This window comes from Paraburkholderia sp. NPDC080076 (assembly GCF_050281145.1).
In the GTDB taxonomy this organism is placed as follows: Bacteria; Pseudomonadota; Gammaproteobacteria; order Burkholderiales; family Burkholderiaceae; genus Paraburkholderia.
Genome location: NZ_JBNNWQ010000003.1, coordinates 342,034 through 398,466 on the forward strand (window position 1 = coordinate 342,034; position 56,433 = coordinate 398,466).

At 64.2% G+C, this 56,433-nt stretch carries 51 protein-coding genes (2 of these 51 cut by a window edge); 27 read left to right on the forward strand and 24 right to left on the reverse strand.

Annotated features, from left to right (window positions below):
- On the reverse strand, positions 1-74 hold the 5' end (the start) of the coding sequence (locus tag ACQKRQ_RS13800) for an epoxide hydrolase family protein (protein ID WP_427477559.1). 1,267 nt of this gene lie to the left of the window's left edge; the window shows 74 of its 1,341 coding nt (coding positions 1-74); it begins with the start codon at positions 72-74; the stop codon falls past the left edge of the window.
- A 160-nt stretch (positions 75-234) separates the two neighbouring features.
- On the opposite strand from ACQKRQ_RS13800, the gene ACQKRQ_RS13805 reads away from it, so the two are divergent.
- Positions 235-1,185: a GlxA family transcriptional regulator gene (locus ACQKRQ_RS13805; RefSeq protein ID WP_427477560.1), complete on the forward strand. Its 951-nt coding sequence runs from the start codon at positions 235-237 to the stop codon at positions 1,183-1,185.
- A 36-nt stretch (positions 1,186-1,221) separates the two neighbouring features.
- Here the strand turns inward: ACQKRQ_RS13805 and ACQKRQ_RS13810 are convergent, their stop codons facing one another.
- The 3 genes from ACQKRQ_RS13810 to ACQKRQ_RS13820 all read right to left on the reverse strand — a co-directional run bounded on the left by ACQKRQ_RS13810 (position 1,222) and on the right by ACQKRQ_RS13820 (position 2,640).
- Positions 1,222-1,602 carry a DUF1090 domain-containing protein gene (locus tag ACQKRQ_RS13810; protein WP_427477562.1) on the reverse strand — a complete coding sequence of 127 codons (381 nt, stop codon included), beginning with the start codon at positions 1,600-1,602 and terminating at the stop codon, positions 1,222-1,224.
- 320 nt (positions 1,603-1,922) lie between these two features.
- A complete protein-coding gene (locus ACQKRQ_RS13815; RefSeq protein ID WP_132374457.1) occupies positions 1,923-2,372 on the reverse strand; it encodes an ester cyclase in 450 nt (149 codons plus the stop codon).
- A gap of 10 nt (positions 2,373-2,382) precedes the next feature.
- On the reverse strand, positions 2,383-2,640 hold the full coding sequence (locus tag ACQKRQ_RS13820; RefSeq protein WP_427477564.1) for a hypothetical protein: 258 nt from the start codon (positions 2,638-2,640) through the stop codon (positions 2,383-2,385).
- Positions 2,641-2,935: 295 nt separating this feature from the next.
- Between ACQKRQ_RS13820 and ACQKRQ_RS13825 the strand changes: the two genes are divergently transcribed.
- From ACQKRQ_RS13825 to tagF, 16 genes are all read left to right on the forward strand, one after another.
- Positions 2,936-3,568, forward strand: coding sequence for a superoxide dismutase (locus ACQKRQ_RS13825; RefSeq protein ID WP_243658258.1), 633 nt, complete (start codon positions 2,936-2,938; stop codon positions 3,566-3,568).
- A 51-nt stretch (positions 3,569-3,619) separates the two neighbouring features.
- Positions 3,620-4,123 (forward strand): DUF3455 domain-containing protein, encoded by a 504-nt coding sequence (locus ACQKRQ_RS13830; protein ID WP_132374460.1) that lies wholly within the window; start codon positions 3,620-3,622, stop codon positions 4,121-4,123.
- A gap of 159 nt (positions 4,124-4,282) precedes the next feature.
- The gene (gene tssA, locus ACQKRQ_RS13835; protein ID WP_427477566.1) at positions 4,283-5,326 is read left to right on the forward strand and encodes a type VI secretion system protein TssA; all 1,044 of its coding nucleotides are present in this window, start codon (positions 4,283-4,285) and stop codon (positions 5,324-5,326) included.
- 47 nt (positions 5,327-5,373) lie between these two features.
- Complete coding sequence (gene tssB, locus ACQKRQ_RS13840; protein WP_132374462.1) at positions 5,374-5,895, forward strand: type VI secretion system contractile sheath small subunit; 522 nt, start codon at positions 5,374-5,376, stop codon at positions 5,893-5,895.
- A 10-nt stretch (positions 5,896-5,905) separates the two neighbouring features.
- Positions 5,906-7,423 carry a type VI secretion system contractile sheath large subunit gene (gene tssC, locus ACQKRQ_RS13845; protein WP_427477569.1) on the forward strand — a complete coding sequence of 506 codons (1,518 nt, stop codon included), beginning with the start codon at positions 5,906-5,908 and terminating at the stop codon, positions 7,421-7,423.
- Between the two features lie 53 nt (positions 7,424-7,476).
- Positions 7,477-7,968, forward strand: coding sequence for an Hcp family type VI secretion system effector (locus tag ACQKRQ_RS13850; RefSeq protein WP_132374464.1), 492 nt, complete (start codon positions 7,477-7,479; stop codon positions 7,966-7,968).
- A 6-nt stretch (positions 7,969-7,974) separates the two neighbouring features.
- Positions 7,975-8,481, forward strand: coding sequence for a type VI secretion system baseplate subunit TssE (gene tssE, locus ACQKRQ_RS13855; RefSeq protein ID WP_408176715.1), 507 nt, complete (start codon positions 7,975-7,977; stop codon positions 8,479-8,481).
- 49 nt (positions 8,482-8,530) lie between these two features.
- Positions 8,531-10,384, forward strand: coding sequence for a type VI secretion system baseplate subunit TssF (gene tssF, locus ACQKRQ_RS13860; RefSeq protein ID WP_427477572.1), 1,854 nt, complete (start codon positions 8,531-8,533; stop codon positions 10,382-10,384).
- Positions 10,369-11,397 (forward strand): type VI secretion system baseplate subunit TssG, encoded by a 1,029-nt coding sequence (gene tssG, locus ACQKRQ_RS13865; protein WP_427477574.1) that lies wholly within the window; start codon positions 10,369-10,371, stop codon positions 11,395-11,397. The genes tssF and tssG overlap by 16 nt, the downstream gene beginning before the upstream one ends.
- 4 nt (positions 11,398-11,401) lie before the next feature.
- Entirely contained in the window at positions 11,402-14,002 is a 2,601-nt protein-coding gene (tssH, locus tag ACQKRQ_RS13870) for a type VI secretion system ATPase TssH (RefSeq protein ID WP_427477576.1), read from the forward strand.
- Positions 13,989-15,965, forward strand: coding sequence for a type VI secretion system Vgr family protein (locus tag ACQKRQ_RS13875; RefSeq protein ID WP_427477578.1), 1,977 nt, complete (start codon positions 13,989-13,991; stop codon positions 15,963-15,965). The genes tssH and ACQKRQ_RS13875 overlap by 14 nt, the downstream gene beginning before the upstream one ends.
- A 9-nt stretch (positions 15,966-15,974) precedes the next feature.
- Positions 15,975-17,423, forward strand: a complete 1,449-nt coding sequence (gene tagH, locus ACQKRQ_RS13880; RefSeq protein WP_427477580.1) for a type VI secretion system-associated FHA domain protein TagH — start codon at positions 15,975-15,977, stop codon at positions 17,421-17,423.
- A 4-nt stretch (positions 17,424-17,427) separates the two neighbouring features.
- Complete coding sequence (gene tssK, locus ACQKRQ_RS13885) at positions 17,428-18,762, forward strand: type VI secretion system baseplate subunit TssK (RefSeq protein ID WP_427477582.1); 1,335 nt, start codon at positions 17,428-17,430, stop codon at positions 18,760-18,762.
- Positions 18,763-18,824: 62 nt separating this feature from the next.
- Positions 18,825-20,162: a type VI secretion system protein TssL, long form gene (gene tssL / locus ACQKRQ_RS13890; RefSeq protein WP_408311335.1), complete on the forward strand. Its 1,338-nt coding sequence runs from the start codon at positions 18,825-18,827 to the stop codon at positions 20,160-20,162.
- A complete protein-coding gene (gene tssM / locus ACQKRQ_RS13895) occupies positions 20,159-23,713 on the forward strand; it encodes a type VI secretion system membrane subunit TssM (RefSeq protein ID WP_427477584.1) in 3,555 nt (1,184 codons plus the stop codon). Before tssL ends, tssM begins: the two co-directional genes overlap by 4 nt.
- On the forward strand, positions 23,710-24,255 hold the full coding sequence (tagF, locus tag ACQKRQ_RS13900) for a type VI secretion system-associated protein TagF (protein ID WP_427477585.1): 546 nt from the start codon (positions 23,710-23,712) through the stop codon (positions 24,253-24,255). The genes tssM and tagF overlap by 4 nt, the downstream gene beginning before the upstream one ends.
- Here tagF and ACQKRQ_RS13905 read toward each other — a convergent pair.
- The 8 genes from ACQKRQ_RS13905 to ACQKRQ_RS13940 form a co-directional block, all read right to left on the reverse strand.
- Entirely contained in the window at positions 24,252-25,640 is a 1,389-nt protein-coding gene (locus ACQKRQ_RS13905; protein WP_427477587.1) for a serine/threonine-protein kinase, read from the reverse strand. The genes tagF and ACQKRQ_RS13905 overlap by 4 nt on opposite strands.
- A 3-nt stretch (positions 25,641-25,643) precedes the next feature.
- Positions 25,644-26,537, reverse strand: coding sequence for a c-type heme family protein (locus ACQKRQ_RS13910; protein ID WP_408252733.1), 894 nt, complete (start codon positions 26,535-26,537; stop codon positions 25,644-25,646).
- A 31-nt stretch (positions 26,538-26,568) separates the two neighbouring features.
- Positions 26,569-27,420 carry a hypothetical protein gene (locus ACQKRQ_RS13915; RefSeq protein WP_427477588.1) on the reverse strand — a complete coding sequence of 284 codons (852 nt, stop codon included), beginning with the start codon at positions 27,418-27,420 and terminating at the stop codon, positions 26,569-26,571.
- A 69-nt stretch (positions 27,421-27,489) separates the two neighbouring features.
- The gene (locus tag ACQKRQ_RS13920) at positions 27,490-28,491 is read right to left on the reverse strand and encodes an anti-sigma factor family protein (RefSeq protein ID WP_427477590.1); all 1,002 of its coding nucleotides are present in this window, start codon (positions 28,489-28,491) and stop codon (positions 27,490-27,492) included.
- Between the two features lie 288 nt (positions 28,492-28,779).
- Positions 28,780-29,667: an anti-sigma factor family protein gene (locus ACQKRQ_RS13925; RefSeq protein WP_427477591.1), complete on the reverse strand. Its 888-nt coding sequence runs from the start codon at positions 29,665-29,667 to the stop codon at positions 28,780-28,782.
- Positions 29,664-30,209 (reverse strand): RNA polymerase sigma factor, encoded by a 546-nt coding sequence (locus tag ACQKRQ_RS13930; RefSeq protein ID WP_132374479.1) that lies wholly within the window; start codon positions 30,207-30,209, stop codon positions 29,664-29,666. Before ACQKRQ_RS13930 ends, ACQKRQ_RS13925 begins: the two co-directional genes overlap by 4 nt.
- Before the next feature lie 195 nt (positions 30,210-30,404).
- Positions 30,405-31,478, reverse strand: coding sequence for a catalase family peroxidase (locus tag ACQKRQ_RS13935; protein WP_408311351.1), 1,074 nt, complete (start codon positions 31,476-31,478; stop codon positions 30,405-30,407).
- Positions 31,479-31,935: 457 nt separating this feature from the next.
- Entirely contained in the window at positions 31,936-33,036 is a 1,101-nt protein-coding gene (locus tag ACQKRQ_RS13940) for a TIGR03118 family protein (RefSeq protein ID WP_427477593.1), read from the reverse strand.
- A 320-nt stretch (positions 33,037-33,356) separates the two neighbouring features.
- On the opposite strand from ACQKRQ_RS13940, the gene ACQKRQ_RS13945 reads away from it, so the two are divergent.
- On the forward strand, positions 33,357-33,800 hold the full coding sequence (locus tag ACQKRQ_RS13945) for a universal stress protein (protein ID WP_427477595.1): 444 nt from the start codon (positions 33,357-33,359) through the stop codon (positions 33,798-33,800).
- 146 nt (positions 33,801-33,946) lie between these two features.
- Positions 33,947-35,509 (forward strand): class I adenylate-forming enzyme family protein, encoded by a 1,563-nt coding sequence (locus ACQKRQ_RS13950; protein WP_427477597.1) that lies wholly within the window; start codon positions 33,947-33,949, stop codon positions 35,507-35,509.
- A 119-nt stretch (positions 35,510-35,628) separates the two neighbouring features.
- Here ACQKRQ_RS13950 and ACQKRQ_RS13955 read toward each other — a convergent pair whose 3' ends face one another.
- Together ACQKRQ_RS13955 and ACQKRQ_RS13960 are read right to left on the reverse strand one after the other, a co-directional pair.
- Positions 35,629-36,036, reverse strand: coding sequence for a DUF2784 domain-containing protein (locus ACQKRQ_RS13955; RefSeq protein WP_408176741.1), 408 nt, complete (start codon positions 36,034-36,036; stop codon positions 35,629-35,631).
- A gap of 323 nt (positions 36,037-36,359) precedes the next feature.
- Complete coding sequence (locus ACQKRQ_RS13960; RefSeq protein WP_408282350.1) at positions 36,360-36,566, reverse strand: hypothetical protein; 207 nt, start codon at positions 36,564-36,566, stop codon at positions 36,360-36,362.
- Between the two features lie 348 nt (positions 36,567-36,914).
- Here ACQKRQ_RS13960 and ACQKRQ_RS13965 point away from each other — a divergent pair, with 348 nt between their 5' ends.
- Together ACQKRQ_RS13965 and ACQKRQ_RS13970 are read left to right on the forward strand one after the other, a co-directional pair.
- Positions 36,915-38,165, forward strand: a complete 1,251-nt coding sequence (locus ACQKRQ_RS13965) for a metal-dependent hydrolase family protein (RefSeq protein ID WP_408176744.1) — start codon at positions 36,915-36,917, stop codon at positions 38,163-38,165.
- A 55-nt stretch (positions 38,166-38,220) separates the two neighbouring features.
- On the forward strand, positions 38,221-39,591 hold the full coding sequence (locus ACQKRQ_RS13970) for an MFS transporter (protein ID WP_408176745.1): 1,371 nt from the start codon (positions 38,221-38,223) through the stop codon (positions 39,589-39,591).
- Positions 39,592-39,711: 120 nt separating this feature from the next.
- On the opposite strand, the gene ACQKRQ_RS13975 is transcribed toward ACQKRQ_RS13970, so the two are convergent.
- A complete protein-coding gene (locus ACQKRQ_RS13975; protein WP_427477600.1) occupies positions 39,712-41,169 on the reverse strand; it encodes an NCS1 family nucleobase:cation symporter-1 in 1,458 nt (485 codons plus the stop codon).
- A gap of 396 nt (positions 41,170-41,565) precedes the next feature.
- On the opposite strand from ACQKRQ_RS13975, the gene ACQKRQ_RS13980 reads away from it, so the two are divergent.
- The 4 genes from ACQKRQ_RS13980 (at position 41,566) to ACQKRQ_RS13995 (ending at position 44,982) form a co-directional block, all read left to right on the forward strand.
- Positions 41,566-42,033, forward strand: a complete 468-nt coding sequence (locus ACQKRQ_RS13980; RefSeq protein WP_427477602.1) for a FecR family protein — start codon at positions 41,566-41,568, stop codon at positions 42,031-42,033.
- 47 nt (positions 42,034-42,080) lie between these two features.
- On the forward strand, positions 42,081-42,644 hold the full coding sequence (locus ACQKRQ_RS13985; RefSeq protein ID WP_243658151.1) for an OmpA family protein: 564 nt from the start codon (positions 42,081-42,083) through the stop codon (positions 42,642-42,644).
- Positions 42,645-42,682: 38 nt separating this feature from the next.
- Positions 42,683-44,167: a CHASE2 domain-containing protein gene (locus ACQKRQ_RS13990; protein ID WP_427477604.1), complete on the forward strand. Its 1,485-nt coding sequence runs from the start codon at positions 42,683-42,685 to the stop codon at positions 44,165-44,167.
- Positions 44,168-44,538: 371 nt separating this feature from the next.
- On the forward strand, positions 44,539-44,982 hold the full coding sequence (locus tag ACQKRQ_RS13995; protein ID WP_132374494.1) for a hypothetical protein: 444 nt from the start codon (positions 44,539-44,541) through the stop codon (positions 44,980-44,982).
- Positions 44,983-45,057: 75 nt separating this feature from the next.
- Here ACQKRQ_RS13995 and ACQKRQ_RS14000 read toward each other — a convergent pair whose 3' ends face one another.
- Positions 45,058-45,498: an NUDIX hydrolase gene (locus tag ACQKRQ_RS14000; protein ID WP_427477606.1), complete on the reverse strand. Its 441-nt coding sequence runs from the start codon at positions 45,496-45,498 to the stop codon at positions 45,058-45,060.
- Positions 45,499-45,845: 347 nt separating this feature from the next.
- Positions 45,846-46,085 (reverse strand): hypothetical protein, encoded by a 240-nt coding sequence (locus ACQKRQ_RS14005; protein ID WP_132376895.1) that lies wholly within the window; start codon positions 46,083-46,085, stop codon positions 45,846-45,848.
- A 208-nt stretch (positions 46,086-46,293) separates the two neighbouring features.
- On the opposite strand from ACQKRQ_RS14005, the gene ACQKRQ_RS14010 reads away from it, so the two are divergent.
- Complete coding sequence (locus ACQKRQ_RS14010; protein ID WP_132374496.1) at positions 46,294-46,605, forward strand: hypothetical protein; 312 nt, start codon at positions 46,294-46,296, stop codon at positions 46,603-46,605.
- A 36-nt stretch (positions 46,606-46,641) separates the two neighbouring features.
- Here the strand turns inward: ACQKRQ_RS14010 and ACQKRQ_RS14015 are convergent, their stop codons facing one another.
- From ACQKRQ_RS14015 to ACQKRQ_RS14025, 3 genes are all read right to left on the reverse strand, one after another.
- Complete coding sequence (locus ACQKRQ_RS14015; RefSeq protein WP_132374497.1) at positions 46,642-47,334, reverse strand: NnrU family protein; 693 nt, start codon at positions 47,332-47,334, stop codon at positions 46,642-46,644.
- A gap of 252 nt (positions 47,335-47,586) precedes the next feature.
- Positions 47,587-49,848 carry a catalase/peroxidase HPI gene (gene katG, locus ACQKRQ_RS14020; RefSeq protein ID WP_427477609.1) on the reverse strand — a complete coding sequence of 754 codons (2,262 nt, stop codon included), beginning with the start codon at positions 49,846-49,848 and terminating at the stop codon, positions 47,587-47,589.
- Positions 49,849-50,391: 543 nt separating this feature from the next.
- Complete coding sequence (locus tag ACQKRQ_RS14025) at positions 50,392-50,580, reverse strand: hypothetical protein (RefSeq protein ID WP_132374499.1); 189 nt, start codon at positions 50,578-50,580, stop codon at positions 50,392-50,394.
- 266 nt (positions 50,581-50,846) lie between these two features.
- On the opposite strand from ACQKRQ_RS14025, the gene ACQKRQ_RS14030 reads away from it, so the two are divergent.
- Positions 50,847-51,176 carry a hypothetical protein gene (locus ACQKRQ_RS14030; RefSeq protein WP_427477610.1) on the forward strand — a complete coding sequence of 110 codons (330 nt, stop codon included), beginning with the start codon at positions 50,847-50,849 and terminating at the stop codon, positions 51,174-51,176.
- Positions 51,177-51,473: 297 nt separating this feature from the next.
- Here the strand turns inward: ACQKRQ_RS14030 and ACQKRQ_RS14035 are convergent, their stop codons facing one another.
- From ACQKRQ_RS14035 to ACQKRQ_RS14050, 4 genes are all read right to left on the reverse strand, one after another.
- Positions 51,474-52,211: an aspartate/glutamate racemase family protein gene (locus tag ACQKRQ_RS14035; protein ID WP_408176759.1), complete on the reverse strand. Its 738-nt coding sequence runs from the start codon at positions 52,209-52,211 to the stop codon at positions 51,474-51,476.
- Complete coding sequence (locus ACQKRQ_RS14040; RefSeq protein WP_427477612.1) at positions 52,208-53,425, reverse strand: DUF917 family protein; 1,218 nt, start codon at positions 53,423-53,425, stop codon at positions 52,208-52,210. The genes ACQKRQ_RS14035 and ACQKRQ_RS14040 overlap by 4 nt, the downstream gene beginning before the upstream one ends.
- Positions 53,415-55,733, reverse strand: a complete 2,319-nt coding sequence (locus ACQKRQ_RS14045) for a sigma-54 interaction domain-containing protein (protein WP_408311409.1) — start codon at positions 55,731-55,733, stop codon at positions 53,415-53,417. The genes ACQKRQ_RS14040 and ACQKRQ_RS14045 overlap by 11 nt, the downstream gene beginning before the upstream one ends.
- Before the next feature lie 388 nt (positions 55,734-56,121).
- A protein-coding gene (locus tag ACQKRQ_RS14050) for a helix-turn-helix transcriptional regulator (RefSeq protein ID WP_279388568.1) crosses the window boundary here: on the reverse strand, positions 56,122-56,433 show its final stretch. Its footprint extends 384 nt past the window's final position; the window shows 312 of its 696 coding nt (coding positions 385-696); its start codon lies off the right edge, out of view — the gene reads right to left on this strand; the stop codon is at positions 56,122-56,124.

Here is a 56,433-nt window from a genome sequence, read left to right on the forward strand (position 1 = left end):
ACGGAAAGCGCGAGGGCGGCGGCTGAAGTGGCGAACGAGCCGCGCCGGATTGGCGCCGTCGAAACCATGGGCATGGGGATGTCTCCTTGAATAAAAGTGCTCAGTTTGCAACTGTGCACAATGTGCGTAAGACCATTGTGGTACGGATTGACGGTGGCTCAAATGACGGATAGGGTCATGATTAAGGACATCGAATTCATCGGATGTTTGACTTGACGAAGCGCGGAGGCCGCCATGCACCGGATCGGATATTTGTTGGGCGATCGTTTTCAGGTGATGGCGCTCGCGTCACAGTCGGTTTTCGAGTACGCGAACATTGCGGCGGGCGAAACTTTCTACAGCATCGAGAACTTTTCGGTAGCGGGTGGCGAGGTGCGTTCGTCGCTCGGCATGGCGGTGGGCACGCGGCCGCTTGGCGGGCGCATGGGGATCGACACGTGGATCGCCGCGGGCGTCAACAACCCGCTCACCGCGCCGCCGTCTGCCGAAGTGCTCAAGTTCCTGCGCAAGGCGGCGATGCGCGCGCGGCGCATCGCGGGCATCTGCACAGGTGGTTTCGTACTGGCCGAAGCAGGGCTGCTCGCGAACCGGCGCGCGACCACGCATTGGGCGTATGCCCGCGAGATGATGGGCCGGTTTCCGGACATCCAGCTCGACGAAGATCGCATCTACGTGGTCGACGGCCCGATCTGGACCTCGGCCGGCATGACTGCTGGACTCGATCTCGCACTCGGGATGGTCGAGAAGGACCTCGGCGCCGATATCGCGCGTTCAGTCGCGCACAAGCTGGTGATGCATCAGCGGCGCTCGGGTGGCCAGTCGCAGCATTCGGAAATGCTCGATCTCGCACCCAGGTCCGACCGCATCCAGGACGCGCTCAATTATGCGCGCAAGCATCTCAGCCGGCCGCTCACCGTCGAGGAACTCGCGAGTCAGGCGCACCTAAGCCCGCGGCAGTTCAGCCGGGTGTTCACCCTGGAGACGGGACAGTCGCCTGCCAAGGCGATCGAGGGGCTGCGGCTCGAAGCCGCGCGGTTGATGATCGAAAAGAGCCGGCACTCGCTGGAGGTGATCGCGAAAGAGACGGGGTTTCGCGATCGCCGGCATATGCGCGAAGTGTTCATGCGCGGGTTTGGCGTGCCGCCGCGGGAGATGCGGCGTGAGGCCCGGCCGGGTGAGCGATAAGACGACCACTCTGTAGACGGTGCCGAGCATGTCGGCTTACTGCGATGCTTCCAGCTGCACCCGTTCAAGCTCCGCATGCGCCTCATCGACCTTGCGTTGCCGCTCGGCGATTTTCTTCGCGCTCTTGCCGTTGGCCTTCGCTTCCTGCAGGTCGTGCTCGCGTTCAGCCAGTTTCTTTTGCGACGCGGCCACCTTGCGTTGCGCCTCGCTGCGCAGCACGGCATCCGTGCAGTTCGCATTCATTTGGGCGAGGGCGGTTTCCAGACCATCGACGCGCTTCGCATTGCCGTGCGTTTGCGCGTAGGCGATTTCTTTTTCTATCGAACTGCGCTTCGCATCGCAGCCGTTTGTTTGAGCAGAACAGACCATCGGATAGACAACCATGCCGAGCAGGAATACCTTGACCGCCGTTTTCATGAGAGACCTCACAATCGTGGTTGGTTGTTCTTCCATCGTGCGTTTTGCAGCGATGCTGGAGCCGACGTTTCAGCTTGAACAGTGACTTTTCGGCCGACCAGTCTATCCTTCTTGCACGGCTCATGGGTTTGCTTGTTGCCGGTGGCAGATTTTAGCTGGTTGATCGGACTTTGATTGCGTTACGGCGCAGTCAATCGAAGCAAAGGTCAACGTCGTCGCGTTGAATGACTGCGCCGCAAACTCAAGGTTGACATTCACGGTCGACGCCCGTTATCGGCACACGGCGACGTCGAGAGATACCGGCAGCGCCGCGTATTCGATCACACTGGCTTGATGAGTCCGAGTTGCTGCAGGGCGGTGACGCCATCGTCCAGGCCGATTTCTTCAACGATCATGCCGTCCTTGAGCCGCAACACGGTGGTGCCCGTAAAGCGCATGGTCCGGCCGGTCGCCGCAGGCAACGAGCCGACGAGGAAATCGCGGAATGCCGGACCGGTATGCGTGCCGCCACCCTCCCAACGGCCCACGACATAGTCCCCTTCGGCGATGAGATCGGCCGCGCCCCAGAAGTTGAGGTCGGGGAACGCTTCGCGGAAACCGGTCATGAAGGCCTTGATGTCTTCGCGGCCACGGCGCGGCTCGTGCAGCGAGTATTGAAGAAGCATGTCAGGAGCGGCGAGTTCGTCGACGATGCCGAGGTTGCAGGTCTTGCCCCAGAAATCGGCAAACCAGCGGCCCACGACGGCCTTGTTGTCATCTTCTTTGGACATGGTGAATTCCTCATTGACTGTGGTTGAACGAGGAAAACGCAATCGCTTCCCTCTGCCTGAACAATATGGGCGCAAGCAGTCGGCCGCCTTCCGTTTCTTGCTGCAATACTCGCGTTGCGCGCAATTCCAGCTGAGCATTGGACAGGGGACAACGGATGCGCCTATCCATCGACACGCGTGACGGCCGCAGTCGAAACGTGCGCCCCCCGGCCGTCGTAATTTTTTCGTAGGGAATCGACCATTTTTCAACGGTCGTTTTCGCTTTCATCGCATCTCCGGCTGGCGGTTTCTTCACGTGCAAGGAATAGTCAGGTAACGGCTGTTATCCCGCCGGCAGCCGCGCGAGGAGATTTCAAAGCGGCGTGGAATAGATCGCAATGACGAGGTGTTGTGTCAGCAGACCGGGTGAACTGGTCGCCCACACAACAACAGGTTCAAACATGCTCAACTCCTTCATTTCCCGGCGGCGTCTGATGGCGGCGGGGTCCATGGCCTCATTTGGCGTGCTGTTCTCGAAGCTTGCGTCCGGCGCGACCACTCCCGACGCCGAGCCCGCAGCCAGCATGGCGACGAGTGTCGTTCCGGCATTTCTCGGCTCGTCGCCGCAAACGCTGCCGCCCCTGCCATGGGCCGACAATGCGCTCGAACCGACCATTTCGGCGCGCACCATCGGCATTCATCACGGCAAGCACCACCGGGCGTATTTCGACAATCTGCACAAGCTCCTTGCTGGCACGCCGCTCGAACAGGCATCGCTCGAGCAGGTCATCATGCAGTCGCATGACCAGCCCGCGCTCGCCGACGTCTTCAACAACGCCGCGCAAGCATGGAACCACAACTTCTACTGGAACTCGCTGAGCCCGGCGCCGAGCGCGCCGAGCGCGAAGCTTCAGGCGGCGATCGTGCGCAAGTTCGGTTCCGTCGATGCGCTCGGCAAGACGCTCGTCGCGACTTCGGCCTCGCAGTTCGGCAGTGGCTGGGGGTGGCTCGTGCTCGATCGCGGGGAACTCGCGGTCGTCAAGACGAGCAACGCGGAAACGCCGTTCACGCGCGGACTCGTGCCGCTGCTCACCGTCGATGTATGGGAGCACGCGTACTACCTGGACTATCAGAACCGCCGGCCGGACTATCTCGTTGCAACGGTCTCGCGTCACCTGAACTGGGCGTTCGCCTCGGCCAATCTCGACCGTGTCTGACGAGGGGCGGTTGCAGGCTTTCATCGTATCGGGTCAACAAGGAGCATCGCCATGATTCGCTTGTCACGCAGAACGCGCCATTCGATCAGCGCCGGATGGTTGTTGGCGGTAGTCGGCACTTCAGCCGGCGCCGCGCCGATCGACCCACCCGATGCGCGAGCGCTCCTGAGCGCGACCGCATCCGGCGTGCAGATTTACTCGTGTGAATACGATGCGAAGCACACGCTCGGCTGGGTGTTCCGCAGTCCGCGCGCCACGTTGTTTGACTCCAGCGGGACCGCGGTGATCGAGCATTCGGCGGGACCGTCCTGGGAAGCCCGCGACGGCAGCCGGATCGTGGGCCATGTTCTCGCGCAGATGCCGAGCGACACGCCGAACGGCGTGCCGCAGCTCCTGCTGGAAACACGTTCGACGGGCGCGCAGGGCATGTTGAGCGAGGTGCGCTACGTGCAACGCACGATGACCGCAGGCGGCGCGGCGCCAACAGCGCCTTGCACCGTCGAACACGCGGCGGGCAACTCGCCGTACATCGCCACTTATACTTTTTTCAAGTAGCAAGCGGCGGAAGACGTTGGCCCCTCGCGCATGATGACCGGTCAAATTAATTCGGATTACTACAGTTTAAAAGTCGATGGAATAGAGAGACCGTTCGCGTGTTTTCTGAAGCAAGAGGCAAATGAACGGACCGCCTGGTTTCAACGCACAACGCAGACCATGAAAACTGAATTCATCGCTCATCAGGATTGGACGGAATGGCTGGACACGCTGTCGCATGAAGCGCCGTGCGGCCCCGATCTCGAATACGACCCGCGATTCCGCGAACTCGAGGAAGCCGTCGGCGGACGTCCTGAAGCGGAATATGGCGCCACGCTCGTCGCCGCCGTACCGCCCGACTGGGCGGCGGCGGACGCCTTGTGCGTCGAGTTGATGGCGCGCACGCGAGACCTGCGTGTGATCGCGTGGCTTGCGCGAGCGCGGCTTGCTCACGAGGGTATTGCCGGTCTCGCGGATGGCCTCGCACTCGCCGCGGCGCTTCTCGATCGCAACTGGGATCACGTCCATCCGCAACTCGACGCGAGCGACGGCAACGATCCCACCGTGCGGATCAACGCACTCGCCGCATTCGTGGATGCAGCCGGTCTGCTCGCCGCCGAGCTCATGGATTGCCGGCTCGTGCCGCACGACGTGCCTGTCACCTTGCGCGAGTGGTCGTATGCGAATGGCGAGACCGTTGCCCCCGACAACCGTGGGGTCATGAGCCTTGCGGAGATCGAAGCGGCCACGGCGTCGTCGCCGGAAGCGGCGCTGCGCGCGAAGACCGCAGCCGACATGGCGCTCGCCAACGCCGAGGCGCTCGAACGCGTGTTGACGGAGCGCGTGGGCGTGACGCAGGCGCTCGACCTGCACGCGCTCAAGACCTTGCTTCGCCGGGCGGGAGCACTGCTGGGCGGATGCCTGAAGGAGCAGGGCATAGCGGCGGAGCCAGCCGCGCCGGCGGACGATCGCGCAACCGAAACGAGATCCGCGGCGGCCGGTGACGTTATCTCGAGCCGCGCCGACGTCGCCGCGACGCTGGACCGCCTGTGCGCGTATTACGCCAGGCACGAGCCCGCGAGCCCGGTGCCGCTTCTGCTCGCACGTGCGCGCGGCCTGATCGACAAGTCGTTCGTCGATCTGCTCAAGGAACTCGCGCCGGAAGGGCTCGCGCAATTGACTCAGGTGATTGGAACGGCGGCCGCCGATTTGCCGGCCACCTGATTCGAATCGCGCCGCATCACATTGTTTTCATTGAGGAGGATCACAGGATGGCCAAGGAAAGCAGTCAGAAGTTCATTGCGCGCAATCGTGCGCCGCGCGTGCAGATCGAATACGACGTCGAAGTGTATGGCTCGGAGAAGAAGGTCAATCTGCCTTTCGTGATGGGCGTGCTGTCGGACCTGTCGGGTCAGCCGCAGGAGCCGCTGCCGCCGGTTACCGAGCGCAAGTTCGTCGAGATCGATATCGACAACTTCGACGAGCGGCTGCGCTCGATGAAGCCGCGCGTCGCGATGCACGTCGACAACACGCTGACGGGCGAAGGAAAGATCGGCGTGGACATGACCTTCGAGAGCATGGACGACTTCTCGCCGGCTGCGATCGCCCGCAAGGTCGAGCCGCTCGCGAAGCTGCTCGAGGCGCGCAGCCAGCTGCAGAACCTGCTCACCTACATGGATGGCAAGACCGACGCCGAAAAACTCGTCGGCCAGCTGCTCGAAGACCCGGCGCTGTTGAGCGCGCTCGCCGCCGCGCCCAAGCCGCAAACGAGCCAAACCGACGATTCGGAATAAAGGAGCCACCATGGCAGATACCAACCTGGAGCAATCCACGGGCACGCAGCAGCCGGCCGAGCAGCAGGTCGACGACACCAGTTCATCCGGCGAGTTTCAGAAGCTGCTGCAAAAGGCGTTTCGCCCGCGCACCGACAAGGCCCGCGAGGCCGTCGAGAACGCGGTGCGCACGCTGGCGGAGCAGGCATTGCTCGACACCCAGCGCGTGTCGGACGATGCGCTGGCGAGCATCGAATCGCTAATTGCGAAAATCGATGAAAAGCTGAGCGCGCAGATCAACGTGATCCTGCACACCGATCAATTCCAGAAGCTGGAGAGCGCATGGCGCGGCCTGCACTATCTGGTCACGAATACGGAAAGCGACGAAAGCCTGAAGCTGCGCGTAATGAACATCTCGAAGTCCGATCTGCATCGCTCGTTGCGCAAATACAAAGGCGTGGCGTGGGATCAGAGCCCGCTCTTCAAGAAGCTCTACGAAGAGGAGTACGGCCAATTCGGCGGCGAGCCATACGGCGCGCTGGTCGCGGACTACTACTTCGACAATAGCAGCCCCGATGTCGATTTTCTGACCCAGATGGGCAAGATCTCCGCGGCGGCGCATGCGCCGTTCATCGCGGGCGCGGACCCTGCGGTGATGCTGATGGATTCCTGGCAGGAGCTGGCGAATCCGCGCGATCTGACGAAGATATTCCAGACGCCCGAACACGCCGCATGGCGCTCGCTGCGCGACTCCGAGGATTCGCGCTATATCGGCCTCGCCATGCCGCGCTTTCTTGCGCGCCTGCCGTATGGGGCCAAGACGAGCCCGGTCGAGGAATTCGACTTCGAGGAAGACACCGCCGGCACCGATGCGTCCCGGTACGCGTGGTCGAACGCCGCGTACGCGATGGCGGTCAATATCAATCGCTCTTTCAAGACCTATGGCTGGTGCTCGCGCATTCGCGGCATCGAGTCGGGCGGCGCGGTGGAGAACTTGCCGGTGCATGCGTTTCCCACCGATGACGGCGGCGTCGACATGAAATGCCCGACCGAGATAGCAATCAGCGACCGGCGCGAAGCGGAATTGGCGAAGAACGGCTTCATGCCGCTGGTTCACAAGAAGAACTCGGATTTTGCGGCCTTTATCGGCGCGCAGTCGCTGAACAAGCCGATCGAATATGAAGATCCGGATGCGACCGCCAACGCGAATCTGGCCGCGCGGCTGCCTTACCTGTTCGCATGCAGCCGTTTCGCGCATTACCTCAAGTGCATCGCGCGCGACAAGGTCGGCAGCTTCAAGGAAAAGGACGATATGCAGCGCTGGCTGCAGGACTGGATTCTTCAGTACGTCGATGGCGACCCCGCGAACTCGTCCGAAGAGACCAAGGCCCGTCGTCCGCTCGCGGCGGCGGAAGTCGTGGTCGAGGAGGTCGAGGGCAATCCGGGTTACTACACGTCGAAATTCTTTCTGCGTCCGCACTATCAGCTCGAAGGGCTGACGGTGTCGCTGCGGCTCGTCTCGAAGCTGCCGTCGGCCAAAGCCGCCTGACGCACACGAGTACACGATTCTTTTCACCGCAGTCATCTACATAGGGATACACCATGGCAGTCGATATTTTTCTGGATCTGGGCACCGTCAAGGGCGAATCGCTCGATTCCACGCATAAGGACGAAATCGATGTGCTCTCGTGGAGCTGGGGTCTCTCCCAGTCGGGCACGATGCACCTCGGCACGGGCGGCGGAGGCGGCAAGGTGGCGGTCCACGATCTGTCGGTCACCAAGTACACCGACCGGGCCACGCCGTCGATCATCACGGCCTGTTCGACCGGCAAGCATTTTCCGACCGGCAAGCTCACCGTGCGCAAGGCCGGCGGCACGAAGCCGCTCGAGTACTACACGATCGAAATGGAGAAGGTGCTGGTGACGAACTACTCGACCGGCGGCTCGGATGGCGAGGACCGCTTCACCGAAACCGTGACGCTCAACTTCGAGAAGTTCCACGTGACCTATCAGCAGCAGGACCCGACCTCGGGCTCGGCGCTCGGCGGGGTCGTCGAGAGCAAGTGGAACATCCCGGCGAACGCGACGGCGTAAGCGGCTATGCGCCTGAAAAACGCCGAACGTGTGCAGCCTTCGCTGCTGGAGAGGCTGACCGATCACGAGCCCGATGCCACGCGCGAAGTGCGCGAGCATCGGTCGAGTTCGGCGCGCTCGCTGCGCCGCAGCGTCATGCGCGACCTCGGTTGGCTGCTCAATGCGCAGGGCATCGCGTCGTCGCAGGACGTCGCCCGCTATCCGGGCGTCGCGGAGTCGGTGCTGAATTTCGGCTTTTCCGACCTCGCGGGAAAGAGCGCGTCGAATGTCGATGTCGCGCGGATCGAACGCCTGATGGCCGATGCGATCCGCGCGTTCGAACCACGCATTCTGCCGGGCACGCTGCGCGTTCGCGCGATCCAGACGGGCGAAACGAGCGGCCAGCACAACGCGATTGCGTTCATCGTCGAAGGCGATCTTCACGCGCATCCCGTGCCGGAGCGTCTCTATCTGCGCACGGAACTTGACCTCGAAGCGGGCAAGGTCGACGTCTCGGAAGGAACGCGCGCGTGACCCCGCCGGCGCGTCGTTGCATCGAAGCCATACCAGGAAATCCCACGCCATGAACCCGGACCTGATTCAGTACTACAGCGAGGAGCTTCAGCACGTCCGCGAGATGGGCGGCGAGTTCGCGAAGGCGTTTCCGAAGATCGCGAGCCGGCTCGGGCTGGAAGGCTTCGAGTGCGCCGATCCCTACGTGGAGCGGCTGCTGGAAGGCTTCGGCTTTCTCGCCGCGCGCGTGCAGATGAAGATCGCCGCCGAGTTCCCGCGTTTCACGGAGCATCTGGCCGAGCTGGTCTACCCGCATTACCTCGCGCCCACGCCGGCAATGACGATCGTCGAAATGCAGCCCGACATGACGCATCCCGCGCTTGCCGACGGCGTGGCGATTCCGCGCGGCACGGCGCTGTTCGGCAGGCTCGACGGCGAGCGCTCCACGCGTTGCGAATTCCGCACCGCGCACGCGCTCACGCTGTCTCCAATCGAACTCGTCGAGGCGCGTCTCTTTACGCACAGCGGCACGCTGCCCGGTGTCGACGCAAGGCTGCCGCAGGGCGTGAAGGCCGGCCTGCGCCTCAAGCTGCGCGCGCTGAACAAGCTGAAATTCAGCGACCTTGCATTCGATCATCTGCCGATCCATCTGCGCGGCGGCGACGGTCTGGCCGCGCGGCTATATGAATTGCTGCTGGGCTCGGCGCTCGGCGTGGCGCTACCCGATGCGGTATTGCCGCCCTCGGCCTTGCGCCCCCTCGGATTCTCCGACGACGAAGCCTTGCTGCCCGTGAGCGAGCAGTCGTTTCCCGGCTATCGCTTGCTGCAGGAGTATTTTGCGTTCGCGCAACGCTTCATGTTCATCGGCATCGACGGCTTGCGCCTGCATTTGCAGCGCTGCGAGCGCGATGAAATCGAGTTGATCGTGCTGCTGTCGAAGATCGACCCGGCGCTCGAACAGATCGTCGACGAGGCCAATTTCGCGCTGCATTGCACGCCCGCGATCAATCTGTTCGCGCGTCGCACCGATCGCATTCCGGTCACGGGTGAACAATTCGAGCACCACGTCGTGGTGGATCGCACGCGCCCGCGGGACTTCGAGGTGTACCGGGTGGAAAGCGTCACCGGCTATCGGTCGGGCGGCGGCGGGCCGATCGAGTTTCAGCCGTTCTATCGCGCACGCGATCTGGGAAGCGACGAGCCGGGACACGCCTTCTATCAGGTACGGCGCGAAAAGCGGCTGCTTCCGGCGCAGCGGGACGAGCGTGGCGCTCGCTCGTCCTATACCGGCAGCGAAACCTGGCTCGCGCTGGTCGATACGCGCGAGGCGCCGTATCCGGCGGACCTTCAGCAACTGGGTTTGAGCGTGCTGTGCACGAATCGCGACCTGACGCTGAGCATGCCGCGCGGGCAGGGCAAGACGGACTTCACGCTCGAACTCGAGGCGCCCGTGTCGAGCGTGCGATGCATCGGCGGTCCCAGCCGTCCGCTGCCGTCGTATGCGGAAGGGCCGGTTGCCTGGCGTCTGCTGAGCCATCTGTCGCTCAACTATGCGTCGCTCGTGGACGATGCCGACGGCAGCGGCGCGCGCGCCATGCGCGATCTCCTCGGACTGTACGCGCCCACCGGCGACAGCGCCGCGGCACGGCAGATCGACGGCTTGCGCTCCATCCGCTCGGCGCCGGTCACGCGGCGCTTGCCTTCGCGAGGGCCGATCGTGTTCGGCCGCGGCCTCGCGATCGAGGTGCTGCTCGACGAAAGCGGCTTTGAAGGCGCGGGCGCATTCCTGTTCGGCGCGGTGCTCGCGCGGTTTTTCACGCAGTACGTGTCGATGAACTCGTTCACCGAAACGATCGTGTCCAGTGTGACGCGCGGTGAACTCATGCGCTGGGCGCCAGGGAGCGGGCAATGCCGGACGCTCTGAGCTTGCTCGATGGTTTCTCCGCCGATGCGAACCGCTTCGACTTCTTTCAGGCGGTACGTCTCGTCGAATGTGCGTATCCGGGCTTGCCGCGCGTCGGTTCGTCGCTGCGTCCGCGCGAAGATGCCGTGCGCTTCGGACAGGAGCCCGAGCTGATTTTCTTCCCGACCACGCTGCGCCATTTCGCGACCGCGGGCGAGGCTGCGCCGAAACTCGTCGTGAATTTCCTGGGCTTGCTCGGACCGAATGGCCCGATGCCGACGCACCTGACCGAATACGTGCGTGACCGCGCGCGCAATGCCGGCGATCCTACTTTCGCGCGCTTTCTCGACGTGTTTCATCATCGGATCGCGTCGTTGTTCTATCGCGCGTGGGCGGTGGCGCAGCCGGTCGTGAGCCTCGATCGCGACAACGGCGACCGTTTTTCCGCTTATGTGGGCACGACCTTCGGTCTCGGCGAGCCCGCGCTGCGCAAGCGCGACAGCGTGCCCGATTTCGCCAAGCTGCACTTCGCCGGACTGCTTGCCGGCGGCACGCGGCACGCCGCGGGTTTGCGGCTCGTCCTGGCGCGTTTCTTCGGTCTGCCGGTCGACGTGCTCGAAAACGTCGGCCACTGGATGAATTTGCCCGCGCATTCGATGAGCCGTCTGGGCACGCGCGACGAAAGCGCACGACTGGGTGTCGGCACGATGCTCGGCGCGCGCATCTTCGACCGGCAACACAAGTTTCGCGTGGTGCTCGGGCCGCTCTCCATGCGCGACTATCAGCGCTTCCTTCCGGGTGGCGCGAGCCTCGTGCGCCTGACCGACTGGGTGCGTCTCTACGTGCGCGATCCGCTCGACTGGGACGTCAATCTCCAGTTGCGTCAATCCGAAGTGCCGCGCCTCGCGCTCGGCCGCGGTCAGCGTCTGGGCTACACCACCTGGCTGCATGCTCGCGCGGCGACCGCCGACGCAAGGCAACTGATGCTCAAACCACCCACCTCACACTCCACTTCACATCGCGCAAAGGACTAGTTCAATGGCAGACATCAGCCGCGCCGTCATGTTCGGCAAACTCGACACGCTCAGCTTTCGCGCAATGGAAAGCGCAACCACGTTCTGCAGGCTGCGCGGCAATCCGTATGTGGAGTTCGTGCACTGGCTGCATCAGTTGTTGCAGTTGCCGGATTCGGACCTGCATCGCGTGATCCGGCATTTCGACGTCGAGACCGCCGTGCTCGCGCGCGATTTGACCGATGCGCTCGATCGTCTGCCGCGCGGCTCGACGTCGATCACGGATATCTCGTCGCAGATGGAGGAGGCCGTCGAGCGCGGCTGGGTCTACGGCTCGCTGCTGTTCGACGCGCAAAAGGTCCGCAGCGCGCATGTGCTGATCGGGGCCTTGCAGACGCCCGCATTGCGTAATGCGCTGCGCGGCATCTCGCGCGAATTCGATCGTGTGAAGGTCGACGAACTCGCCGACGATTTCGCCAGCGTGCTCGACGGTTCGCCCGAAGCGGCACTGGAGCCCGCCGTGACGCGCACGTTGGACACGCCACCCGGCACGCAGGACGCCTTGCGGCGCTTCACGCTCGACCTGACGGAACAGGCGCGCGCGGGCAAGCTCGATCCGATCGTCGGCCGCGACGACGAGATTCGTCAGGTGATCGACATTCTCATGCGCCGCCGGCAGAACAATCCGCTGCTGGCGGGCGAGGCCGGTGTGGGCAAGACGGCGGTGGTGGAAGGTCTCGCGCATCGCATCGTGGCGGGCGACGTGCCGCCCGCGCTGCGCGACGTGACGCTGCGCACGCTCGATGTCGCGCTGCTCCAGGCCGGCGCGGGCATGAAGGGCGAGTTCGAGGCGCGCTTGCGCCAGGTGCTGGAGGAAGTGCAGTCGGCCGAGCGAGCGGTGATTCTCTTCATCGACGAAGCCCACACGTTGATCGGCGCGGGCGGCGCGGCCGGCACGGGCGACGCCGCGAACCTGCTGAAGCCGGCGCTCGCGCGCGGCAGCGTGCGCACGATCGCGGCGACGACATGGTCTGAGTATCGGCGGCACATCGAAAAGGATCCGGCGCTCACTCGGCGTTTCCAGGTCGTGCAGGTCCGCGAGCCCGACGAGGCGCGCGCGGTCACGATGATGCGCGGCATCGCGCTTGCGCTGGAGGCGCATCACGGCGTGCAGATTCTCGACGAGGCCGTCGAGGCGGCCGTGCGGCTTTCGCATCGGTATCTTCCGGCGCGGCAGTTGCCCGACAAGTCCGTGAGCCTGCTCGATACAGCATGCGCCCGCGTCGCGGTCAGCCAGCACGCCACGCCGCCGGAAGTGGACGACGCCCGCAAGCGCATCGACGCGCTGAACACGGAACTCGAAGTGATCGCGCGCGAAAGTGCGATTGGTATCGACACGACGGCGCGTCATGAGGCGGCATCGGCTGCGTTGCAGCGCGAAACGGAGCGCCTCGCCGAACTCGATGCGCGCTGGCGCATCGAGCGCGAGATGGTGAAGGACATTCTCGCGCGCCGCGCCCAGCTTCGCGATGGCGCGCCCGAGGCCGATCTCGCCGCGCTGCGCGAACAGCAGGCGCGCCTCGCGCAGCATCAAGGCGACGCGCCGCTGATTCTGCCGGGCGTCGATCGTCACGCGGTCGCGGCGGTCGTGCAGGACTGGACGGGCGTGCCCGTGCTGAACATGCTGAAGAACGAAATAGGCAACGTGTTGCGGCTGAACGAACTGCTCGACGGCCGCATCATCGGCCAGCAGCATGCGACGCAGATGATCGCCCGGCGCGTGCAGACCTCCCGCGCGGGGTTGGACAATCCAGACAAGCCCGTGGGCGTATTCCTGCTCGCCGGCACGTCCGGCGTCGGCAAGACCGAGACCGCGCTGGCGCTGGCCGAGGTGTTGTACGGCGGCGAGCAGAATCTGATCACGATCAACATGAGCGAGTACCAGGAGGCGCACACGGTCTCGCTGTTGAAGGGCGCGCCGCCCGGCTATGTCGGTTTCGGCGAGGGCGGCGTGCTCACCGAAGCCGTGCGCCGCCGCCCGCATAGCGTCGTGTTGCTCGATGAAGTCGAGAAGGCGCATCCCGACGTCCACGAACTGTTCTTTCAGGTCTTCGACAAAGGCCGGATGGAGGACAGCGAAGGCCGTTCCATCGACTTTCGCAATACGCTGATCCTGTTGACCACCAATGCGGGCACCGACTGCATTGCCGAACTGTGCCGCGATCCGAACGATTGGCCGCCGCTGGACGTCATTGAACAGGAACTGCACGCGCAATTGCTGCACACGTTCCCGCCCGCGTTGCTCGGGCGCATGGTGACGATCCCGTATTACCCGCTCTCCGACGACATGCTGCGCGCGATCATCCGCCTGCAACTCGGACGCGTGGCCGACCGCGTGACGCGCACGCATCAGGTGCCGTTCACCTACGACGAAGCGGTCATCGCGCAGATTGCGCTGCGGTGCACGCGCCTCGAAAGCGGCGGCCGCATGATCGACGCGATTCTCACCAACAGTGTGCTGCCGCGCATCAGCACTGAGTTCCTGACACGCGTGATGGACGGCCGCTCGCTCGCGCGCGTGCACGTCGGCGTCGAGCAAGAGGAGTTCACCTATGCCTTCGACTAGCACGCGCCACGTGCGCATGCAGTGCGCGCCGCTCGGCGACGAGGCCATCTTCCTGCGGATGTCCGCGAGCGAAGCCCTGGGCCGCCTGAGCCGTTTCGAGCTGGTGTTCCTGAGCACGCGCAACGATATCGACCCCGGCACGGTGCTGGGCGAGAACCTGTCCGTCACGCTCGACTATCCGGCCGGCGGCGAGCGCCAGTTCAACGGCATCGTGACGACGCTCCGTCTGATCGCGCCAGGCGACACCACCCACAACCGCATGGCGCGCTACGACGCCGTCGTGCACCCGCGGCTCTGGCTGCTCACGCAGGCGTCGCACCGGCGGTTCTTCTATCAGCGCACGGTCCCGCAGATCGTCACGCAGGTGCTGGAGTCGTTCGACATCGACTTTCGCAATGCCTGTACGGCGAGCTATCCGACGCTCGAGCATTGCGTGCAGTACCGGGAGACCGATTTCGATTTCGTCAGCCGGCTTCTCGAGCGCGAAGGCATCCACTATTTCTTCGAGCATGCGGGCGGCAAGCACACACTCGTGCTCACGGATTCGAGCGCCGAGCATCGGCCGATCACGCACTACGAGTCGATTCCGTTTCAGGCCTGGGATACGCCCGAGCAGGATGAAGAATGCGTGTACCGCTGGATGTCGGGCGCGACGCTGCAGACCGGTCGCTACGAAGTGAACGACTACGACTTCGAGAAGGCCTCGGTCAGCAACAGCGAAGGGATGGTCGCGCGCGCAACGCGCAGCGCGCCCTTCGATCCGCCGCGCTATCTGATGCAGGAGCACCTGACGGGGCACGTCAAGGCGGGCGATGGAGAAAGGCTTGCCCGCGTCAACGTCGAGATTCACCAGGCGCAGAACGATGCCATCGAAGGGCGCTCCACGTCGCGCGGCATGGCGGCGGGCGGACTGTTCCGGCTGCGGGATCATCCGGGCGGCGCGCAGAACCGGCAGTACCTTGTGATCGAGAATCGCGCGGAAATCGTCTCCGACGCGTATGTGTCGACAAGCGATTCCACGCTGCCCATTTTCGATTGCAGCTTCCGCGCAATTCGCAGCGACAACACGTTCCGCACGCCGAAGACCACACCGGTCCCGAACGTGGGCGGCCCGCAAACGGCTGTCGTCATCGGTCCGCCGGGCGAGGAGATTCTCACGGACCAGTACGGCCGTGTGAAGGTGCAGTTTCACTGGGAGCAGCTCACGCAGCCGGACGGCGCGAACCGGCTCGACCGGTGCTGGGTGCGCGTCGCGCAAAGCTGGGCGAACCGGCGCTGGGGCGCGATGTTCCTGCCGCGCGTCGGGCAGGAGGTGCTGGTCGAGTTTATCGAGGGCAATCCGGACCGGCCGGTCATCACGGGCGCGGTCTACAACTCGACGAACATGCCGCCCTACGAGTTGCCGGCCGGGAGCGCGGTATCGACGATGAAGAGCCAGTCCACCAAGGGCGGCAATGGCTACAACGAGGTGCGCTTCGACGACCGCAAGGGCGACGAACAGTTGTTCTTCCACGCCGAGCGCGATCACGAGACCTGGGTCCGGCACGACGCGCTGATGAACGTATCCGGCGAGCGGCACGTGCGCATCGATGGCAACGAATTCCGCGAGACGCGCGGCACGCGCAACGACGCGGTGCGCGGCAGCAGCAAGTCCAGCGTGCTCGGCAGCGTGTCGGCCGCGACCATGACCACGCATAACCAGTTCGTCGGCGAAGCCTATGCGCTCAACGCGGGCGTGGCGGTGCAGATCAAGGCGGGCGTGGCGGTCGAGATCGAGTCGAGCGCGACCATCGCGCTGCGAGCCGGGGCGTCGTACATCCTCATCGGTCCCGAAACGATCGAGATGTCGAGCTTCCCGATTCCGCTCGGCCCCGGCGTGCCTCCCGTGCCGTTGACGACACCGCCGCCACCGCCCACGCCGCCGCGCGACGCTGACGACGGCACGCGCAAGGTCCGCAAATAGGAGAACCCAATGAGAATGACATTGACGGTGCAAAGCGGCGAAGGCGCGTCGCCACGCGCGATCGAGATCGAAGGCGAGGGCGCCACGATTGGCCGCGCGCCGGATTGCACGATGGTGCTGAGCGACGGGCAACGCGGCATCTCACGCATCCAGGCGCGCATCGAGCGGCGTGAGAACGCGTATGTGCTCATCGATGCGGGCAGCAATCCGACGCTGCTCAACGATCGCGCGCTGGACGGCACGCACGAGGCGCCGCTGAAGGAGGGCGATTGCCTGAGGATCGGCGCGTACACGCTAGTTGTCTCGGCAACCGGCGACGCAACCGGCGAAGCAGGCAGCGGCTTCGTGGTCGACCAGACCATCATGACGCAGTCGTGGCCCGACGCGCGGCCGTCGTCGAGTGCGCAGGGCATGCCGGGTACGCCGGAGTTCGAAGCGCCGCCGCCCGCACCCCTGATCCCCGACGACTGGAACGGGCCGCACGACGCGGCACCGGCCGATGGCGCACACGCGCTGTTCCTGCCCGACCCGCTGGCCGCGACGCCGCTTCTGCGCGAGCCCGGGCACTTCCGCGGCGACGCCGATCAGGCGCTGATCGACGCGCTCAGTCCCGGCGATCCGCTGCGCGATATCGGCGCGCGTGCGGTGGCGAAGCCCGTGCCGTTGTCGCGCAGCTTCGAGCATGTGTCGCCGGAACAGGCTTTCTCGGTGATGCCCGCGGTGCCGGAGCCGCCTTCGCTGGCGCGAGATGACGATATGCCCGGCCTGCCTCTGCCGAATCCCGAATTCACGTCGATGCGAACGCGTTTGCCGGTTCATGAGGCGCGCGAGCGCAGCGAGCCGCATGTCACCCCGCACGCCGGTCACGCCTCGTTGCTCGACGCGCTGATCGAAGGACTCGGCATCGAGCCCGCCGCCGTGAGCCACGTCGAGGCCGCGGAGCTTGCGCGCCTCGCGGGCACGATGCTGCGCGAAGCGACGCAAGGCGCCATGACGGCCTTGCGCTCGCGCGCCATGACCAAGCGCGAGACACGCATGGCGATGACGATGATCGAAGAGCGCGACAACAACCCGCTCAAGTTCTTCCCCGATGCGGACCGGGCCCTCGCGCAAATGCTCGGCGCGCGCGGCAGCGGCTATCTGCCGCCGCAGGAAGCCATGCGTGCGGCCTTCCGGGATATCCAGGCGCACGAACTCGCGATGGTCGCCGGCATGCGCGCCGCGCTCGCTCACGCGATGGAGCGCATCGATCCGAGCGCCATCGAACGTTCGCTCGACGCGCCGAGCGGTTTCGACGCGCTCATCGGCAACCGCCGCGCGCGCTTGTGGCAACGCTTCGTCGAGACCTGGGAGCACGTGGCGCGCGACGCGGGCGACGACCTCCAGCGCAGCTTCGGCGAACCGTTCGGCCGTGCCTATCAGGCGCAGCTCGACGCACTGAAATCCTCAAAAAACTGACGCCATGTACTGGAACAACAAGGTTATCTGGTCGGAAGGCATGTTCCTTCAGCCGCAGCATCTGCAGCAGCATGACCGGCACATCGAGACGCAACTCGAAGGCCGCGCGGGAGGTCTGCGCGCGTATGGCTGGGGCTTCACGAAGCTGGAGCTCGACGAGGCGCTCCTGAAGCTCGGCAAGCTCGCGCTGCGCTCGGCTGCCGGCGTGTTGCCCGATGGCACGCCGTTCAACCTGCCTGCCGACGGCGATTTGCCGGTGCCGCTCGATATTCCGGAAGGCACCTCGAACCAGCTGGTCGTGCTGGCGTTGCCGGTGCGCCGGCCGGGCGCGCCGGAGTCCGGCGGCGCCGACAGCGCGGAGAATCTGGCCCGCTACGGCGCCGGCGATTTCGAGGTTCACGACAGCAACGACCCGGACGCGCTCGCCACGCTGTTGCAGATCGGCAAGCTGCGCCTGCGTCTCGCGCTCGAACCCGACGTGGCGCACGCGCACGCATATGCGGGCGTCGCGCGGGTGACCGAACGCCTGAGCGACTCGCGCATTCTGCTCGACGGCGACTATTGCCCGCCGTGCCTCGACTATCGCGTCGCGGACGGGCTCGGGCGCTTCGCGGCGGAACTGAGCGGGCTCTTGCAGCAACGCGGCGAAGCGCTCGCGGGCAGGCTTGCGCAGCCCGACGGTGCGGGCATGGCGGAGATTTCGGATTTTCTGCTGCTGCAGATCGTCAACCGCGCGCAACCGCTCGTCGCGCATTTCGGCGCGATGACCGGCTTGCATCCCGAAACGCTGTATCAGGCGTGCGTGGCGCTCGCCGGCGAGCTCGCGACCTTCGGCCAGCGTGAGCGGCGACCGCCGCTGTTTCCGGCGTATCGTCACGAGCGCCTGAAGGAGACCTTCGCGCCGGTGATCGACGCGTTGCGGCTTGCGTTGAGCCGCGTGGCGGACCCGCAGGTCGTGTCGATCCCGCTCGAGGAGCGCAAATACGGTTTGCGGGTGGCGCAGGTCGCGGATCGGTCGCTCTTCACGAGCGCGACGTTCGTGCTCGCCGTGCGCGCGCAAGTGCCCACCGAGACGCTGCTCTCGGCGTTCGGCAGCCAGGTGAAGATCGGCAGCATCGAGAAGATCCGCGATCTCGTCAATCTGCAGTTGCCCGGCATTGGCTTGCGCGCGCTGCCTGTAGCGCCGCGTCAGTTGCCGTTCCACGCGGGCTACACCTATTTCGAGCTCGACGACAAGAGCGATGCGTGGGCTTTGCTCGGCTCATCGGCCGGCATGGCGCTGCACGTGGCGGGGGAATTCCCCGGACTCGCAATGGAATGCTGGGCCATCCGCCGCTGACCATGCCGACGACACGCCCATGACGCCACGCCAATCGAAGGCGCCGAAACAAGGACTCTTCCATGACCGACAACACCGATCCGACGCTTGACGACGCGGAGTTTCTCGACGCCGCGCGCACCATCAGAATGCCGACGCCGGGCCGCGGGCGCGAGTCCGCCAGGCCAGAGGCGAAACAGCAGGGAAAGCCGGACGCGCTCGCGCTTGCACCGCTCGATGCCTCGCTCGCCGGGCGCAATCCGCTCTTGCGGGCGGCCAATCCGCTCCTTGAACTGGCGCTGCCGCTGCGGCGGCTCGCGAGTCATCCGGACCTCGACGCCTTGCGCACGCAACTGATCCAGATGATGCGCCGCTTCGAAGCCGACGGCCGTTCCTTCGGCGTGCCGGATGCGCAACTCGGCCCCGCGCGCTATTGCCTGTGCACGTTCATCGACGAGGCGATCGCGGCGACGCCGTGGGGCGCGGGCGTGTGGGGCCGGCGCAGCCTGCTCGTGACGTTTCATAACGAAGCGTCGGGCGGCGAACGGCTCTTCGTGATCCTGCAGCGCCTCGTGCAGACCCCGGCGGTCGACATCGACATGCTCGAATTGATTTACGTGATGCTCGCGCTCGGCTTCGACGGACGCTACCGGCTGATCGAAGGCGGCAAGACGCAACTCGACGTGATCCGCGAACGGCTCGAGCAGATGATTCGCACGCAGCGCGGCACGATCGAACGGGCGCTCTCGCCGCACTGGCAGCCCGCGGCGCGCGAGCGCAAGCGGCTGCTGCAGTTCGTGCCGCTGTGGGTCGCGCTGGCGCTCGCCGGGCTGGTTCTGATGGCGACGAGCCTCGTGCTCGCCATTCGCATCAACGACTTCTCCGATCCAGTGTTCGCCTCCATGCGCGCGATCCGCGTCGCGCCGGCGCCGGTGCTGGCCGCGAAGACGAGCGCCGCGCCGCGGCTCTCGGCGGCGCTCGCCGGATTCCTCGCGCCGGAGATCGCGCAAGGCCTCGTCTCGGTCGGCGAGTCCGCCGACCGGACCACCGTGACGATCAACAACGCCGCCGAAGGCACGCAGCTCTTCGCCTCGGGCAGCGCGGAGCTCGACGCGCACTTCGCGCCGTTGATGCTGCGCATCGCGCTGGCCTTGCGGGACAAGCCCGGCAACATCGTCGTGATCGGGCACACGGACAACCAGCGCATCGTGTCGGCGCAGTTCCCCTCCAACGTCGCGCTGTCGCAGGCGCGTGCGGACACGGTGCGGGCCATCATCGCCGCGAAGCTCGACACGCCTTCGCGCGTCACCGCCGAAGGCCGCGGCGATACCGAGCCGGTCGCATCGAACGACACCCCGGCCGGACGCGCGCGGAACCGGCGCGTGACCATCGACATTCTTTCGCCAGGAGCGGCGCCATGAAGTGGTTGAACGGATTGAGGAGACCGGCAGCTGTATCGTTTGCCGGCGTGCTGGCGCTGTCGGCGCTCGTGTGGTTCGAAGGCCCATTGTTCGCATTCGACGGCCACGCGCCGCTCGAAAGCGAGTCGCGCCGCTGGCTGGCCGTCGCGTTCATCTTCGCGTGCTGGGCGCTCTGGTGGGGAGTCCGCTTCGTGAAGACGCGCATCGCGAGTTCGAATTTCGTGCGCGGGATCGTCGCCGATGCGCTCGATCCGGCGAATCGCGAACCGAGTCCGGCGCGCAAGGCCGCGGCCGCCGACCTCGCGGTCTTGCGCACGCGTTTCGAAGAGGCCATCAAAACGCTGCGGCATGTGCAGGGCCCGTCGGAAGGCAAGGGCCCAGGCCAGGGCAAAATGCGCGGCGTTCTTGCATGGCTGAACCTGCGCCGCCGCACGCTCTACGATTTGCCCTGGTACATGTTCGTCGGCGCGCCGGGCGCGGGCAAGACGACCGCGCTCGTGCACTCGGGGCTGCGCTTTCCGCTCGCGGACCGGCTCGGCGCGCAGGCGATCGGCGGTGTGGGCGGCACGCGCCACTGCGACTGGTGGTTCGCCGACGACGCCGTGCTGCTCGACACCGCGGGCCGCTTCACGACCCAGGACAGTCACGAGGAGGCCGATCGCGGCGCATGGCTCGGTTTTCTCGCCTTGCTGCGCAAGTACCGGCCGCGCCGTCCGCTGAACGGTGTGATGGCCGTCGTCTCGGCCACCGATCTGTTGCAGCAGACCGACGCGGCGCGCGCGAAGCATGCGGCGTCCGTGCGCGAACGCCTCGCCGAATTGAACCGGCAACTGGGCGTGCAGTTGCCGGTCTATGTCGTCGTCACGAAAAGCGATCTGCTCGCCGGCTTCGCCGAATTCTTCGATGACTTGGGCCGCGACGAGCGCGAGCAGGTCTGGGGCGTGACGTTCCCGCTCGCGGAGCGCGACGACGCGGCAAACGCTGACTCTCCGCTGCAGCGTTTTCCCGATGAATTCCGCTTGCTGCACCGGCAGTTGCAGGATCGCGTGCTGCAGCGCATGCAGCAGGAGACCGACGTTCGGCGGCGCGCGCTGATCTATGCCTTTCCGCAGCAGTTCGCGGGCATCGAAGGCGCGTTGCAGCGCTTCCTCGACGACGCGTTCGGCGAGTCGCGTTTCGCTCGTGCCGCGATGCTTCGCGGCGTCTACTTCACGAGCGGGACGCAGACCGGCAGGCCGCTCGACCGGATGATGAGTTCAATGGCGGCGTCGCTCGGACTTCAGCGCGAGGTGTTGCTGACGGATTCATCGAGCGGGCGCGCTTACTTCGTCAAGCGCCTGCTTCGCGATGTGATCTTCGAGGAGGCGGGCATTGCCGGCAGCAATCCGCGCGTGGAGCGCCGCCGTGCGCGTTTTCAGCGGGTCGCGATCGGTGTGATCGGCGTGTTGCTGGCGGCGGGGCTGATCGGCCTTTTCGCGGCCGACCGGGCGAACCGCCGCTTCGTCGACGAAAGCCGCCAGCAGATCGCCGCGCTGACCCAGCGCGCGCAGCAGACGACGGCCGGCGACGATCCGCTGGCGGTATTGCCGCTGCTCGACGCCGCGCGCAATCTGCCCGGCGGCGAGGCCGAGCGCGCGGCGGGCCATGACGCGTGGTGGGAGAAACTCGGCCTCGACCAGCGGCAGAAGCTCGGGCTGGAAGCGCAGCGCGTGTATCAGCGCCTGTTGCGCCAGACGTTGCTGCCGATCGTCGTGCAGCGCATGGAGGAGCAACTGCGCCGCGGCGACGCCGACAACGCCGCCACGCAATACGAAGCGCTGCGAGCGTATTTGATGCTCGGCGATCCGACGCACTTCGATCCGGCCGCGCTGCGCGTCTGGGCGATGCACGCGTGGCAGCGCGGCGCGCTCCAGAACGCGACGGATGCGCAACGCGCCAGCATCGACGGGCATCTGGAAGCCTTGTTCCGCCGTGGGCAATTCGATGCGAACCTGCCGCTCGACCAGAACCTGATCGCGCAGGCGCGGGCCACGCTGAATCGCGTGCCGCTCGCGCAGCGTCTGGATGGACGCATCGAGCAACAACTGGCGCAGCTTCGCCTGCCGGACTTCACGATCGCGAAAGCGGCCGGACCGAGCGGTCTGTTGGTGTTCGTGAGGAAGAGCGGAGCGCCGCTCACGCAAGGCATCGATGGAGCGTACACGCGCGCAGGCTTCGATGCGTTCGTGCGTCTGCGTGAAGCCGCGCTCGCCGACTTGTCGAAGGACGACTGGGTGCTCGGCCGCGGGGAGGCGCGTCCCGATCCCGCCGGCACGGATGCGCTGCGCGCCGCGCTGACGCGGCTCTACTGCGAGGCGACGATTCGCCAATGGGACGGCCTGCTCGCCGATGTGGGCGTCGTGCCGTTTGCCGCGCCGGATCAGGGCGCGCGCATCGCGAATCTGCTGGGGTCGCCCGCCTCGCCGTTGCGCGGCCTGATTCAGGCCGCCGCGCGTGAGACGACGTTCACCCCGGCCCCCGCGCCGCCGGGCAAGCTGGACGCGCTCAAGCAGAACCTCGGCAAGGCGTTGGTGACGGGAGCGGGAGCAGGGGAAGCGCCGGCGCCCACGCTCGTCGATACGCATTTTCAGCCGCTGCACGACCTGGCCGGTCCGGCACTCGACGAATCCATCGGCGCGTTCAAGGATGCCGCCGCCACGCTGCAGGCCGACGACACCGCGCGCAAGCAGTCGTTGCCGCTGCCCGCGACCGGCCCGCTCGATCGCCTGAAGCTGCTTTCACAGAACGCGCCCGCGCCGCTCGCGGCGGTGCTGCAAGGCGTGGCCGCCAATGCCGACACCGTGCAACTGCAGAGTCAGCGCGCGCAACTGAGTGCGCTGTGGGCGGCGAGTGTGGCTCCCGCTTGCAGGCAGGCGCTCGACGGGCGTTATCCGCTCGTGAAGACATCGACGCGCGACGCCGCGCCGGACGACTTCGCGCGCATCCTGGCGCCGGGCGGTCTCATCGACGACTTCTTCCAGAAGAATTTGCAGAATCGTGTGGATACCTCGGGCGCCGTGTGGAAATGGCGGCCGGAAGCAAAATCGCTTGGTATTCCGGACGATGTGCCGGTTCAATTCCAGAACGCGGCCATGCTGCGCGACGCATTGTTCCGCGACGGCGGCCGGGATGTCTCGGTGCGTTTCACGGTGAAGATCGCGTCGCTCGATCCGTCGCTCAAGCGCTTCGTGCTCGATATCGACGGACAGCAACTCACCGCGACCAGCGACGCGCCGAACGCCACCGCCGCGTTCCAGTGGCCGAGCGGAAAAGGCACGGCGCAGGCGCACGTCGAACTCGACCCGGCGCAAGGCACGCCGCCGCACGCGGACGGACCGTGGGCGCTGTTTCATCTCTTCGACGCCGCGCGCGTCCAGCAGTCCGGTCAGGCCGATCACTTCAACGTGTCCTTCGATGGAGGCCGCGTGTCGCTCGCACTCGTCGCGAACAGCGCGGACAATCCGTTTCGCGCGGGCGTGCTCGACCGCTTTCGTTGCCCCGCCTCGCTATGAAACCTGACGATCGGATGAACGCGGGCTTCTACGGCAAAGTCCGCACGCACGGCGATTTCGTCAGGCGGGGCTTGTCGGCCGGATTCGTCGCGCAATGGGATGCATGGCTGCAGCGCGGCCTCGTGGCCGCGCGCGCGCGCTATGCCGACAACTGGCTGTGCCGGTATCTCGCCATGCCCGTGTGGTGCTTCGCGGTGCGGCGCGGCGTGATCGCCGAGGACGCGCACACCGGCGTGCTGATGCCGGGCATCGATGCGGTGGGACGCTACTTCCCGTTCGTGATCGCGCGGCCGGTCGACGGCGACGCATGCGTGTCGGCTTCATCGTGGCATACCGATGCCGCGGCACTCGCGCTCTCCACCCTCAAGCCGGCCTTTTCGCTGACCGAGTTGGAGGCGTCATTGACCGGCTTGCGGGGGCAGTTATCCGGTACCGCGTCGCGCGCGGCAGACAGCGTCTGGTGGTCGGATGTGGGTGAGGTCGTGCATCATGACGGGCCGTTCGATGCCGCTTTGTTCCTGCGCCTGCTCGATGCCGATTAATCGCGTTCCGTATCCCACTCGCGACGTAGCGCGTCGCGGTCTTTCTGTTGCGGCACGGCGTCGAGCAGACGCGCATGGAAAGTTTGCAGATCGGGCGCGCTCGCCGCCGCACGGCGCGCGATGACGCGCGCGATCGGGCCCAGATAGGTCGTGAGATGACGCGCGGCGTCGCTCACCTGCTCGACGCTGATCTTTTGCGCCGGTAGCGCGCGCGATGAGCCGGCCTCCAGTTGCGACAAAAGCGAATCGAACTCGCGGCGCGCGGCACCGTCGGGCAGGTACGTGGCGAGCCGCTCGCGTAGCGCGTCGACGTCCGCGGCGCTCGCCGACGCGCGCCGCAGCAGCAAGGTCGCCACCGGGCCCACGTGACTGGCGAGCCGTTCCTCCAGTTGCGCGATCAATTCGGGCGGCCAATTCCTCGTTGCCTTCGACGCCTTCGACGTCTCTGACGCGGGCGCCATATCGAGCGTGGCGGCGGGACTCGCGTAGGCGAGCACGGTACGCTCCGGGTCCTCGGCGTTCTCGTTATAGCTGGCGAGTTCGGCAAGCAGCGTGTCGCGCCATTCGCGCGCGGAAGCGAAACGGTCTTGCGGACGCTTCGACAATGCTTTCATCAGCATGGCGTCGATATAGCCGGGCAATTCCGGCGCTATGGTGCTCGGAGCAGGCGGCGTGTCGTTGAGGACCTTTTGCATGACCACGCTCGGCGTTCCTGTGAACGGGCACACGCAGGTCAGCATTTCGTACAGCACGACGGCGGCGGAAAACAGGTCGGCGCGCGCGTCGATGGGTTCCCCGGTGAATTGCTCCGGCGACATATAGCTCGGCGTGCCGAGCATCGTGCCGGATTGCGTCAGGTACGAGGTGTCGAGATGCGCAATGCCGAAGTCCGCGATCTTGCATTCGCCACGTTGCGCGATGAGCAGATTGGCGGGCTTGATGTCGCGATGAACGATGCCCGCGCCGTGCGCGTAGTCGAGCGCATCGAGCAGTTGCACGAACCATCGCAACGCACGCGGCGCACCCATGCGCGAACCGGCGCGCACGTGCTGCGCGAGACGCGCCGCGAGGCTCTCGCCGCGCACGTATTCCATCGTGATGAAGGCGGTGTCGTCGGCTTCGCCGTAGTCGTACACCGCCACGATGTTCGGATGAACGAGACGGCCCGCCGCCCGCGCTTCGTTCAGAAAACGGGCGGTGAGATCGTGCGTGGAGTCGTCCGGCGTTTCACCCGGCGTCAGCTCCCGCCGGATGGTTTTCAGCGCCACCTCGCGCTCGATATGCGGATCGAAGGCCAGATACACCACACCCATCGCACCGCGTCCGAGTATCCGTTCGATGACGTAGCGGCCAAGCCGGGCGGGGAAGTCGGCCGGGGAGGGCATGGCTTAGGCCTCTTCTTCGTCGAGGATCCTGAACGCCTCGACGAGACTCGTCTGCATGCGTCCGAACGATACGGCAAGCGAGGCGATCTCGTCCGATCCGCTCGTCGGCAAGGGCGTCGCGCCGAGTTTGCCGAGGCTCATTTCATCGGCGGCGCGCGAGAGCGACTGGATCGGCCGCGTGATCAGCAGATGCATCATCACGTTCATCACGATCAGGACGACTGCGAACACGCCGCCGAGCGACAGCATGAACGCGCGCCAGATCGCGCGGCCGCGTTCGATCGGCTGCGCCATTGGCACCGACACGAATTCCGCGCCGATCACTTCGTTCATCGGCCAGTTGAAGCCGTTCGCGGAACCGTACTTGTCCAGCATGGTGGCGGGCGCCGCGCTTGGGGTGCTGTGGCATTGCATGCAGGCGGAATCGGTGATGCGGCTCGGGCGCGCGAGAAAGAGGGTGCGGCCGCCGGGCGAATCGCGCTGGCCGGTAAGCTCCTTGAGTTCGGGCCGGTCATGCAGATGGCTGATCACATCGGCTTCCCAATCGGTGGGCCGGTCGCGCGGATTGGTCGGATTGACCATCGTCGACCTGTACGAGAAGTTCGGGAAATCCTTCTGCAGCAGATTGAGCATTTCGATCGCCGAGAAGGCGGGGATGGATTCCGGCACGAAGCGATATTTGATCTGCGTGGCGAGGAGCGGCGTGATGTGCGCGGCCGTATAGTTCTGCATCGACCCCGCCGCGCTGATGAGTACGTTGGCGTCGTGGACGGTTTCTTCGAGCGCCTGCTTTTGCAGAAGGCGATCCGCCACGATACCGGCGGCGACGAGCCCAATCGAAAAGATGAGCAGGAACACGAGGTTGAATTTGACGCTGAGCGAAAGCTTGAGTTTCATGGCGTACTGTTAGCGGTTTTGGCGCGACGTTTCATGGATAGCGGACTTTGTTGCGAGCGGCGTGCGCGGGCGGGTAGAGGAACACGCGCCAGTCGGGCAGCGCGTTCAGATGACTCTCGATCGATGCGCGGAACGCGTTGTCGGCGAGCCGCGTATGAAAGCGCGCGGCGAAGCGTTTGCGCGCGGGCAGCGTGCTCGTGAGCCACGGCGCGAGGTCGTCGTAGGTCGCCGGGCGCAACGGCTTGGGGGCGGCGTCGCTGGCAGGCGTGGCTTTGATGGCGAGCGGCTGCAACGCGTCGCGAAACGCGACCGGCATGGCTGCAAGGAACGCGCTCGATGGCCGCGGCAAGACGTGGGCGGGCGCGTTCCCGGAAATCTCGGCGAAGCTCCCGGCGTCGATCGTCAGTGGCGGTTTGAGGGCGAGCGTTTGCACGCCGCTTTCGCTGAACACGGCGATCTCGCCTGCGTCGCCGGGCGTGGCGACGATTGCCGCCGCGCTCGCACTCGTGCTCAGGCGAATGGCACCGCGCTCCGTCTCCACGATCCGCTGCGAACACGGTGCAGCCTTGCAGGCAGGGGCGAACTTCATCCAGCCGCCAAGCAAGCCGATGCGTTCATCTGACTGCAGCATCACGCGCGACTGCGCACCGAGTGCGACGAGCGTGCCGTTGTCGTCCTGAATCTGCACGACGCCTTGTCGCGGCGACAGAATCAGATCGTCGGCACGCAAGGACTCGCCCGCGCCCAATTCGAACACGTTGGCCGCGCGCACCACGGTGACGGGAGAATCCGCGCTGACAAGCGTCCAGGCCGCGCGTGCCGGCGAGGACAGCGCGGCCAGCAAGACGATACCCAGGGTCCATGCCCGCAGTCGATAAACCATGTGCTTTGCTCGCAAGTTGACGATGCCGGGCAACGCCGGTCTCTTCAACACAACAGCGAAGCGGGCGAATTATTCCGTGGCGGGAAGAAGCGGCGTGTCGAGGGCGGCAAGCGGAATGGGCGCGGGCAGCGAACCGAACAGCGGCGCGGCGCGGTGGCTGGAAATGCTATTGCTCAGCGCATTCATATCGATGCCTTCACGCGGGCCGATCAATGCGTAACCGAGTTCGGACTGACGCCAGGTGACGACCGTCATCGACGCAACCTGCTGCGTTGCCGTGCGCGCGTCGGGCTTGGCCTCCTTCATCACGCACAACGCGACAGGCGCACCCCGTTCGGGCAGATAGACGATCTGAACCAGCGGCTTGTTGTTGAAGCGCAGGCGCTGCACGCGCTTGAAGGTGAGGCCGTAGGCGCTCAGATCCGGAATGCGAACGGCGAGGCCATCGTCGTCGTGAATCTGCGCGGTGGTTTTCGCCACCAGCGCGGGATCGGCTTCGATGTTGGCGAGCGTGTCGCGAGAATAGAGCTGCTGATAGCTGGCGGCGGCCGCGACCCAGGGCGACACCCCCGTTCCCACCGACGCCAACGATGCGCCTGCCGTCGACGCGGGTCCCACGCCGCTGCCGAGGCGCAGCACGAAGCCGCAGGCGAACGCGCCCGCGACGAATGCGACGGCAAGCCACGCGGGCGCGATACGCAAGCGCGAGCGGATCGGCGCTGACGCCGCGGCGCCGTCAGGATGCGGCATGACGGCGTCGTTGGCACTCGCATCGCGCCCGACCGGCGCTGCCGCGCCTTGCGGGCTCTGCGGCTCGCTCCACGCGAAATCCTGTGCAGGCTTTTTCGCCGCGCGCGCCATGTCGCCGATCCGCACGCTGAGGCTTGCGGGCACCGGCGGCAGAGTCTGCTGCGCGAACGCTTGCGCGTACGGCAGGCGCGACCTCATGAGCCACGCGACGCGTCGCGTGGCCTCGGGAGAGCCACTCAGCGCGCGCTCCACGGCTACGCACTCGCGGGCCGGCAGTGTGCCGTCCACGTAGCCCATCAATTCGATGTCGTCCAGATTCATAAGGCCTGTCTTCGCTCTTGGCGGGAATGGGATGCCCCTCCCAAACCTGCATGACGCCATAAGGGCTAATGACATAACACCCGTGGCTCGACATTATTCCGTCGGGCCCTGAAGATTTTTTCGGGCCGACGCGAGCGCCTTCGCCGTTCAGCGGCGGGGTGCGCGGCTGTGTATTGGCGGCGCTTGAGGATGCCGTCTAACGCGTGGCGATGCGCGGTAAAGGCTTACCGCGAATCGCCACGCCACGGCCCGATGCGTCACTGTCGCGTGCCGCGCTCGGGCATGCCGTTATCCGGACACGGGACGCGCGATCGGCGAGGCATCGCTGAAAAGCGGCGCCATGTCGAGATTGGAGATGCGCTTGCCGAGCGCGGCGAGATCGACGTTGCCCGACTGCCCGATGAGCGCATAGCTCAACTCCGCTTGCCGCCACGTTGCGACGTCCATGGCATCGACCGTCTTCGTCGCGACCGGCTGGTCCGGCTTCGAGTCTTTCATCACGCACAGCGCAATCGGCGGGCCATTTTGCGGCAGATAGACGATCTGCACGAGCGGCTTGTTGTTAAAGCGCAGCCGTTGCACCGACTTGAACGTCAGCCCGGCGCTCGTCAGGTCCGGCACGCGCAGGGCGAGCTTGTCGTCGCTGCGGATATCCCTGACGATCTTCGCCGCGGCCGCCGGATCTTCCTCCGTGTACGCGAGGGTGTCGCGCGTGTACAGCTTCTGATACCCGACCGCCGCCGCCACCCACGGCGATACGTCGGCGTTGGCGGCAATCTGCACGCCGCCGCCCGCAAGCGGGCCAACCCGCACGAACAGGCCGCAGGCGAAAGCGCCGGCGACGCAGGCCGCAGCAAGCCAGACCGGCATGCCGCGCAGGCGCGAGCGCACGGGCTCGGAGGGCGCTTTTTCGCTGGCGGGCAGGACCGGGTCGTTCGATTCCCGGGCGCGCTGCGCGCGGACCATCTCGTCGATCTTGAGCTTCAATGAATCGGGCACTGGCGGGAGGCTCTGTTGCGCGAAGGCGTCCGCGAAATCGAGCCGCGAAGCGCGCAACAGTGCGACCTTTTGCCTTGCTTCGGCGGACTCGCGCAGTCGCGCTTCGACCGCGCTGCGATCCTCGGGCGACAGGCCGCCATCCACGTAAGCGAGCAGTTGAGCGTCGTCAGCCATCATGCGATTGAATCCTTTTGTGTCTTCGCGGGCCGGGCTTTCGGCGTCTCGCCGCCAAGCAGCGCGCCGACCGCCTGGCGGGCGCGCGACAGGCGGCTCATGACCGTGCCGATGGGCACCTCGAGCACGTCGGCGGCCTGCTGATAGCTCAGGCCTTCCACGGCGACGAGCAGCATCACGACGCGCTGCGCCTCCGGCAAGCGTTCGACTGCGTCGATGATCTGCCCGTGCATCAATTGCGTTTCGGGACCCCGGTCGACGGGGTCGGGAAGATTTTCGAGGAAGTCGTCATCCCAATCGAAACTGGACCGTCTTCGCACGCTGCGGGCGCGCAGCTCGTTGATCCAGGTCGAATGGACAATCGAGAACATCCAGCTCAAAGGAGCCGTGTCGGGCTGAAGCTGATGGGCGCGTTCGAGCCCGCGCAGGCAGGCGCGTTGCACAAGATCCTCGGCGTCATGCTGGTCCCCCGACAGGCGAAGCGCGAACGCCCACAGGCGCGGCAGCATTTCGGGAAGCATGCCAGGTAAATCTACACCGTTCATTGAACGAAAATCTCCCATGTTCCCCGAGACGGGTTCGACAGCATTGCGAACCCGTCGACCTCGCACTAAAAATTGCACTGTCGTTCGCCACCGTTTTTTTTCGCTACGAAGTTCGAACGGTGTAGTTTAACTTGAGACCGCACAACGTGTGAGAGCCGTCTTTATTCCATCGAGGAGATCTCGATGCCGCCCTTTCTAGCGGCGGTGCGTGCCAATTCCCGCCTCTTCGCGCGTGCGCCGGTTGAACGAAACCGCGTAGACCGCCGAACGCGCGGCGAGTAGCGGATCGTCCGAGGGCGCGATGCCATAGGGAAGGATCAACGGATCGAAATTGATGTCCCGGCAGGCGCCGTCGATCTGGCTTTCGGCGCGCTCGATCACGATCGTGCCGGCGTCCACCCGATGCAATTCGCGCTCGGGCGGCCATGCGCGCGTCGCGTCGTCGACCGGATCGCCCGGGCCTGCCGGCGTGAGCATGAGGTGCCAGGAGACGGGGCCGGCCTGCAAGCGCAGATAGAGATCGTGTGCCAGAAAGTCGGGATCGCGCGCCGGGTTCGTGCGTTCGGTCGACGGCGCATAGGGCGTGTCGGGAACCACACTCCAGCGGACGAAACGTGTGTTGCCATCGGCATCGACAAAACGGAACGCGTCGATGCTGAAGTAGCTCGCGTTATAGAAAGCCGTGGAAGGCGGATGGGTGTCGACCCACTGGTGAAAGGCCATTGTTTCGGGGTGCTGCGCAAGAAACGCGTTCAGTTTCGCGGGATCCGGCCGGCCGGTCCGCGCATCCGGGCGCAGCGCCACCAGTTGTTCGTACAACGCCTGTGGCGTGGCGACCTGGAAGATCGGCACGGAGTTCATTGCGGTGCGCCATTGCTCTGCGTTGCGCACCGAGAACAGCAATGCAAAGCTGCGCACGGATGCGTCGGCGTCGTCCTGGGCGGGATTGCCGCCCGGTGCGGAGAGGCGGCCGATCACAGGGGTGCGGCCGCGCTCGAACACGCTCGCGCGCGAAAGCGCGGCGCCGTTTCCGTTGCTGTCGAAATAGCCGCGCACGCACACGCCCTTGGCATGATTGCGGCGAAAGCCGGGGTGCCTGCCCATGCTGTTCTGGAAGGCGTCGATCATCCGGGCGGGCGTCAGTGCGGGCTCGCTGCCCGGCCAGCGAATCCAGCCGGCGACCCACGCGAACGCTCCCGCGACAGCCGCAATGACGATCACGATGAAGGCGTAGCGAAGCAGAAGCGCTGATGGCTGGGGTCGGGACATGATGCAGCGTGAAAGCGAACGCGCCGATCCAAAAAGCTGACGAGTATAGAGCAGGGTACGTTTCGGTGCAGGGTCGCGCAATGAAATCCATTCGCGACGAAACGCGTGTTTCGCTATCTCGCGGCGGAATAAAAAGGCTTATGGGGTGTTATGCGAAGGCGCACGGACGGACGTTCTTGCCGTGCAACTAACCGGGCAACGGCAACAGGCGCTGGACTATGAGGCGGGAAAAACGCCGGCGCACTCGACTACCACCCGCACCAGAATTTGCTTCAGCCCGATCGCGCGGCCGACGCGCGGACTCTCGCGTCGTTCGTAGTGGAGGGGCTGTTCATCGGGCATGGGTGGCACCGGGTTTGGCTTGCGTGGTCAGAGTCGGCGTCCGCGGCGCATGCGAATCCTGAGAGCGTCCTGGGTAGGCGCCGCCCGTGCCGCGTTCGCCGCGTCCGCCGGCTGGTTACTGGGCGACGTCGAGCCGGCCGTAGACGCCGGTCGTCGGTGTCGGGCCGGCGGCGAAGAACAGGGTATTGAGCGGTTGATTGGCAGCGTTGTTGCCGAACGAGATGCCCCAGATACCCGGCTGTTTGAAAGTCGATCCGTCGGCTTGCGTCACTGCACCGATGAACGCCCCGGAATTGGGATCGAACGCGTCGAGCGTGCCGTCGCCGAAATTTCCGACCAGCAGATCATTGCTAAGCGCACCGAAATTCGCCGGCGCCACCGCAAGACCCCAAGGCGAATTCAGCGATCCGCCCACGGCAATGCGCTTCGTGAGGTGCCCCGCGGTATCGAACGCGTCGACCGCGCCGTTGCCAGGGCCGTTCACCTGTGTGTGTCCATCGGGACCGAGCTTCGCAAACGTCACATAGACGGTCGTACCGACTACACGAATGCCGAAAGGGGACAAGCCGGCAGGCAAGTTGGGATCCTTGAATTGCCCGTCGAGTTGGATCTTGTTGAACGACTTGTCGAACACATCGACCTTGCCGTTATGAAAGTCCGCCGCGTAGAGCAGGTTCTGACCGGCGTTCGCGCCGATGGCAAGGCCCTTGTAAACCGCGCCGCCGGTGCCGTCGTCGTGCGCGTTGACGGCTTGCGTCGGCAGTACTTTCGGTGACCAGCCGGCGATCGTGCCGGCGTCGGTGGCCCAGAGGAAGACCGCGTTGCTCGTGAGGCCGTTTGCGCTAATGCCGAAGTCGGTGCTGGTATTGAACACGATGCCCGTCGGCCCGGCAGCCTGTCCACTCGCCGCGGGCGGGATCGTGACGACGAGCGACTGCACCACGCCATTGCCGTCATAAAGCGTCGACTTTTTCGTATTGTTGTCGGACACCCACATGACGCCGGTCGGGTTGAAGGCGATACCCCAGCCGTTCTTGAGATTGGCGTCCGTGTTCGGTGCGCTTACGCTGCCATCGGAAACCAGCACGGTGGCTTTGAAAGGACCGGTGGCCGAGGCCGGTGGCGTGGAATTGTCGCTGCCGCCGCCACACGCGGTGAGCGTTGCCGTGCAAGCGGCGAATGACCAGGCAAGCACTGCCTTTTGACGCAGTTTCATTTCGCGATTCCTTTTATGTTCGGAGTAGCGCCCGCCGCAATCGTCTTGTATCTGCGATGCACGCGAACGAACGATCCCTGAGTGCGCAAAGGAATGGGCGTGCAATCAGCGAACAGTGAGTCCGCGGATTGAACTGCCCGATCTCTTCGGCGCTGAATCGTCCTCCTCCGAACGCCTGGTGTTTCGGTTTTATTCCGTGACGGCAAAGAGCCGCGAGCGAAAAGAAGCGTTGCGCTTTTCTGGAATACCTCGTCGGCCACGGGTGTTATGGGGATGACGCAACCGCCGCCACTCCCTTCGTCGCACGATTCGAGGATCCCATGCCCGACCACTACAACCTGCTCGTCTACTACGATGGATCGCCTGAATCCAGATCGGCATTACTGCGCGCGACCCGTTTGGGATATGCGTTGACCGCTACTGTTCATGTACTGTCGGTAGTGGATATCGGCTCGGCTGTGGGCAGCAGTCTTGGATACTTATCGGACGTCGCGTGTTCACAGATGGAAGGCACGGCGAAGCAGACCTTGAAGGAAGCGCTGGATCATTTGAGAGAGAGCGGAACGGTTGCGCGCGGCTATGTCGCAGTGGGGAACGTGGTCGATAGCATGGCTAATTATGCGGGCCTGCTCAACGCGGATCTGCTCGTGCTGGGTCACCGGAAACCGCGTGGACTGGCAAGATGGTTAGGCCAGCCATCCAATCACGCGGAGCTGGTGAAACGCGCGGCAGGGCGTGCTGTTATTACCGTGCCGCTGGACTAGATGACGGCGCCATGGCTCGACTTGTCGTTGTCATTGACGCGGGAAGAGGAGTTGGTTCAACACAGGCGCCGGAATAATCTGCGAGCGTTGTCTGTTGTGAGGGCAGACCTGTCATCGACAGCCAATCGACCCTTGGAGCAACCACCATGTCTTGTCCCGGAACACGCCCGCAACCCATGCAGGTACCGCAACTCGCCACTGTGCACGAACGCCTGTTCGACTCCGCGGCAGCCCGCCCGCATGCCATTGCGCTGATCGCCGGAGATGACACATGGACCTACGATCGCCTGACACGGTATATCAGAAGGCTTTCGCGAGGTCTGCTCGCTCACGGTCTGAAACCCGGCGATCGCATTGCGCTGCACATGACGAACAAACCGGAAACCGTCGCCGCGTATTACGCGTGCATGTTGACAGGCATGATTGCGGTGCCGCTGAACAACCGGCTCACACGCGCGGAACTCGAGCCGCAACTGCGACGATTGCAGGTTTCGTTGTATCTGGGCCAGCTGGATCTATACGGTGCGATTGCCGGCATGGATGCTTCGATTCTCGTTGCGGACAAGCGCTTTCTTGTCGACGGCTCGGCGCAAGGCGCGGGCGGCAGAGCATGGAGTGAGTTGATCGAGCACGAGGCAGACGAGATGCGGCTCGAGCCGGTGCGCGTCGACGAACCGGCGCTTCTGCTGTCGACGTCCGGCACCACGGGAGAACCGAAGTTCGTCACGCACACCCCGCGCACTGCGTGCGCGATGATGCAAGCTTACCAGGCCATTGCGTCGAGGCCATACGACGTCACGCTGATTGCCACGCCCATGATGCATGCTGCAGGGCTCTTCACTGCGCTCGCGACGCTCGCCACAGACGGCACCTGCGTCCTGATGGACCGATTCGAGCCGGCGGCCGCGCTTGACCTGATAGAACGGCACCGTTGCACGATGATGATGTGGTTGCCGTTCATGTATTCGGCGGCGATCGTCGAGCAGATCGCGCAGCCACGCAACGTCGCGTCACTGGGCACCTGCCTCGTCGGAGGCGACGCGACGCCGCCGAGTCTGCAGGAGGAGTTTTTGCGGGTGTTCGGCGTCAGAATGCGCAATTTCCTCGGCATGAGCGAAAGCGCGGGCACCTTCACCTATGGATTCGATAGCGGGCCCGTGTGCCGCGCGGTCGACGTGGACCGCGTTCGTCTCGCCGACACAGAAGGCAACACGGTCAGGCGCGGCGAAGCGGGCGAACTGATGCTGCGCGGACCGAACCTGTTCGTCGGCTATTGGCTCGGCCCCGGGCGCATCGACGACGCACGCAAGGACGGCTGGTGGCCCACCGGTGACGTGATGCGCCAGGACGAGGCCGGCGACTTCTGGTACGTCGCCAGAAAGAAAAACCTGATCATTCGCGGCGGGTCGAACATCTCGCCGACCGAAATCGAGCATGCGCTCACGGTCCATCGCGGCGTGCGCGAGGCGGCGATAGTCGGCGTGCGGGACGCCGTCCTCGGTCAGCGCGTGATCGGTTTCGTTGAACTGACCGAAACCGCGACGCAGGTCGAGGACGTGTTGCGTGATCTGTCCACCAGGGTTGCGAATTACAAGATGCCGGAGCGGCTCATCGTGGTTAACCGGTTGCCGCGCAATTCGTTAGGCAAACTGGACCGGGCCAAGCTGGAAGCAATCGGCGAGCGACTGGACGATTGGCGCGCGGCGTGAGCGGGCAATATACGTGCGCCGGCCGTGGAACACGTATCTGCGCGATTCGGGCCGTGGACATTCAGATGGCCATCGTAGCGGTTGCTCGTCTTTGGTGTGTCCAGCGCGTTAGCTCTGACTCACGAGCGCATTGCTTTCGAACGACGTGCGCTCTCAGGAGGAATCAGCCGCCAGGTCAGCAACACCACCAGACCGAAAGCGACGTACAGAAGCGTGAAGACCCAGCCCGGCAAATCGTAGTAGAGCAGGCGGCTCACCCAGCGCTGAATGAAGCCTTGCGTGAATCCTTGCGTATCCAGCGAACCCGTACGCAGCCAGTCCTCCAGCGTCGTCAACGGGCACGCGATACCCAGCAGCGACAGCGTGGCCACGATCACGATCGCTGACAGATGAACGAGCCGGAAGAAACGCTGGCGTATCCACTTCCAGCGGAGGCCGGCGCCCACCCAGATCGCGACGAATCCGCACACGATGAACAACGCAAGCAGCGCGTGCGCGACAAGCACCGCATTGGCTAGCCAGTTCATGATCGGCTTTCTCGTGACCTGCTCGCTGCGGGTCCGATTGAATCAAACAGGTCCGCAAGACTGCGCGCGAAATGCGCATAAGCCACTTGATGCCGTGACTATCGACGCATCCGGCAGCGCGCCTTCAGCGCCTGTGGCGCATCACTTCCCAGCAATCGTGATGGTTCATTCGTCTGAGCTGCCGACGCCTGATCATCTCGCGCCAATAATGTCCGGCGACCAACAGCATGGCGACACTCAGACCACACAGACCCACGACGATTCCCGCCCCCGATTCGGCCATACAACACTCCTTGACTGTGCAACTGATCAAGCGATACGTGTCATTCGTCGTTCAGGATACGAGCGGCGGCCTTCAGAAAAATCTGTCCATCCTCGGTAATGAGAGGGCGTTGTTGCCCGGAAGCGAGCTCTTCCAGCGTGACGAGTTGGCGCTCCAGAAGCGCTTCCAGATCGGCACCGTCCAGACTCGGTAGATCCGGTGCATCCTTGAGCAACATGAGGGTCGCGAATTCGTGTGGACTGAGCATCGTTGTCTCCTGGCTGAGCTTGCTGCCTGGCTGGGAACCTGATCCGTTGGCCTCGCTTCGCGAGCAGGATCAATTCGGTGTGGTGGCCGCTGCGGGATGTCACCTTGCGTTCGGGTGGCATGTCGCGCGCCGAGGTGCCCATCTTAATGCGGACAACTGCAATAGATCAACATGTGGGAAAAGCTTTTTTTGGATCCGCTTTGCGGCATGTGTTGGTCAGCGCCATACTTGATACATGCGGGATTTATCCTGATGAATATCCTGGCAGCGCTTCCATACGCCAGCCTCCATACTCGAAGCGAGGCCCGTATGCCTGGCGCTGCGGTCGAAACCTGAAGGAGATAACACTTGACCAGCTTTCTCTTACGTAACGGCGCGCTTCTCGATCCTACCCATCCTGATCTGCTGGAAGGTTTCGAAATTCTCATCGAGGACGGCTTCGTCCGCGAAGTGTCCGATAAACCGATCAAGAGCAGCAACGCGCACGTGATCGACGTCAAAGGCAAAACGATCATGCCGGGGCTGATCGATCTGCATGTGCATGTCGTTGCAATCGAGTTCAATCTGCCGCGCGTGGCGACGCTCCCCAACGTGCTCGTCACGCTACGCGCCGTGCCGATCATGCGCGCGATGCTGCGCCGCGGCTTCACCACCGTGCGCGACGCGGGCGGGGCAGGGTATCCATTCAAGCAGGCGGTCGAATCGGGGCTCATCGAAGGTCCGCGCCTCTTTGTATCCGGCCGCGCGTTGAGCCAGACGGGCGGTCATGCCGATCCGCGCGCCCGCTCCGACTACATGCCGCCCGATTCACCGTGCGGATGCTGCGTGCGCGTGGGCGCGCTCGGCCGCGTGGCGGACGGTGTCGATGAAGTGCGCCGGGCCGTGCGCGAGGAACTGCAGATGGGCGCCGACCAGATCAAGATCATGGCTTCGGGCGGGGTTGCTTCGCCCACCGATCCGGTCGGCGCATTCGGTTACTCCGAAGACGAGATCCGCGCCATCGTCGCCGAAGCTCAGGGGCGTGGCACGTATGTGCTGGCGCATGCCTATACGCCCGCGGCGATCGCGCGCGCCGTGCGTTGCGGCGTGCGCACGATCGAGCACGGCAATCTGATCGACGAGGAGACCGCACGGCTCGTGGCGGAACACGGCGCGTATGTTGTGCCGACCCTCGTCACTTACGACGCCCTTGCAAGCGAAGGCGAGAAATATGGACTGCCGCCGGCCAGCATCGCCAAGGTAGCGGACGTGCATGGCGCGGGACTGCACTCGATTGAAATCATGAAGCGCGCCGGCGTGAAGATGGGCTTCGGCACGGACCTGCTCGGCGAGGCACAGCGGCTGCAAAGCGATGAGTTCCGGATTCTCGCCGACGTCATGTCGCCGGCCGAGGTGATCGCGAGCGCGACCATCGTTGGCGCGGAAGTGCTCGGTATGCAGGACAAGCTCGGCAGAATCATGCCGGGCGCGCATGCCGATGTGCTGGTGGTCGACGGCAATCCTTTGAAGTCCGTAGATTGCCTGCTGGGCCAGGGCGAGCATATTCCGCTCGTAATGAAGGATGGCCGGATCTTCGTCAACGAACTCGAAAGCGCTTGACCTTATGAGCCCGCCCGCGTTCGCGGCGCCCCAATGTCCCAATCGGAGCTTGTCCATGTCGATGATTGCCGCTCGCATCGAGCGATTGCCGTTTTCAGGTTTTCACCGCCGTCTGTTGTTGATGGGCGGCCTCGGCTACACCTTCGATGCGATGGACGCCGCCGTGCTCGCATTCCTGCTGCCGGTGCTGCGCACGCAATGGGGGTTGACGAGCGTGCAGACCGGCGTGCTGGGAAGCGGTACGTTCATGGGCTATTTCGTCGGCGCGATGCTCGCGGGCATGCTTGGCGACATCATCGGCCGACGCAAGGTCATGATGTATGCGCTCGTGATTTACTGTGTCGCGTCCCTTGCCAGCGCGCTCGCGAACGACTGGGGATTTTTTCTGGCGACGCGCATTGTCGCCGGCCTGGGGACGGGTGCGGAAAGCGCCATCGTCGCGCCGTTTCTCTCCGAGTTCGTGGCACGGCGATATCGCGGCAGTTTCACCGGCAGCCTCGCGGGATTTTTCTCGTTTGGATTCGTGGCGGCCGCACTGCTGGGCTATCTGGTGATTCCACTCGCACCCAATGCATGGCGTGCAGTCATGGTGATCACGGCGCTGCCCATTGTGATGCTGCTCTGGTGGCGCCGCGCGTTGCCCGAGTCGCCGCGCTGGCTCGAGGCACGCAACCGGCACGCGGAAGCCGATGCGATCGTGTCGCGGATGGAAGCGGAGGTGATGAAAGCCGGCGTACAGTTGGAGCCGCTGTCTCCCGCGCGCGAGGGGTCCGTTCCGCTCGCGGCCGGACGGGCCTCGATCATCGCCAACGTCAAGGCGCTGTGGGCGGCGAAGCTCGCGCGCATCACGGCCATGACGTGGCTGATGTGGCTATCCATCACGTTCAGCTACTACGCGTTTTTCACGTGGATTCCCGGCTTGCTGGTTCAGAACGGGATGACGATCACGCGGAGCTTTTCTTATTCGCTCGTGATTTACATCGCGCAGATTCCCGGATACTTTTCGGGCGCGTGGCTCAACGAGAAGATCGGCCGCCAGGCGACGATTGCGTCGTACATGATATTGGGCGGCATCTCGGCGCTCGGGCTTGCGTTGACGGGTACGGATACCGGCATCATGGTGTCGGGCATCCTGCTTTCGTTCTTCATGAACGGCACCTATGCCGGCGTTTATGCCTACACCCCGGAGGTTTTTCCCACCGACGTGCGCGCGACGGGCACCGGGCTCGCTTCGTCGATCGGCCGGCTGGGCGCGATTGCCGCGCCTATCCTCGTCGGGTACGTCTATCCGCTGCTGGGCTTTGCCGGCGTGTTCGGGGCGACGACGCTCGTGCTGCTGATCGGCGCGTTGGCGGTGTTGCTCATGGGCGTGCCGACGCGCGGAAGATCGCTAGAGGACATTGCGGCAGGGCAGATCAACCAGTGAGAAAAGCGGAGCCGCCTATCGTGACGAACCGTCCGCCTGCGGGATGCAGCGCGCGCTAATGCTTGACTCTGCCTCGTGGAGCTGAACGCGGGTCACCGCGTCCAGTTCCACGAAGAGGCCTTAAGCGCGGGTCGTCGCAACGGCCGTACGTGGCCGCAGCGTCGCCATGATCAGATAGGTGCCGCCACCGATCAGCACGCCGAAGAACCAGCCATAGGTGTTCCACCAGACCGGCAGCAGGTTGGTGAAGTTCGGCAGAAAGGTCGAAAACACGCTGCCGATCGCCGCCGCGATCAACGCGTTGACGTTCCAGCCGCCTTCGTAACGGTACTCGCCGTGCTCCTGATAGAGCGCCGCGACGTTGATGTTGCCCTTGGCCACCAGATAGTAGTCCACCAGAATGACCCCCAACAACGGGCCCATCGTCGCGCCGATGGCGTTGACGAAGTGCGCGGCGTTGCCTTCCCACGGCGCGAACGGGTAGAGCACCAGCGCGATGGCCGCGGCAATATAGCCGCCTTTCTTGAAGCTGATCTGCTTGGGGAATACGTTGGAGATGTCGAACGCCGCCGAGACGAAATTGGCGACCACGTTGATGCCGAGCGTGGCGACCGCGAAGGTCAGCGCCGCGATGAGCGCCAGTACCCAGCTGTCGAACTTGGCTGAGATCTGCTCGGGATGCAGCAGGACTTCGCCATACACCTTGAAGGCGGCGATGGTGGTGATGCCCGCGACCAGCGAGAACGCGATCAGGTTGACCGGCAGGCCCCACAGATTGCCTTTCTTCACGGCTTCGCGGTTCTTTGCGTAGCGCGAGAAGTCGCAAAAGTTCAGGTACAGCGCCGCGAAGTAGGTGATCCAGGTCGCGCCCACTGCCATCAGCGCCCAGAACGAGCCCGGCTCGCCGCTGACACCGGCGTCTTTGGTTTTGTCGAGCAGCACGTCCATCGGAATGCCGTGCGAGAACGAGAAGCCGCCGGCCTTCACGCACAGGCCGATCGCGAGAATCAGCATCGCGACCCACACCGCCGGGCCGGCCCAGTCCTGAAACTTGCGCACCGTCTCCATGCCCTTCTGGATGATGAGCAACTGCAGCGCCCAGATCACCACGTAGCAGATCACCTCCAACCCCGAGTGGCCGAGGAAGTGCGTGCCCTTGTAGAACGTCATCATGCTGTCGTTGCGGATGAGCAGAGCGACCAGCGCGCCCGCTGCCGCGGCCGTCTGCGCGCCGTACCAGAAGCAGGCCACCACGGCGCGCACCAGCGCCGCGAGGTTGGCGCCCCACACGCCGAAGGAGGCGCGCGCCAGCACCGGGTAGGGCACGCCGGTCTTCTCGCCGGCGTAGCCGATCAGGTTCATCAGCGCGAAGATCACCAGCGAGCCGATTCCGATCGCCAGCACGAAGTTGGTAAACGTGCCGCACAGCAGGAACAGACTGGCTGCGAGGTAGTAGCCCCAGAGGCTGTGTACGTCCGAAGTCCAGACATTGAAGATGCTGAAGGCACCCCAGTTGCGTACCCTTGAAGGGGCGAGATCTTCGTTGTAGAGGCCGGGGGAAGGGTTGCGGATTTCCATCTGTCTTCTCCTTTGAGTTCGTGGAACTGAGGAAACACCGCCGGAAGTCCTGGGCGGCAATCCCCCCGCGTCTGAAGCAAGCTCGTATGCAAGAACTGTATGCACTTTGATGCGCAGTTCTGAATGGGTTAACCCTTAATCGAGAGGCGCGGCGACGCAAACAGGCTGCCAATCAAGTGTCTCGTGGCGATATGCGCGGAAGCGCACAGAGTCACCCACGGGCGCGGCGCTAGTCTGATGGATGCCGTAGAAAAGCCTCCCCCGGCTTCCAGGAGCCGTATTTCTGCAAGTCTTTCGCAAGCCCCAGCTCTGCGAGCGGTCAGGCAATGACTGCTCACACACCAGGTCGACACGCTGTTCCGCGGAATGCAGCGTTTACGCCATCAGGTGACACCGATGCGTCTCCAAGCCGCCCAATATGCGTTGCTTCTAGCCTGCGGATGCATGGCTGTCACGGATGCACTTGCCGACGATGCTGCCGGCGTCGTCAAGACCGTCAAGGGCACCGTGCAGATCGAGCGGTCCGGAGCAAGTTCGGGCGCGGCCATCGGCAGCGAGGTGTATGGCAAGGATCGTATCGTGACCGGCCCGCAGTCCTCCGTCGGCATCACGCTGCGTGACACCACCCAGCTCTCGGCCGGCGCCGATACCATCCTCGACCTCAACAAATTCGCGTTCAATACCACGACCCATGACGGCGTACTCGACGCCTCCGTCAAACGCGGCTCACTGGCCGTAATTTCCGGAAAACTGGCGAAGGCGAATCCGGATGCCGTCCGTTTCAGCACACCGACTACCACGCTCGGCGTACGCGGCACTGAGTTCATCATCGAAGTCGGGGATAAAGGGGAGGGCGCACATTGAAGGCTGCAATCCGACGTCGCGGGCTGGCATGGGCAGCGGCATTCGTCATGCTGGCCTTGCTGGCCGCGTGCAGCACTCCGGACAAAATCATTCTATTGCCGGATCCCGACGGCAAGGTCGGCGCGGTCGTTGTCCACAGCGCGACCGGCGAGCAGACCATAGACAAGGCTTACGCCGGAGTCGACGTCACGAAGAGCGGCTCCATTGAAAAAACGCTGGATAGCCAGTCCACTGTGCAGGCACGATATGGTGAACTGCTCGCGGCCCGGCCGCCGCGCCCCATGACCTTCACGATCTTTTTTCTCTTCGACTCCGCCACCGAATTGGCCCCGGAGTCGGCCGCCACGGTTAAGAAACTGAAGGCCGTTCTTGCGACCTGGCCTGCGCCCCAACTCGTGGTGGTCGGTCATACCGATCTCGCCGGCTCGCAGGACTTCAATGACAAACTGTCCATGCAGCGGGCGCAGACGGTGGCGACGTTCCTGATCAAGCAAGGCATTCCTGCCCAACAGATTGAGATCGCCGCGCGGGGCAAACGCGAGCCACTGGTCCCCACGGCGGATGGCGTTCCCCATCGCATGAACCGGCGCGCGGTCATCACCGTCCAATGACCCGCGCCAGTCATCGGCGCTGAGTGGCCTTTCCGTCGATGAAACGCTATTTCGACCCATGGATTGCCCGGACCAGGCATCTGCTGAAGGCCGCCCAGGGGCGTCCGGTGGCGTTGGCGCTATTGTTCGGCCTGAGCCTGCTCAATCTGACCAGCGAATGGCCGAGCGACATACCGCGTCCGGCTTTCGTCGACGCGCTCGACGCGGCGCTGCCTGATTCCTTCAAAACCGCCCGGCAAATTCTGTTCGATCAGTATCAACGTCACTTCCCGCGGGTTCCGACCGCGCAGCCCGTGACCATCGTGGAGATCGACGAGGAGACGCTGGCGACCGTCGGTCAATGGCCGTGGCCGCGAAATCGACTCGCGAGCCTGGTGGATGCCATCGACGCATTGAAACCGCTGGCCATCGGTCTCGACATCTACATGCCCGAACCGGATCAGACCTCGCCCGACAAGGTGGCCGCCAATCTGCCGAAATCGGCTGCGGCTCTGGCGGCCGGCTTGCGGGCGCTGCCCAGTCACGAGGCCATTCTCGAGCGATCGTTGCGCGCCGCGCCGACCATCCTGGGCGCCGCGCCGCTCGATCACGCAACCTCCGCCGCCAGCACCGATCTGCGCAGTGCGCCGATCCTCGTGCATGGCGCCGACCCACTCGACTCTGTGCAACGCTTCGACTATGTGCTCGCCAGCTTGCCCGAATTGCAGGCGGCGGCTCACGGTCAGGCGATGCTGAGCGTGGCGCTCGAACAAGGCGTGGTCCGGCATATTCCGTTGATCATGGGTTTGCGGGAGAAGCTGGTCCCCAGTCTGCCGATGGAAATGCTCCGCCTCGCCACCGGATCTTCGGCGATCGACGTGTTTGCCGACACATCGGGCGTGCAGGCGGTGGGCGTCGCGGATGTGCAGGTGCCCACGCAACCCGGCGGCGACATCTGGTTGCATTTCGCATCCATTCGCTCGACGTTGAGCCGCTACGTGTCGGCGCGCGACGTTCTGCAGGGCACGGTCGACCCCGACCGGATCCGCAACAAGCTGGTGCTGGTCGGCCTGACCGGCGCGGGCGTCACCGACATGCGCACGACCGCGCTGGGGGAACTGGTGCCAGGTATCGAGATTCAGGCGCAAGTGATCGAGACGATCGTCGAGGGGCGTTTCCTGCGTCGGCCCACCTGGCTGAAATGGGCGGAAAGCGCCTTCATCATGACGTTCGGGCTGCTGATCATCTGGTACGTGCCGCGCCGGCAATCGCGGCTTGCGGTCTTCATCCGCGCCGTCCCAAAGGGTTCCACCGTTCTGGGCTTACTCCTGCATCTGCTGAATGTCTTGTGCTGCTTCCTGATTTTTATTCGTTTCGGGCTGCTGGTCGATGCGGCCTCGATATTTATTATCCTGTCCGCCATGATGGGCTGCTTTCTTACGCCCGCATTGCTTCATGCCGACGAACCAGGCAGAACAGAAACCGCGCACGCGCAGGGGCGTGAAGAAGCCGACGGTCGCACCGGCAAGGCGCCGGGACCCTGAGGGAAACGCTGATCATGGGGTGCGTCGGTCAGCGACGAAAGCTCGATGCAGGTGTAGCGCGCCCGCCTGAATGATGTCGGCTTGCAGCGCATCCGGCTGCAATTCTACGAGTCATCCAGGCGAGCACGAAACGTCATTATTCCATCGAATCATGGCGTCTGGGTGACCGCGCACGTTAAAGAGCTGCGGATGAATTTCACACTGGGCACGCATGGCAAACGCGGCCGTTACTCGTTGATGGGACGACTCGAACTGCGGATTTGCTGCGCTGCGTAAACGCCGGTAATCGGCACATCCTCCACGTCCGCGACTCATGCCGCCAAATAACCGTATATACTGTTTATACCGTTAATTTTTGCATGGAGATCCTGATGAGTGAGCCGAGCCTCAAGAAAGCAACGAAGAAGACTTTTCATTTCCCAAAGGGTGCCGGCGCCGCCCCCGAAACTGAGAGCGACGTTGCCGAGCCAACCGCGAGCGTCGCGGTAAAAAAGAAGAGCGCAAGCGCGAAGAAAGTGCCGAAGGAAAAGACGGTTGCCGCTGACAAGGCCGCGCCTGTCAAAGCAACTGTGGCGGTCAAAGACAAGCGCGCGAAGAAAGAGAAAGTCGTGCGTGACAGCTTCACGATGCCGAAGTCCGACTACGACAAAATTGCTGCGCTGAAACAGAAATGCCTGGAGGCTGGCGTGTCCGTGAAGAAAAGCGAAATTCTGCGCGCTGGATTGGTTCTGCTCGAATCCGCGGCGCTGAAACGTCTCCTTGCAGCCGTGTCCGCTGTTGAGCAGGTCAAGACGGGGCGCCCGGCAAAGTCGTAGGCTTCGACGAGCTTTGATTCGCTGTAGATGTCGCCCATTCAGGTCGTGATGGCTATGCTGGCCGGGGCGGTTTGATCAGCGAGAGAATTGGGCTCCGATATCGGCTGCCTGGTCGTCGTCGCTGGTCAGTCTTGATGCACCGTTGGACGCCATGGCCAACGCTTCAACGATTCCCTTCGTAGAAGTACTGACCGGCAGATTGGCTACCTCCGTGACCTTCGCCCAGGTACAACGCGTAATTTCGTTGCTGGGCACGGGCTGCTCGCCATCGGCAATCGTCGCAACGAATACATGATGACAGGTGTGGATGCCGGTGAAGCCGAACATGTACCGCATGTCCATTGCATGAAGGCGCGTTTCCTCCATTAATTCGCGCATCGCGGTTTCACGAAGATCTTCCCCTGTCACGGGCTTGCCGCCAGGTAGCGACCAACGGGTGCCTTCCCGGCTGACCAGGAGGATTCGCCTGCCAAGCTGGCAGACAACAGTCGCTCGTTGCTTCACGGTGTCTCTCATGTTTTTCGCCGCGTTGTGTAGAGCACGTCGCCTGCCTGGGATCTGGCGAAGCGGTGCGACACTGCGGTCACTATCGTCGGGACAGCGACAGAATTTCTGCGCCGTGCCGGCCGTCCGGGCCAGGGACGGTGCAACCACCGATCGTCGTTTCAAAGTGTGACAATAGTGTGGCGACGGCGCAGCGGCGAATTTCATATGCGGCGTGGCGCGGGCGATCGAGGCTCGTCCGAGGCGCGTCTTTTCCCCGCAAGCCTTCCGGGTCGCCGACGCGACCATCGGTCTCAAGGTGATTCAAGGAAGTGCCGCGCGGCGCGGCTCAGCTCGATCGTTGCCGCGGGCGATTGAACTCACGCGACGTCGGTAGTGAGCCGGTCGCGCGCACCGCTATTTGCCAGGCTTTCTAACGCCTGGCTTCCGTCCGTGCGAGCGGCGTCCTCGACCGCGAAGGTTCGTTCGCTGAAGGCAATCAGTTTGAATCCGCTTCCCTTCGCGCGCGGGACCGTGATGCCCCAATGCCAGCCTCCGGCTTGCTCGAAGACATGCAATACAGGGACGGTTGGAGTGTGTGAAGACTGAGAAGTCGTCATGGCGCATTCTCCCGTCATATTGCGACCGTGGGTGCCCAATTGCAGTTGCCCCGTCCTCAGTCTACAGCTATTTGCTGCACTGCAATATGGCGACCGTGGTAAAAATGTCAAATGATGACCCGTCACAATTTTGAAAAGATTCACCGCCCGCTGAGATGTGCGACCATGAATTGACGAATTTTCGATCGACATGATCTACGGGGGCTCCATGGGTAGCCATTCGCTCATTTGGGCAGCGGTGCCGCACAACAGTGACGGCGTCGTCTTTCAGATTCGCATCGTCCACGGACTTCAACGTTTCTATGTCTCGCGCCGCGTGCTCGAAGATGTGTTCGACCTCGAACCACGAGCTTCGGATGCGAAACAACTGCAGCACTTCTATTCGCATCTGACGCGCATCCTGGCCCGAGCCAGCGTGAAGCGGTCGTTCTCCGGTCCCGATACGGTTCCACTTCAGGCCGCCGATTTCATCTCGACGAGCAGAGAGCAGTTCACATCGAGTCGGCATGCAGTGGCATGAAGCGCGGCTTGAGCGACGGCATTGACGAGGCTGCGTCTACAACCAGCGCCAGATGCCCGCCGCCCAGCCGGTGAGCGGGATATGAGCCCAGGTCGCCGCAAGCCAGACGACCAGCCCGCCCAGCAGCGCGTGCATGCCGAACCCGCTCAGCCGCGCGCGGCCGGCGGCGATCGCCGCGAACGGCAGGTAGCTGGTCTTCGCTTCCCATGCGGGCCAGAGATCGGGTTGGAGTTGCTGCTTCTTGCGGTCCTGCAGCGCGGCGCCGACGAGCGCGAGGATCACCATGGCCGCTGCAAGAATGATGTTCTTGGCCACGGGGAACACGGCGATGTGGCACAGCCCCCAAAGCGCGAACGACCACATCATCGGGTGACGCGTGATCGCGAATACGCCGCGGGCCGCGTCGGGAAACGAGCCGGGCCGGCCGCCGGTGGGCAGCGCCGGATTGCGGATCAGGGAACCCATCAGCAGGATCGACGCAATCAGCATGATCACGGTCGCAATCGCCCAGAGCCCGTCGCCTACCGGCCATAGCGGTGCGGAGAGGGGCGCCTTTCCGTAAGCCACGATCAGCCAGCCGAGCGTCAGGAACGCAACCAGCGAATAGACGCCCTGGAACGCGGTTTCGCCAATTGCGCGAACCAACGGTCCGCGCAGTGGATGGGATAAGAGAAAGTGGCTGCCCAGGAAGGCGACTGCCGCTGCCGCAACTGCACTGGTGCTTCCCATTGATCCGGCTCCTCAAGTCGTTGACCGTATCGCCCTCATTGTCGATGACGCGGTGCGCGGGCTCTTGATCTTGAAACAGGATTTCGCCCATCCGCCACTCTCGCACACTCCCACATCGTTTCGCGCAAAAACAAACGGTGCGGCTCCGATACAGCGGGGCTCGCACCGTTGGTTTAACCTGGCAGTTTATCTTTCGCCCGGCGGGGCAACGTTCCGTCAGGGCGGCAACCCTGACGGAACCGCGGCGCCCGCTCAGGCGAGATCGAACCGGTCGAGGTTCATCACCTTGACCCACGCGGCAACGAAGTCGTTGACGAATTTCTCCTTCCCGTCCTCGCTTGCATAGACTTCGGACAGCGCCCGCAACTGCGCGTGCGAACCGAACACCAGATCGACGCGGCTGCCGGTCCACTTCAACTCGCCAGTTTTGCGGTCACGTCCCTCGAACAGGTCCTGGGCCGACGAGGCCGGCTTCCATTCCGTACCCATGTCGAGCAGGTTGCGGAAGAAGTCGTTGGTCAGGGTCTCCGGCTTGCTGGTAAAGGTGGCTTGCGGATTCTGCCCGGTCCCTACCTTCAGGGCGCGCAAGCCGCCGATCAGCACCGTCATTTCCGGCGCGGTCAACGTCAGCAATTGCGCCTTGTCGATGAGTAGAGCCTCAGCCGGAACGCCGACTTTGCCCTTCAGATAGTTGCGGAAACCATCGGCGAATGGTTCGAGCGCGCCGACGGACTCGACGTCAGTCTGCTCCTGCGAGGCGTCCATGCGTCCCGGTGCGAACGGCACCGTCACCTGATGGCCGGCGCTCTTTGCCGCCTGTTCGATGCCGGCGTTACCCGCCAGCACGATCAGATCCGCCAGCGAGATTTTCTTGCCGCCGGACTGCGCGCCGTTGAACTCACTCTGGATGCCTTCGAGGACCTTCAGCACCTTCGCCAGTTGCTCGGGCTGGTTGACGGCCCAGTCTTTCTGCGGCGCGAGGCGAATGCGCGCGCCGTTGGCGCCGCCACGCTTGTCCGAGCCGCGGAAGGTCGACGCCGACGCCCAGGCCGTCGACACCAGTTGCGAGACGGGCAGCCCCGACGCCAGGATCTTCTGCTTGAGCGAGGCAACGTCCTGGTCATTGACGAGCGGGTGGTCGACTGCCGGAATGGGGTCCTGCCAGATCAATTCTTCAGCAGGCACTTCCGGCCCGAGGTAGCGGGCACGCGGTCCCATGTCGCGGTGAGTCAGCTTGAACCATGCACGGGCGAAGGCATCGGCGAGCTGGTCGGGATTGTCCAGAAAGCGTCGCGAAATCTTCTCGTAGACGGGGTCCATGCGCAGCGAGAGGTCGGTGGTGAGCATCGTCGGCCGACGCTTTTTCGACGGATCGTAAGCGTGCGGGATCGTCTCGTCGGCGCCCTTGGCGACCCATTGGTTGGCGCCGGCCGGGCTCTTGGTCAGCTCCCATTCGTACTTGAACAGGTTCTCGAAGAAACCGTTGCCCCATTTCGTCGGCGTGGTGGTCCAGGTGACTTCCAGACCGCTGGTGATGGCGTCGGCGCCCTTGCCGGTGCCGAAGCTGTTCTTCCAGCCGAGCCCCTGGTTCGCGAGATCGGCGGACTCGGGTTCGGGACCAACGTTGTCGGCCGGACCTGCGCCATGCGTCTTGCCGAAGGTGTGGCCGCCGGCGATCAGCGCGACAGTTTCCTCGTCGTTCATGGCCATGCGAGCGAAAGTTTCGCGGATGTCGTGTGCGGCGGCGATTGGGTCCGGATTACCGTCGGGACCTTCCGGGTTGACATAGATCAGGCCCATCTGCACGGCGCCCAGCGGATTTTCCAGCTTGCGTCCGTTGTCGTCGCGGCTGACCTCTTCGCCGTGCTTCTGTTCGTCCGCGACGATCACGCCGCCGTCGTCGTTATCGCCCGCGGCTCCCTTGCCATAACGGACGTCGCCGCCCAGCCACGTCTTTTCGTTGCCCCAGTAGACGTCCAGGTCCGGCTCCCACGTGTCGGGGCGACCACCGCCGAAGCCGAAGGTCTTGAAGCCCATCGTTTCGAGCGCGACGTTGCCGGTGAGGATCAGCAGATCGGCCCAGGAAATTTTCTGGCCGTACTTTTGTTTGATCGGCCAGAGCAGGCGGCGCGCCTTGTCGAGGCTGACGTTGTCCGGCCAGCTGTTGAGCGGCGCGAAACGCTGCTGGCCGCGCCCGGCGCCGCCGCGGCCGTCGCCGATGCGGTACGTGCCGGCACTGTGCCAGGCCATGCGGATGAAGAGCGGACCGTAGTGGCCGAAGTCCGCTGGCCACCAATCCTGCGAATCGGTCATCAGCGCGGCGAGGTCCTTTTTCACCGCCGCCAGATCGAGGCTCTTGAAAGCCTCTGCATAATTGAAGCCGCCGTCCAGCGGGTCCGACCTGCTGGAGTGCTGGCTTAGCAGGTCCAGCCGCAGCTGCTTCGGCCACCAGTCACGGTTCGTCGTGCCGCCGCCGGCAGTATGGTTGAACGGGCACTTTGCTTCGGTTGACATGCGCTATCTCCTTGAGAGGACGTACCCACTATTTGTTCTGTTACGGTGTCTGTCTTCGGTGGCGCATTGCACGATCCCGCGCCGAGGGGGCTGCCGGAACATTACCTGGTGGGCTCTTGTGGGGGTACTGGGTGTACCACTGCGATAACCCGACGCACATGCTCTCCATCCGATACGGATATCGTGGCATGCATTGGACGAGCATAGCTCGCGTCGGCAGGCCTGCTGCTGCAACTCAAAATATAGGTGAGAGTCACCATCAATAGAATGAGATTAAGGCAATGCCGTCGATAGTACACGCCTATGAAATGCCGCGGGTTTTCGGTGTCATAGGCGGCAATGGCCGGCGCCATTGCCAAGGCGGCCGAAGGCGGCGACGTTGCGGCAAATTGACGAAACCAGTGACGGCGTTCGGGCGAACACCGGCGGAAAAAGGGGATGCGACCGGCTGGACCCAGCCGATTCATTTGACTGAAAGCGTTGTGTTTGCTCGTTGCCGGGCGGTCCGCCAAATAAGGCCAACCGGCTACCGAAGCGTGTCGCCTAACCGTTCAGTTCGGCAACGAGCCGGGACAGACGGGCAATGCGATAGCCGAACAGAGGCGCGTGTGGACAATTTTTCAGATGCTCGACGCGGTCGCGCCAATAGGTGGGCGGAAAGGGCTCTCGCGACGCGCAGGCGATTACGCGTTCCAGATGAACGAGTTCGCTTTCGAAAATGTGATGATGCATTGTTTGAAACCCCGTAAATGGCCAGTGTGGTCGACTCGCGAGGTCTTAACAATCTGACGCCGCGTAGGGTTGCCAGTAGCAGATTCTGTTCCACGCCTGGAGCCGCGTTTTCACCGCGGTCGGCGCGGACTGATTAGAAAGAACGAGCCGCCGCTGCTTGTCCCCGGAAGGGAGGGCAACGACGGCCGAACCCCGTAGCAGCTCGCCTGGTGCATAGCCAGACGGTTTCCGCCATTTCGCAGTCGCGCATCGCAACGAACTTCTCTATGGAAGCATTCGGTCGCGATGCGCTGACACACGACAGTCACAACTACAACAACTGCACAGCCCTCTCTCGGTCTGTTGCCAACGACTCGACATCGTTGGACTCGATCGGCACGTCAACTATTGTTCGGATCACTAACCGAATGGCCTCGCTGAATAGCGGCGGCCCGGGTGCCGGCGGCGCCAGCGATTCGGCAGCAATCTGCACGTCGCCGGACGTCGGTGTGTCGAACGCTTTGCAGCGCGTGATCTTGTTGGTCTCTCAGGTTCCCCGGCTTGTCGGACGGATTTGCTGCGTGTTCCGGAAACCGCCTGTGCAAGGTGTTTTTTAAGGCGGCATCTTGTCTCAATATTTAAGCAATGACTGTGCCAGGCATCGAAACTGCATCGGAGCGGGCGTGCCGGAAAATTTCACGCGCGAAACTGGTCAGTCTCGTCCATGCATACCCAGAAGATTGGACGATTTCGTCCAATTGACGGTATCCGGCAGGGCGAGAGGGCGCTTTCGTCCACATGGGAACGAAAGGCGATTGCGAGGCAGGGGAAAAACGCGGAACTGGAAGGCGAGAGCATCCGGCGCGGCAAGCGCGCCGCGCCGGACGAGCACGGAGAGAAGTGAAGTGTCCCGCTTACGACTGGAGACTGACCTTGCTGTAAGTCAACCGGCTCGGGCGTACCTTCATCCGCACCAGCGAGACAAGGAAGCTGAAGCCGGCCTGATTCGGATCGATCACCGGCACATACGCGCCGAGCGCCTCGCCGAGCAGCGTGGAGACGCGGCTCGCGACGTCGACGAAACCCGTGCAGCCGAGCAGAATGGCTTGCGCGCCGTCGTCCTTGATGGCCTTCAGCGCCGCCTCGAAGGTGCGAACGACCACCACGTCGACGTTATCGAGCTGCGCGACCGGGCAATCGATCGCGCGGATCGACGCGAACGTGTCCTGGATGCCATAGGTCTGCGGATGACCGCGTTGCATCGCCAGCGTGCTTTGCAGGATCGTGATGATCGAGAACCGCTGGCTGAGCATCAAAGCCGCGAAGGCCGAAGCGGGAAAACCGCCGATGATCGGAATGTCGATGACTTCGCGCGCGGCCTCGACGCCGCACATATCGAAGTCGGTCAGCCAGATGCCGTCGAAACCGTCGTTGGCAATGGACTGCGCGAGTTCGACCACCGGCATGCCGTTCTGCAGCCAGTTCGTGCGGCTCTCGATATCAGGATGCCCCTCGGTGATATTGCGAATTTCGACCTGCACGTCCGGCGGCACGACCGGCGCGATGGCTTTCATGATGCGGTCGTTGTAGGCCGATGTGGCGACGGGCACGAGCACGCAGATGCGCAGAGGTGAGTTCGAAGGCGAGGTCATGATGCGTCTGCCTTGCGCGCGGACTGCAGCGACTCAAGCGGCACATACGGCCCGAGATAGCCGAGCGAGTTCAGCAACTGCATGAAGCTGTCGAGAATCAGGCCGGGCTTGCGCAATTCGGCTTCGGCACGCCAGGCGATCAGCGTCACGGGGCGTTTGCCGATCACCGGGTTCAACGAACCGTCATCCTTGAGCAGGTCGCCGTTGCTGAAGATCGCCTGACCTTCGCCGCCGACGAAATACGCGACGCTGTCCGGCGCCAGCACGATCGGCTGCGGACATGCGCTGTCCCACGCGAGCAGCGACTCGTTCTGGTACATCACCGTATAGGTGCGCTGTCCGGCCTGAATATGAACCTTGCCGACGTCGAAACCGCCGTTCGTATCGACTTCGGCGCAGACCAACTCGCCGGGCTCCGAGATGGCCCGCGCGGCGATCCCGCAATGTTCGGCGAGATAGCCGATCATCTGCTGGGCGCTGCCGATCCGCCCGGCCTGCACCGCGCGCCCGAGCTCCAGTGCGCGCGTCAAGGTGCCATGAATCGGCGTCGCGCGACGGATGTCGGCCGGCTTCATCACCCACATCGCGAGGCCGCCGAACTGGCCGAACTCGGGATCGGCGACGACCGGACGCATCATCTGCTCGACGATCGCCGACACATCGCGTTGATGGGTCGGACCGCCCTGGTTGCTGGCGCGCGGCGTCACGTCGAGTTCGACGCACAGGCCGCCCTGGCTCACGAGGAACGCCGGGCGCGGATCGATCTCGGCGGCCGCGAAGGTGAGCATCGGCAGCGAGGGCACGGCGCGGCCGGCGCCGTCGGCGTCGATCACCGCGAGGCCGAGTTTCGCCGCCACGAGCGCCGCCACCGTGAAGCCCAGCGCGCCGCTTTCCGGCGGCATCACGTAGGCGAGCTTCGTCGCTTGCGAGGCGAGCCGGGCCTGGACGTTCTGCACGGCGGTCACGGGTCCGATCGGATAGATGGCGGAATTAATCGCTTCAGGCGCGCCGAGATAGGCGACCATGACGGCCGCGCCTTCGGTAGCCTCGTCGACCGACACCACCTTGACCGTGTCGGACGGGTAATAGTCGCCGGTGACGAAATGCTCGGCCAGATGCCGCGCGGATTCGATCGTGCCGCCGCCGCCGCTTCCGAAGAACGCTGCTCCCAATAGCAGCGGTTCCAGATCTTCCCGGCGTAATTCATATGCCATTTGCGATTCCTTTACTGTCGAGGTTGAAAGAAGCGTCCTGCTGAAGTTCGGCAAGCAAATTCGCGGCACTGGTGACGCGCGTGGTCGGATCCGTCGTCAGCGAGCGCAGACCGCGCTCGAGTGTGTCGATGGCTTCTGCGCCGCGGCCGATGGAGCGCAGCAGATCGGCGAGGTAGCGCGCGGCGTCCACGCGCGCCGGCACCGAACCGAAGGCGAGCGCGGTGGACAGCGCGGTGCGCAGACCGAGTTCGGCGGCGTTCACATCGCCGAGGGCCCACTGCGCGCGCGCCCGGGTGACCAGCAGTTCGCCAAGGTAGACACGTTCCTGACGGGCGAGGGTCTCGTCGATCGCGGTGGCGAGAATCGCCTCGCAGGCCTTCGCGCGGCCGGCGCGCAGCAGCAGTTCGCCGTGCTGCCACGTCTTGAAGGAATAGAACAGCGCGCCGCCATTGCAAACGACGTGGTTGTCGTAGCCGTCGAGCATCACGGTTTCCGCTTCGTCGGAATGGCCGAGCGCGCTGAGGTGGCAGGCGCGGAGCACCTGGCCGACGCCGCGATAGAACGCGAAGCCGTTCGCGATCGACACCGATTCGAGTTCGCTCGCGAGACTGCCGAGCCGGTCGACGTCATCGAACAGGCAGGCGAGCCAGGCGGCGCCCTGCAGATTGACGGCGTGAGCGAGCGCGTGCGCGCCCGGTTCGGACGCGCGCAGGATCAACATCTCCATGGCACGCCGCGCCTGCCCGAATGCGCCGATCTGATAGGCGGCCAGCCCTTCGAAAGTCAACGCGAGGCTGGCCAGATCGATCCCTTGCGAGCCGGTACGGGTGTCGTTGCGCCCCACGCTGAGCAGGTTGCCGCGCGCGAGACAGGCCAGCGCTTCCTCGCTGTCGCCAAGCCAGAAAAGCGTGTTGGTCATCGCGACGTGAGCTTCGTCGAGTGAGACCCGGTCGCCGCCATTCTGTGCGCGCTCCAGCATGTTCTGCGCGGTCGCGCGCGCCTGCTTGAGCTGAAGCGTCGTCAACTGCGTGGTCCAGATGCCGAACTGGATCGCGGCGATTTCGGCGGGCTCGCAAACGCCTTCGCCGATCGTCAGCGCGGCGGCGTAGCAGGCGGTGGCCTCCGCATACAGCCAGCCGTGCACGCTGCGCAAGCTCATGCCGAGCAGCCGGTACGCGTCGAACTGCAGACGGCGCACCGCCTCCTGTTCGTGGGGCGTCTGCAACAAGTCGAGGCAGCGGCGCAACAGCGGAATGGCTTCGGCGAACTTCGACTCCTCGATCAGCGCGCTCGCATGTTCGAGACACTTGCGCGCTTCCCGGTGATGTTCCTCGCGTGACTTCAGACGCCGCTCGATGGTCTTGCGGCCCACGCCGAGCATGGTTGCGGCCGCACTCTTGTTGCCGCTGGTCCGCTCGAGCGCGCGGTCGATCAACAGGTCCTCGGCGGCCGCGAGCTTGTCGCGGCCTTCGAGTTGCAGCAGCATGTCGGCGAGGCTCGCGCGCGACACCGGTCCGCTGGTTTCGTTGGCGAGAAACGGTTCGAGCGAGTCGACATCGATGAGCGTGTTCTCGGCGAGCACGCTCAACTGGCTGATCAGATTGCGCAATTGCCGGATATGCCCCGGCCACGAATGCTGGCAAAGCCGCCGGATGGCAGCCGGCGAGAACTCGAGACGGCGCGCGTGCTGTGATGCGAAATGGGTGACCAGCGCCGGGATGTCCTCGATGCGCTGCTCGAGTCCAGGCACTGCCAGCACGAAAACCGCGAGCCGATAGAACAGGTCCTCGCGGAATAACCCTTCACGCGCGAGTTCACGCAGGTCGCGGTGGGTCGCGGCGACGACGCGCCCGGCGAAATGCAGACTGGTGGACGAACCGATCGGACGGAAGGTGCGCGTTTCAAGCACGCGCAACAGCTTGGGTTGCAACGCCAGCGGCAGTTCGCCGATTTCGTCGAGCAGCAGCGTACCCTTGCCGACCTGCTGGAAAAGTCCCTGGCGGTTTTCGCCCGCGCCGGTGAACGCGCCTTTGACATGCCCGAATAGTTCGGCTTCGACGAGGTTTTCTGGAATCGCGCCGCAGTTGACGTCGACGAACGGTTGGTCCTGGCGCTGGCTGTGGGCATGCACGCGGCGAGCCACCAGTTCCTTACCCGAACCGGTCGGGCCGAAGATGAGCAAAGGATGTTCGGTCGGGGCGACCCGATCGATCATGCGGACCAGTTGGCGAAATGCCGGGGCGCCGCCCACGAAGGCGCCCGAATCTGCCTTGTCGTGGGCGAACGGAACGACAGGGGTGTAACTCATTGCAATGCACGCTCCACTTGAACCGCGCGTGGCGCTACGCGGAAATTGCCGTCGAAAGGACGGGACGGACGGTCATGCATCGAGCGCGTTTCCGGCGAAATCTTCCGGTTACGTTGTCGGGACCGTCCGCCGCAAGAAGAGACAGAGTATGACGGCTTGTTGCCGATCTTGTCCTTGTCGAAATTAATCCTGGCCGGAGGTTGATGAAAGCTTGCGGCGCTGCCGCCGATTCGGCGACAGGCATGGTATAGGGCGTGTAAGGGCAAGGCACGAATGGGTATTGGCCGCGACGGCGAAAGCGCGCCTGGCCGATTGACGATGCGTTACCCTGATAACGGCGTTTCAGCGATGATTCTTTAATGGAAGTCGGACTTCCTATCAAGCCCTATCAGGCTGCCGCGCCTCGCAGATCCCTGATATGTTGATAGACCGTGGCACGCCCCATCCCGAGTACGTTCGCCACATAATTCGCCGCGCTTTTCCCTTTGAATGCGCCCTCGGCCCACAGCGCTTCGACCAGTTCGCGGCGGTGGTCGCGAGTCAGGGAGTTCAATGCCAACTGGCGCTCCTGAAGCCATGTGTGGAGAAACGTGTTGATGCGCTCCTGCCAGTCGTCCTTGAACAGTTCCTCGGGCTGTTTCACCACGCCGGCGCCGGAGATCACGCGGTCGATGACATGCTTCACGTCTTCGAATACCGC

Excerpts from the sequence above, each read along its gene's own strand:
- ACQKRQ_RS13805 (WP_427477560.1), top strand. The coding sequence starts at position 235 with ATGCACCGGATCGGATATTTGTTGGGCGATCGTTTTCAGGTGATGGCG.
- ACQKRQ_RS13810 (WP_427477562.1), bottom strand. The coding sequence starts at position 1,602 with ATGAAAACGGCGGTCAAGGTATTCCTGCTCGGCATGGTTGTCTATCCG.
- ACQKRQ_RS13815 (WP_132374457.1), bottom strand. The coding sequence starts at position 2,372 with ATGTCCAAAGAAGATGACAACAAGGCCGTCGTGGGCCGCTGGTTTGCC.
- ACQKRQ_RS13820 (WP_427477564.1), bottom strand. The coding sequence starts at position 2,640 with ATGAAAGCGAAAACGACCGTTGAAAAATGGTCGATTCCCTACGAAAAA.
- ACQKRQ_RS13825 (WP_243658258.1), top strand. The coding sequence starts at position 2,936 with ATGGCGACGAGTGTCGTTCCGGCATTTCTCGGCTCGTCGCCGCAAACG.
- ACQKRQ_RS13830 (WP_132374460.1), top strand. The coding sequence starts at position 3,620 with ATGATTCGCTTGTCACGCAGAACGCGCCATTCGATCAGCGCCGGATGG.
- tssA (WP_427477566.1), top strand. The coding sequence starts at position 4,283 with ATGAAAACTGAATTCATCGCTCATCAGGATTGGACGGAATGGCTGGAC.
- tssB (WP_132374462.1), top strand. The coding sequence starts at position 5,374 with ATGGCCAAGGAAAGCAGTCAGAAGTTCATTGCGCGCAATCGTGCGCCG.
- tssC (WP_427477569.1), top strand. The coding sequence starts at position 5,906 with ATGGCAGATACCAACCTGGAGCAATCCACGGGCACGCAGCAGCCGGCC.
- ACQKRQ_RS13850 (WP_132374464.1), top strand. The coding sequence starts at position 7,477 with ATGGCAGTCGATATTTTTCTGGATCTGGGCACCGTCAAGGGCGAATCG.
- tssE (WP_408176715.1), top strand. The coding sequence starts at position 7,975 with ATGCGCCTGAAAAACGCCGAACGTGTGCAGCCTTCGCTGCTGGAGAGG.
- tssF (WP_427477572.1), top strand. The coding sequence starts at position 8,531 with ATGAACCCGGACCTGATTCAGTACTACAGCGAGGAGCTTCAGCACGTC.
- tssG (WP_427477574.1), top strand. The coding sequence starts at position 10,369 with ATGCCGGACGCTCTGAGCTTGCTCGATGGTTTCTCCGCCGATGCGAAC.
- tssH (WP_427477576.1), top strand. The coding sequence starts at position 11,402 with ATGGCAGACATCAGCCGCGCCGTCATGTTCGGCAAACTCGACACGCTC.
- ACQKRQ_RS13875 (WP_427477578.1), top strand. The coding sequence starts at position 13,989 with ATGCCTTCGACTAGCACGCGCCACGTGCGCATGCAGTGCGCGCCGCTC.
- tagH (WP_427477580.1), top strand. The coding sequence starts at position 15,975 with ATGAGAATGACATTGACGGTGCAAAGCGGCGAAGGCGCGTCGCCACGC.
- tssK (WP_427477582.1), top strand. The coding sequence starts at position 17,428 with ATGTACTGGAACAACAAGGTTATCTGGTCGGAAGGCATGTTCCTTCAG.
- tssL (WP_408311335.1), top strand. The coding sequence starts at position 18,825 with ATGACCGACAACACCGATCCGACGCTTGACGACGCGGAGTTTCTCGAC.
- tssM (WP_427477584.1), top strand. The coding sequence starts at position 20,159 with ATGAAGTGGTTGAACGGATTGAGGAGACCGGCAGCTGTATCGTTTGCC.
- tagF (WP_427477585.1), top strand. The coding sequence starts at position 23,710 with ATGAAACCTGACGATCGGATGAACGCGGGCTTCTACGGCAAAGTCCGC.
- ACQKRQ_RS13905 (WP_427477587.1), bottom strand. The coding sequence starts at position 25,640 with ATGCCCTCCCCGGCCGACTTCCCCGCCCGGCTTGGCCGCTACGTCATC.
- ACQKRQ_RS13910 (WP_408252733.1), bottom strand. The coding sequence starts at position 26,537 with ATGAAACTCAAGCTTTCGCTCAGCGTCAAATTCAACCTCGTGTTCCTG.
- ACQKRQ_RS13915 (WP_427477588.1), bottom strand. The coding sequence starts at position 27,420 with ATGGTTTATCGACTGCGGGCATGGACCCTGGGTATCGTCTTGCTGGCC.
- ACQKRQ_RS13920 (WP_427477590.1), bottom strand. The coding sequence starts at position 28,491 with ATGAATCTGGACGACATCGAATTGATGGGCTACGTGGACGGCACACTG.
- ACQKRQ_RS13925 (WP_427477591.1), bottom strand. The coding sequence starts at position 29,667 with ATGATGGCTGACGACGCTCAACTGCTCGCTTACGTGGATGGCGGCCTG.
- ACQKRQ_RS13930 (WP_132374479.1), bottom strand. The coding sequence starts at position 30,209 with ATGAACGGTGTAGATTTACCTGGCATGCTTCCCGAAATGCTGCCGCGC.
- ACQKRQ_RS13935 (WP_408311351.1), bottom strand. The coding sequence starts at position 31,478 with ATGTCCCGACCCCAGCCATCAGCGCTTCTGCTTCGCTACGCCTTCATC.
- ACQKRQ_RS13940 (WP_427477593.1), bottom strand. The coding sequence starts at position 33,036 with ATGAAACTGCGTCAAAAGGCAGTGCTTGCCTGGTCATTCGCCGCTTGC.
- ACQKRQ_RS13945 (WP_427477595.1), top strand. The coding sequence starts at position 33,357 with ATGCCCGACCACTACAACCTGCTCGTCTACTACGATGGATCGCCTGAA.
- ACQKRQ_RS13950 (WP_427477597.1), top strand. The coding sequence starts at position 33,947 with ATGTCTTGTCCCGGAACACGCCCGCAACCCATGCAGGTACCGCAACTC.
- ACQKRQ_RS13955 (WP_408176741.1), bottom strand. The coding sequence starts at position 36,036 with ATGAACTGGCTAGCCAATGCGGTGCTTGTCGCGCACGCGCTGCTTGCG.
- ACQKRQ_RS13960 (WP_408282350.1), bottom strand. The coding sequence starts at position 36,566 with ATGCTCAGTCCACACGAATTCGCGACCCTCATGTTGCTCAAGGATGCA.
- ACQKRQ_RS13970 (WP_408176745.1), top strand. The coding sequence starts at position 38,221 with ATGTCGATGATTGCCGCTCGCATCGAGCGATTGCCGTTTTCAGGTTTT.
- ACQKRQ_RS13975 (WP_427477600.1), bottom strand. The coding sequence starts at position 41,169 with ATGGAAATCCGCAACCCTTCCCCCGGCCTCTACAACGAAGATCTCGCC.
- ACQKRQ_RS13980 (WP_427477602.1), top strand. The coding sequence starts at position 41,566 with ATGCGTCTCCAAGCCGCCCAATATGCGTTGCTTCTAGCCTGCGGATGC.
- ACQKRQ_RS13985 (WP_243658151.1), top strand. The coding sequence starts at position 42,081 with ATGCTGGCCTTGCTGGCCGCGTGCAGCACTCCGGACAAAATCATTCTA.
- ACQKRQ_RS13990 (WP_427477604.1), top strand. The coding sequence starts at position 42,683 with ATGAAACGCTATTTCGACCCATGGATTGCCCGGACCAGGCATCTGCTG.
- ACQKRQ_RS13995 (WP_132374494.1), top strand. The coding sequence starts at position 44,539 with ATGAGTGAGCCGAGCCTCAAGAAAGCAACGAAGAAGACTTTTCATTTC.
- ACQKRQ_RS14000 (WP_427477606.1), bottom strand. The coding sequence starts at position 45,498 with ATGAGAGACACCGTGAAGCAACGAGCGACTGTTGTCTGCCAGCTTGGC.
- ACQKRQ_RS14005 (WP_132376895.1), bottom strand. The coding sequence starts at position 46,085 with ATGACGACTTCTCAGTCTTCACACACTCCAACCGTCCCTGTATTGCAT.
- ACQKRQ_RS14010 (WP_132374496.1), top strand. The coding sequence starts at position 46,294 with ATGGGTAGCCATTCGCTCATTTGGGCAGCGGTGCCGCACAACAGTGAC.
- ACQKRQ_RS14015 (WP_132374497.1), bottom strand. The coding sequence starts at position 47,334 with ATGGGAAGCACCAGTGCAGTTGCGGCAGCGGCAGTCGCCTTCCTGGGC.
- katG (WP_427477609.1), bottom strand. The coding sequence starts at position 49,848 with ATGTCAACCGAAGCAAAGTGCCCGTTCAACCATACTGCCGGCGGCGGC.
- ACQKRQ_RS14025 (WP_132374499.1), bottom strand. The coding sequence starts at position 50,580 with ATGCATCATCACATTTTCGAAAGCGAACTCGTTCATCTGGAACGCGTA.
- ACQKRQ_RS14030 (WP_427477610.1), top strand. The coding sequence starts at position 50,847 with ATGGAAGCATTCGGTCGCGATGCGCTGACACACGACAGTCACAACTAC.
- ACQKRQ_RS14035 (WP_408176759.1), bottom strand. The coding sequence starts at position 52,211 with ATGACCTCGCCTTCGAACTCACCTCTGCGCATCTGCGTGCTCGTGCCC.
- ACQKRQ_RS14040 (WP_427477612.1), bottom strand. The coding sequence starts at position 53,425 with ATGGCATATGAATTACGCCGGGAAGATCTGGAACCGCTGCTATTGGGA.
- ACQKRQ_RS14045 (WP_408311409.1), bottom strand. The coding sequence starts at position 55,733 with ATGAGTTACACCCCTGTCGTTCCGTTCGCCCACGACAAGGCAGATTCG.